The sequence below is a fragment of the Microbacterium terrae genome (assembly GCF_017831975.1).
Classification (GTDB): Bacteria; Actinomycetota; Actinomycetes; order Actinomycetales; family Microbacteriaceae; genus Microbacterium; species Microbacterium terrae.
On record NZ_JAFDSS010000001.1, the window covers coordinates 2,850,476 to 2,908,146 of the forward strand.

Annotated in this window: 35 protein-coding genes and 1 pseudogene (2 of these 36 running past the window's edge); 12 read left to right on the forward strand and 24 right to left on the reverse strand. The window is 71.8% G+C overall.

Going from position 1 to position 57,671, the window contains the following annotated elements; all coding sequences use genetic code 11:
• The 3 genes and pseudogenes from JOD63_RS13050 to ypfJ all read right to left on the reverse strand — a co-directional run.
• Window positions 1–1,464 carry the 5' portion of a DEAD/DEAH box helicase gene (locus JOD63_RS13050; RefSeq protein ID WP_045274995.1) on the reverse strand. It extends 138 nt beyond the left edge of the window, so only the first 1,464 of its 1,602 coding nucleotides appear in the window; its start codon is at window positions 1,462–1,464; its stop codon lies beyond the left edge, outside the window.
• Between the two features lie 674 nt (window positions 1,465–2,138).
• Window positions 2,139–3,137 (reverse strand): annotated as a pseudogene (pip, locus tag JOD63_RS13055) (prolyl aminopeptidase); the annotation flags it as partial.
• Window positions 3,101–3,970, reverse strand: coding sequence for a KPN_02809 family neutral zinc metallopeptidase (gene ypfJ, locus JOD63_RS13060; RefSeq protein ID WP_045274994.1), 870 nt, complete (start codon window positions 3,968–3,970; stop codon window positions 3,101–3,103). The pseudogene pip and the gene ypfJ, both read right to left, overlap by 37 nt.
• A 63-nt stretch (window positions 3,971–4,033) precedes the next feature.
• Here ypfJ and JOD63_RS13065 point away from each other — a divergent pair, with 63 nt between their 5' ends.
• From JOD63_RS13065 to JOD63_RS13075, 3 genes are all read left to right on the forward strand, one after another.
• Entirely contained in the window at window positions 4,034–5,059 is a 1,026-nt protein-coding gene (locus JOD63_RS13065; RefSeq protein WP_045274993.1) for a malate dehydrogenase, read from the forward strand.
• A gap of 1 nt (window position 5,060) precedes the next feature.
• On the forward strand, window positions 5,061–6,878 hold the full coding sequence (locus JOD63_RS13070; protein WP_045274992.1) for a cation:proton antiporter: 1,818 nt from the start codon (window positions 5,061–5,063) through the stop codon (window positions 6,876–6,878).
• Window positions 6,879–6,948: 70 nt separating this feature from the next.
• On the forward strand, window positions 6,949–7,443 hold the full coding sequence (locus JOD63_RS13075; protein ID WP_157003953.1) for a recombinase family protein: 495 nt from the start codon (window positions 6,949–6,951) through the stop codon (window positions 7,441–7,443).
• 20 nt (window positions 7,444–7,463) lie between these two features.
• On the opposite strand, the gene JOD63_RS13080 is transcribed toward JOD63_RS13075, so the two are convergent.
• The 18 genes from JOD63_RS13080 to JOD63_RS13165 all read right to left on the reverse strand — a co-directional run bounded on the left by JOD63_RS13080 (window position 7,464) and on the right by JOD63_RS13165 (window position 40,595).
• Entirely contained in the window at window positions 7,464–8,195 is a 732-nt protein-coding gene (locus tag JOD63_RS13080) for a hypothetical protein (protein WP_045275040.1), read from the reverse strand.
• Window positions 8,192–9,895 (reverse strand): serine/threonine-protein kinase, encoded by a 1,704-nt coding sequence (locus JOD63_RS13085; RefSeq protein WP_045274991.1) that lies wholly within the window; start codon window positions 9,893–9,895, stop codon window positions 8,192–8,194. Before JOD63_RS13085 ends, JOD63_RS13080 begins: the two co-directional genes overlap by 4 nt.
• Window positions 9,892–11,250: an FHA domain-containing protein gene (locus JOD63_RS13090; RefSeq protein WP_045274990.1), complete on the reverse strand. Its 1,359-nt coding sequence runs from the start codon at window positions 11,248–11,250 to the stop codon at window positions 9,892–9,894. Before JOD63_RS13090 ends, JOD63_RS13085 begins: the two co-directional genes overlap by 4 nt.
• Complete coding sequence (locus JOD63_RS13095) at window positions 11,250–12,089, reverse strand: PP2C family protein-serine/threonine phosphatase (protein ID WP_045274989.1); 840 nt, start codon at window positions 12,087–12,089, stop codon at window positions 11,250–11,252. Before JOD63_RS13095 ends, JOD63_RS13090 begins: the two co-directional genes overlap by 1 nt.
• Window positions 12,086–13,411 carry an RDD family protein gene (locus JOD63_RS13100; RefSeq protein WP_211088115.1) on the reverse strand — a complete coding sequence of 442 codons (1,326 nt, stop codon included), beginning with the start codon at window positions 13,409–13,411 and terminating at the stop codon, window positions 12,086–12,088. Before JOD63_RS13100 ends, JOD63_RS13095 begins: the two co-directional genes overlap by 4 nt.
• Window positions 13,408–15,822 carry a transglutaminaseTgpA domain-containing protein gene (locus JOD63_RS18265; protein WP_084613343.1) on the reverse strand — a complete coding sequence of 805 codons (2,415 nt, stop codon included), beginning with the start codon at window positions 15,820–15,822 and terminating at the stop codon, window positions 13,408–13,410. Before JOD63_RS18265 ends, JOD63_RS13100 begins: the two co-directional genes overlap by 4 nt.
• The gene (locus JOD63_RS13110) at window positions 15,819–17,078 is read right to left on the reverse strand and encodes a DUF58 domain-containing protein (RefSeq protein WP_045274469.1); all 1,260 of its coding nucleotides are present in this window, start codon (window positions 17,076–17,078) and stop codon (window positions 15,819–15,821) included. Before JOD63_RS13110 ends, JOD63_RS18265 begins: the two co-directional genes overlap by 4 nt.
• Window positions 17,078–18,049: an AAA family ATPase gene (locus tag JOD63_RS13115; RefSeq protein WP_045274470.1), complete on the reverse strand. Its 972-nt coding sequence runs from the start codon at window positions 18,047–18,049 to the stop codon at window positions 17,078–17,080. Before JOD63_RS13115 ends, JOD63_RS13110 begins: the two co-directional genes overlap by 1 nt.
• Window positions 18,050–18,103: 54 nt before the next feature.
• Complete coding sequence (locus JOD63_RS13120) at window positions 18,104–24,187, reverse strand: Ig-like domain-containing protein (protein WP_045274471.1); 6,084 nt, start codon at window positions 24,185–24,187, stop codon at window positions 18,104–18,106.
• A 150-nt stretch (window positions 24,188–24,337) separates the two neighbouring features.
• A complete protein-coding gene (locus JOD63_RS13125; RefSeq protein WP_045274472.1) occupies window positions 24,338–26,305 on the reverse strand; it encodes a YhgE/Pip domain-containing protein in 1,968 nt (655 codons plus the stop codon).
• 1 nt (window position 26,306) lies between these two features.
• Window positions 26,307–29,162 (reverse strand): MMPL family transporter, encoded by a 2,856-nt coding sequence (locus tag JOD63_RS13130; RefSeq protein ID WP_045274473.1) that lies wholly within the window; start codon window positions 29,160–29,162, stop codon window positions 26,307–26,309.
• A 126-nt stretch (window positions 29,163–29,288) separates the two neighbouring features.
• A complete protein-coding gene (locus tag JOD63_RS13135; protein ID WP_052682332.1) occupies window positions 29,289–31,214 on the reverse strand; it encodes a multicopper oxidase domain-containing protein in 1,926 nt (641 codons plus the stop codon).
• A 4-nt stretch (window positions 31,215–31,218) separates the two neighbouring features.
• Window positions 31,219–31,761, reverse strand: coding sequence for a DUF6220 domain-containing protein (locus JOD63_RS13140; RefSeq protein ID WP_045274474.1), 543 nt, complete (start codon window positions 31,759–31,761; stop codon window positions 31,219–31,221).
• A 200-nt stretch (window positions 31,762–31,961) separates the two neighbouring features.
• Window positions 31,962–34,316 (reverse strand): ATP-binding cassette domain-containing protein, encoded by a 2,355-nt coding sequence (locus JOD63_RS13145; protein WP_045274475.1) that lies wholly within the window; start codon window positions 34,314–34,316, stop codon window positions 31,962–31,964.
• Window positions 34,317–34,418: 102 nt separating this feature from the next.
• On the reverse strand, window positions 34,419–36,653 hold the full coding sequence (locus JOD63_RS13150) for an LLM class flavin-dependent oxidoreductase (protein ID WP_045274476.1): 2,235 nt from the start codon (window positions 36,651–36,653) through the stop codon (window positions 34,419–34,421).
• Between the two features lie 40 nt (window positions 36,654–36,693).
• Window positions 36,694–37,266: a DNA-3-methyladenine glycosylase I gene (locus JOD63_RS13155; RefSeq protein WP_045274477.1), complete on the reverse strand. Its 573-nt coding sequence runs from the start codon at window positions 37,264–37,266 to the stop codon at window positions 36,694–36,696.
• A 156-nt stretch (window positions 37,267–37,422) separates the two neighbouring features.
• Entirely contained in the window at window positions 37,423–39,531 is a 2,109-nt protein-coding gene (locus JOD63_RS13160; protein WP_045274493.1) for an acyl-CoA dehydrogenase family protein, read from the reverse strand.
• A 185-nt stretch (window positions 39,532–39,716) separates the two neighbouring features.
• Window positions 39,717–40,595, reverse strand: a complete 879-nt coding sequence (locus JOD63_RS13165; RefSeq protein WP_045274478.1) for a hypothetical protein — start codon at window positions 40,593–40,595, stop codon at window positions 39,717–39,719.
• A gap of 241 nt (window positions 40,596–40,836) precedes the next feature.
• Here JOD63_RS13165 and JOD63_RS13170 point away from each other — a divergent pair, with 241 nt between their 5' ends.
• From JOD63_RS13170 to JOD63_RS13200, 7 genes are all read left to right on the forward strand, one after another.
• The gene (locus JOD63_RS13170) at window positions 40,837–42,111 is read left to right on the forward strand and encodes a GNAT family N-acetyltransferase (protein ID WP_052682334.1); all 1,275 of its coding nucleotides are present in this window, start codon (window positions 40,837–40,839) and stop codon (window positions 42,109–42,111) included.
• Window positions 42,112–42,224: 113 nt separating this feature from the next.
• Window positions 42,225–43,727 carry a pyridoxal phosphate-dependent decarboxylase family protein gene (locus tag JOD63_RS13175; RefSeq protein WP_045274479.1) on the forward strand — a complete coding sequence of 501 codons (1,503 nt, stop codon included), beginning with the start codon at window positions 42,225–42,227 and terminating at the stop codon, window positions 43,725–43,727.
• Window positions 43,724–45,112: a lysine N(6)-hydroxylase/L-ornithine N(5)-oxygenase family protein gene (locus tag JOD63_RS13180; RefSeq protein WP_045274480.1), complete on the forward strand. Its 1,389-nt coding sequence runs from the start codon at window positions 43,724–43,726 to the stop codon at window positions 45,110–45,112. Before JOD63_RS13175 ends, JOD63_RS13180 begins: the two co-directional genes overlap by 4 nt.
• The gene (locus JOD63_RS13185; protein ID WP_045274481.1) at window positions 45,109–45,675 is read left to right on the forward strand and encodes a GNAT family N-acetyltransferase; all 567 of its coding nucleotides are present in this window, start codon (window positions 45,109–45,111) and stop codon (window positions 45,673–45,675) included. Before JOD63_RS13180 ends, JOD63_RS13185 begins: the two co-directional genes overlap by 4 nt.
• Window positions 45,672–47,507, forward strand: a complete 1,836-nt coding sequence (locus tag JOD63_RS13190; RefSeq protein WP_045274482.1) for an IucA/IucC family protein — start codon at window positions 45,672–45,674, stop codon at window positions 47,505–47,507. The genes JOD63_RS13185 and JOD63_RS13190 overlap by 4 nt, the downstream gene beginning before the upstream one ends.
• Before the next feature lie 4 nt (window positions 47,508–47,511).
• The gene (locus JOD63_RS13195) at window positions 47,512–49,947 is read left to right on the forward strand and encodes a penicillin acylase family protein (protein ID WP_211088116.1); all 2,436 of its coding nucleotides are present in this window, start codon (window positions 47,512–47,514) and stop codon (window positions 49,945–49,947) included.
• A 14-nt stretch (window positions 49,948–49,961) separates the two neighbouring features.
• Window positions 49,962–50,567, forward strand: coding sequence for a GNAT family N-acetyltransferase (locus tag JOD63_RS13200; RefSeq protein WP_045274495.1), 606 nt, complete (start codon window positions 49,962–49,964; stop codon window positions 50,565–50,567).
• A 59-nt stretch (window positions 50,568–50,626) separates the two neighbouring features.
• Here JOD63_RS13200 and JOD63_RS13205 read toward each other — a convergent pair whose 3' ends face one another.
• Both JOD63_RS13205 and JOD63_RS13210 read right to left on the reverse strand, forming a co-directional pair.
• Window positions 50,627–52,474, reverse strand: a complete 1,848-nt coding sequence (locus tag JOD63_RS13205; RefSeq protein ID WP_045274484.1) for a glycoside hydrolase family 3 protein — start codon at window positions 52,472–52,474, stop codon at window positions 50,627–50,629.
• Window positions 52,474–53,778 (reverse strand): MFS transporter, encoded by a 1,305-nt coding sequence (locus JOD63_RS13210; RefSeq protein ID WP_045274485.1) that lies wholly within the window; start codon window positions 53,776–53,778, stop codon window positions 52,474–52,476. Before JOD63_RS13210 ends, JOD63_RS13205 begins: the two co-directional genes overlap by 1 nt.
• Window positions 53,779–53,926: 148 nt before the next feature.
• Here JOD63_RS13210 and JOD63_RS13215 point away from each other — a divergent pair, with 148 nt between their 5' ends.
• On the forward strand, window positions 53,927–55,207 hold the full coding sequence (locus JOD63_RS13215) for a TetR/AcrR family transcriptional regulator (RefSeq protein WP_245617936.1): 1,281 nt from the start codon (window positions 53,927–53,929) through the stop codon (window positions 55,205–55,207).
• 114 nt (window positions 55,208–55,321) lie between these two features.
• On the opposite strand, the gene recQ is transcribed toward JOD63_RS13215, so the two are convergent.
• Window positions 55,322–57,343 (reverse strand): DNA helicase RecQ, encoded by a 2,022-nt coding sequence (recQ, locus tag JOD63_RS13220; RefSeq protein WP_045274497.1) that lies wholly within the window; start codon window positions 57,341–57,343, stop codon window positions 55,322–55,324.
• Between the two features lie 151 nt (window positions 57,344–57,494).
• On the opposite strand from recQ, the gene JOD63_RS13225 reads away from it, so the two are divergent.
• A protein-coding gene (locus tag JOD63_RS13225; protein ID WP_045274486.1) for an RNA-binding S4 domain-containing protein crosses the window boundary here: on the forward strand, window positions 57,495–57,671 show its 5' portion. 51 nt of this gene lie beyond the right edge of the window; only the first 177 of its 228 coding nucleotides appear in the window; its start codon is at window positions 57,495–57,497; the stop codon falls past the right edge of the window.

The following is a 57,671-nucleotide window of genomic DNA, read 5'->3' on the forward strand; positions in this document are numbered from 1 at the left end:
CTGGTCGGCGCGCTGCTGCCCGCCCTGCGCGGCACCCTGACCACGACCCTGACCCTGACCGCGACCCGAAGCCTGCTGGCCCTGGCCACGGCCCGATGCCTGGCCCGCGCCCTGACCGCGACCGCGGCCCTGACCCCGGCCCTCGCCCGACGCATTGCCCGAGCGACCCTGGCCGCCCTGACCGCCCTGGCCGGCGCCGGCGCCACCGCCGGCGCGTGCTGCGCGCTTGCGCTGGGCGTTCGCGCCCTGGCTGCGGCCCTGCGGCTGTACGACGACGGGCTCGGGCTTGACGTACGGTGCGACCTCGCCGACGAGCGCGGCGACCTCGGTCGACTCGGCAGTCACGTCGACCGGAGTCGCGGTGATCGCTGCCTTGCGCAGCAGGTCCTTCACGTCACGGCGCTGCTCGGGCAGCACGAGCGTGACGACGGCACCCTCGGCGCCGGCGCGGGCGGTGCGGCCCGAGCGGTGCAGGTACGCCTTGTGCTCGGTGGGCGGGTCGACGTGGATGACCAGCTCGACGTCGTCGACGTGAACGCCGCGAGCGGCGACGTCGGTCGCGACCAGAACCTTGGCGGCACCCGACGAGAAGGCGGCGAGGTTGCGATCACGCGCCGGCTGCGACAGGTTGCCGTGCAGGTCGACGGCGGGGATGCCCTGCGAGGTCAGCTGCTTCGCGAGCTTCTTCGCGTGGTGCTTGGTGCGCATGAACAGGATGCGCCGTCCGGTGCCCGAGGCGAGCGTCTTGACGACGTCCTTCTTCAGGTCGGCGTCGGCGATCGTGAAGACGTGGTGCGTCATGGCGGCGACCGGCGAGTGGGCCTCGTCGACCGAGTGCAGCACCTCGTTCTGCAGGAAGCGCTTCACGAGCTTGTCGACCCCGTTGTCGAGGGTCGCGCTGAACAGCAGGCGCTGGCCGCCGCCGGGCGTGGCCGACAGGATGCGGGTGACACCGGGCAGGAAGCCGAGGTCGGCCATGTGGTCGGCCTCGTCGATGACGGTGACCTCGACGCGGTCGAGGTGCACGAAGCCCTGCTTCATGAGGTCTTCGAGGCGGCCGGGGCACGCGACGATGATGTCGACGCCGGCGCGCAGCGCGTCAACCTGACGGCCCTGGCTGACACCGCCGAAGATCGTGGTGGTGGTGAGGCCGTACGCCTTCGCGAGCGGGGCGAGGGTGGCGTCGATCTGGGTGGCGAGCTCGCGCGTCGGGGCGAGGACGAGTCCACGCGGGCGGCGGGCGCCGCGCGGGATGCCGTCGGCGCCGAGGCGCGCGGCCATCGGGATGGAGAAGGCGAGGGTCTTGCCCGAGCCGGTCTTGCCGCGGCCGAGCACGTCGCGGCCGGCGAGGGTGTCGGGGAGCGTGCCGATCTGGATCGGGAACGCGGTGGTCTTGCCGTCGGCCGCGAGAGCGGCGACGAGAGGCTGGGGCACGCCGAGCGCGCCGAAAGTGACATCAGTCATGAGGAGTCTGTCTCCGGGCGCGGATGCGCCCTGGTCGGTGGCCGTGGACGGACTTCGCCCACGGGTCGCCGTACGAAAGTCATCACCGGCATCGCCCTGGCGGGCGGCGGCGGGAGGGGAAGCGTTCTACGACGCGAGAAGCGCGACGGAGCGCTGCAAGTGCACCCAGCCTATCAGCGAGCCTCGGACGGTTCCTGGACGCCGGCGGATTCGCTGTCATCGGACTCGCCGGCGTCGTCGCCGAATGCCCCCTTGCGGCCCCGCGCCTTGCGGTCCTTGCGCTTCTCCTTGCGGCTCTTCGCCCGAGGTTCGTCGACGACGGATGCCTCACCCTCAGGCTCGTCAGTGACAGATGCCTCGGACTCGGCCTCGTCGCCGCTGGACACGTCACCGTCGGGTTCGTCGCCCTCGGAATGCTCCACCTCGGTGTGCTCGGCGTCCTCGGTGCGCTCGGTGTCCTCGGCGGCACCTTCCTCGGACTCGTCTTCCGCCCCCTCGGCAGCGGTCTCCTCAGCGGAGTCAAGCGCCGCAGCACTTTCCTCGGAGCCGTCCTGCGGCCCCTCGACGTCACCCTCCTCCACGAGGTCCTGCTCCCCCGCCGCAGCGTCCGGCTCGTCAGCGATCGACTCGGACTCGTCCGACACGGCCGCCACGTACTCCCGCACCGGCTCATCCGCGAACCGATCGGTGGCCGCGCGCAGCGCGCGGGCGATGCCGGGCTCGGACGCCGCGTGAGCGGCATCCGGAACCATCACGAACTCGGCGTCGGGCAGCGCCCGGCGCAGGTCCCAGGCCGTCATCGGCGGGGTGCAGACGTCGTATCGCCCCTGCACGATCACGGTGGGGATGTCGCGGATCGCTTCAGCGCCGGCGATCAGCTGCCCCTCCTCGAACCACCCGCGGTTGAGGAAGTAGTGGTTCTCGATGCGCGCGAACGCGGTGGCTGCCGCGGGCTCGGTCATCGCGGCGATGAGCTCGGCGTCGGGGAGGAGAGTGAGAGTCGTCGCCTCCCACCGCGACCACGACATGCCGGCCGGCACATGCACGGCCGGATCGGGGTCGGCGAGGCGGCGATGGTAGGCCTCCATCATGCGAGCGCGCTCGAGCACCGGAATCGGGGCGATGAAGTCGTCCCACGCGTCGGGGAAGATCGCCGAGGCGCCGCCCTCGTAGAACCACTCCAGTTCGTGGCGGCGGAGCGTGAACACCCCGCGCAGCACGATCTCGGTGACCGCCTGCGGGTAGGCCTCCGCGTACGCGAGCGCGAGTGCGCTGCCCCACGACCCGCCGAAGATCTGCCACCGGTCGATCGCGAGGTTCTTGCGCAGCAGCTCGATGTCGGCGACGAGGTGCCACGTCGTGTTGTGGCGGAGGTCGGCGTCGGGCTCGCTCGCGTGCGGCGTCGATCTGCCGCACCCGCGCTGGTCGAACAGGATGATGCGGTACTTCGCGGGGTCGAAGAACCGGCGATGCCACGGCGAGGTGCCCGCTCCCGGACCGCCGTGGAGGAACACCACGGGCTTGCCGTCGGGGTTCCCGCTCTGCTCCCAGTAGACCCGGTTGCCGTCTCCGACGATCAGGTCGCCCGTCTGATACGGCTCGATGGGCGGATACAGGATGTCGTCGAGATGCTCGTTCACAGGCTTCCCCCCGGAGTGCCGAATGTGTCGCATGAGGATACGCCGTTCTGGTACCCGATCTCGAACCAGCGCTCACGCTGGTCGCTGGATCCGTGGGTCCAGCTCTCGGGATTGACGAGGCCGCCCGACTCCTGCTGGATGTGGTCGTCGCCGACCGATTCGGCGGCGTTCACCGCATCGGCGACCTGCTGCCGTGTGGGCGTCTGCAGGAACGGCACGCCTGCCTCGTCTGTCTGCTCCGTCATCTGACCGACCCAGGCGCCGGCGAAGCAGTCGGCCTGCAACTCGGTGCGCACGCCGTTGCTGTCGGGCCCGGTGCCGTTGTCGGGATAGCGGTCCATGATGCCGGTGATGTTCTGCACGTGGTGCCCGTATTCGTGCGCGAGCACATACAGCTGCGCGAGCGGGCCGGCCGACGCATCGAACTGCTGGCGCAGCAGCGCGAAGAACGTCGGATCGATGTACACCGCCTCCTCGGGCGGGCAGTAGAAGGGTCCGGTGCGGTTCGACGCGACGCCGCACTGGGACTGCGTCTGCCCGTCGACGATGATGAGCTGCGGCTGCCGGTAGCCGTCGACCTGCTCGGCCCAGTACTGATCGATGGCGAGGGATGCCGCGGCCAGGCGGCACTCGTCGTTCGAGTTCGCATCCTGTCCGGTCTCGCAGCTCGCGATCTCCGACTCCCCGCCGCCGCCGGCGTCGGGGAGCGCCGGGATGAGGCCCGAGAAGTCGCCGCCGGTGAACAGGCTCAGCAGCAGCACGGCGATCGCGCCGATGCCGGCGATGCCGCCCCCGGCCACCGCCACTCCCGCCCCACGACGACGCGCGGTGTTGCCCCCGACGCGCGCGTTGTCGTTGAACGTCATGGCCTCACGGTACCCCCGGGTCGGTCCCTGGGCGAGGAGGTGGGGCCCGCGTAGGCTCATCGCATGGCGAGCGCACCCGTGACCGTGACCATCACCGGCGCCGGAGGGCAGATCGGCTATGCCCTGCTGTTCCGCATCGCCGCGGGCGACATGCTCGGCCCGGAATGCCCCGTGCGCCTGCGCCTGCTCGAGATCCCGCAGGGCATGCGCGCCGCCGAGGGCGCCGCACTCGAGCTTCAGGACTGCGCGTTCCCCCTGCTGTCGGCGGTGGAGCTGAGCGACGACGCCCGCGTGGCGTTCGACGGATGCGAAGTCGGGTTGCTCGTGGGTGCACGCCCCCGTGGGCCCGGCATGGAACGCGCCGACCTGCTGCAGGCCAACGCGGGCATCTTCGGCCCGCAGGGCGTGGCGATCGCCGCCTCCGCCGCACCGGGCGTGCGAGCCGTGGTCGTCGGCAACCCCGCCAACACCAACGCGCTCATCGCCGCGGCGGCCGCGTCTGCCGATGTGCCCGCCGACCGCTTCTCGGCGCTCACACGCCTCGACCACAATCGCGCCGTCGGTCAGCTGGCGGCCGAGCTCGACGTCGCACCGGGCGACATCGCGGGCGTGGCCATCTGGGGCAACCACTCCGCGTCGCAGTTCCCCGACGTCTCGCACGCCACCGTCGTGAGGGATGGCGACCGGATGCCGGTGACCGAGGCGCTCGCGGCGCGGCTGGGCGGCGCGGCGGCGGCGACGGCGTGGCTCGACGACGTGTTCATCCCCCGCGTCGCGCGTCGCGGCGCCGAGATCATCGAGGTGCGCGGATCGTCGTCGGTCGCGTCAGCCGCGAATGCGGCGATCGAGCACGTGCGCAGCGAGCGGCTCGGCACCGCCGACGGCTGGACGTCGGCTGCGGTGCTGTCACGCGGCGAGTACGGCGTGCCCGAGGGGCTGGTGTGCTCGTTCCCCGTGGTCTCCGACGGAACCGGCTACCGCATCGTCGAGGGACTCGACCTCGACGCGCGTGCCCGGGGGCGCATCGACGCATCGGTGGTGGAACTGGCCGCCGAGCGCGACGCCGTGCGCAGCCTCGGGGCGGTGTGAGGTGACCGAAGCCGTCCTCATCGCGATCGGCGCCGTGCTCGCGATCGCACTGGCGACGGCCGTCGCGCCGAAGGTGAACATCGCCGGTCCGCTGATCCTCGTGCTGATCGGCGCGGGCGTGAGCCTCCTCCCGTTCGTCACGGTTCCCGAGGTCGACCCCGAGATCATCCTCGTCGGCGTCCTGCCGCCGCTGCTGTACTCGGCGGCGATCTCGCTGCCCGCCATCGAGTTCCGGCGCGACTTCGGGCCGATCGCCGGTCTGTCGTTCCTGCTCGTCGTGGTCAGCTCCGCCGTGCTCGCCGTGTTCTTCGTACTCGCGATCCCGGGCATGAACCCGCTCATCGCTGTCGCACTCGGCGCCATCCTGAGCCCCACCGACGCCGTCGCGACCTCGATCGTCAAGCGGCTCGGGGTGTCGCGCCGCGTGGTGACCATGCTCGAAGGCGAGAGCCTGCTCAACGACGCCACCGCCCTCGTGCTGCTGCGCACCATGATCGCGGCCGTCGCGCTCGGCGGCGCCTCCGAGACGGGCACCGTCGGCATCGGCTTCCTCCCGGCCTTCGCCTGGGGTGTCATCGTCGCCGTGGCGGTCGGCGGAGTGGTGGGATGGCTCAACCTGCGCCTGCGCGAGCACGTGCGCAACTCCGCCGCGAACACGGCGATCGGGGTGACGGTGCCGTTCATCGCGTTCCTCCCCACCGAGCACCTCGGCGGATCGGGCCTGGTCGCGGCCGTGGTCGCCGGCATCGTGACCGGCCAAGGCGCGGCGCGCCGCTTCACCCCCGAGCAGCGCCTGTCGGACGAGACGAACTGGCGCACCATCGAACTGCTCCTCGAAGGCGCGGTCTTCCTCCTCATGGGGCTCGAGCTGAGCGACATCGTCGAGGGCAACCTCGACGATCACAACGGTCTCGGCACCGGACTCGCCCTCGCCGCGGGGGCGCTCGGCATCATCCTCGCGGTGCGCGCCGTCTACGTGACTCTGCTCGTGTGGCTGCAGAGTAGACGCGCGCGCGACCGTCAGCGCGAGCGGCTCGAGGCGATCAGCGAGCGCATCGACGAGATCGCGGAATCGGGCGCGATCCCGGGCCCGCCGCCCGGCGCGACGAGCAGCCGCCGGGGTGCAGCACGCCGGCGACGCCTCGAGCGTCGGCGGCAGCGGGCGTCTGCCGACGATCCCGCCCGCAGTGCGCGGCGTCTCGACTCGATGCGGTCGCGCGTGGCACGGGCGCTCGCCGACATCTCGTACTACGAGGCGTCGCCTCTCGGATGGAAGCACGGCGTGGTCATCGTCTGGGCGGGCATGCGCGGCGTCGTGACGCTCGCGGCTGCCCAGACCCTCCCCCGCGACGACACCCCCGACCGACCGCTGCTGATCTTCGTGGCCTTCGCCGTGGCCATCGGCAGTCTCATGCTGCAGGGCTTCACCCTGCCGGGCGTCGTCCGGCTGCTGCGCCTCGACGACGGCGGCGACGAGACGCTCGAGCGGGCGGAGCAGGATGCCCTCGACGACGAACTGCGTCAGGCCGCGACATCCGCCCTGTCTTCACCGAAACTGCGACGCCGCGACGGGAGCTCCTTCGATGCCGAGCTCGTCGCCACGGCCGGCGCGCGCATGACCGCACCACCCGACGATGATGCGACAGTCCGCGGCCGCGACATGCTCGAGCTGCGGCTCGCGGTCATCGAGGGGATGCGCTCGCGGCTGATCGAACTCATGAGCGGCGGGGAGTACAGCACCGCTGCGCTGCGACATGCCCTCGCCGAGCTCGACGCCGATCAGCTGAGCCTGCAGCTGCGGCTCGAAGACGCAGACTGACGCCGACCGTGTCGGGTGGTACTCGCCGACGCGTTTCTCGGAGAGAATGGTGCGGAGCGAAGGGGTGCCGATGAGCGAGGTCGACACGGGCACGGATGCCGCGGCACAGACGTCCACGCGCCGGAGCGCTGGGGAACCCGGTGCAGACACCGCGCCGCTGCACCTGCCGCACGCCGCAGCCGACTGCCCCAAGTGCTTCACCGAACTGCAGGCCGATCGCCACTGGTGGCGTGCGCGTCCTGCCGGTTCCCGGCTCGTCGGGCTCGTGATCGCCCGCGACGACATGCCCTCGGTCGTCGAGCAGCGCGCGGCGCTGACGCACTTCGGCGTGCCGATCGAGGGCTTCCGCCACCCGGCCCCCGAGACGCTGGAGTCCTGGGAGGAGCGCCTCAGCCGTCTCTTCGGGCGACTGGAGCGCGGTGATGTGCTGGTGGTCGCGAACGTGCACGCGCTGGGTCGCGACATCGACGAGGAGACCCGCACCGTGAGCGAGCTGCACCGGCGCGGCGTGGTCGTGAAGGTGCTGAGCCACGGCGGACGCCACCTGTACGACGCCGGTCGCTGACCGGGCCGGCATCCGAGCGATCAGTCGTCGTCTGCGGCGGTGTTGTCGCGCTCGAGATCGAGCAGCGGAAGATCGTCGCGTGTGACCAGGCGCGCTGCCATCGCGTGCTCGACCAGACGCACGCGCCGGTTCGTCGCGTAGGAGCGCACCCCGCCGCGCAGCCCCTGCACGCCCATGCGGTCGAGTTTGTCGCACACGTTGTCGAGCTTGCGGTTGAAGCGGGTGAGCGTCCACCCCAGACGCTGGGCGGCCTGCGCCGATGTCGGCAGCTCGCTCATGCCGGTGCCCTCGCGCCGCAGCACCGGCTCGGCGAGGGCCAGGATCATGACGCGCTGGCTGTGCGTGAGCGGCACGTCGCCGATGGTGCTGAGCCCGTCGTCGTCGCCGGGACCGGCCGCGGTCTCGCGGAACGCGGGCTCGGCCATGTGGATCGTGAGCTCGTACGTCGTCGGCCCGGCGCTGAAGATCACCGAGGTCGCCTCGAACACGAGCGGCAGGCGCGCGCCCGGTGCGAGCCAGGCCTGCACCCGGCCGCCGGCATCCGTCACCGTCGCCGACAGACGCGCGCCCACGTTCGACAGCAGCCACAGCCCGTCATGGTTGTCGATGCGCAGGAACTGCCGGTGCAGGAACAGGTTGTCGTCAATGGCGAGATCGCCTTCGCGCCCGACCGTGAACGCGCCGTCGGGCGCGACCGCGAAGCTCTCGCCCGCGAACTCGACGGTCAGCGCGTCGGCGACGGCGGCGCTCACGGGGCGCACTCCCTGACCGCGTCGGAATTGGCGCCCTTCGCGCGCACGAGCATGACGTCGATGCACGTCGTGCCCGAGTCGTCGGCGGGCACGGTCACCTCGGTGTCGAGGGTGTCTTCGAACGTCGGCTCGGCATCGGCTCGGGTCACCACGCCGTAGAGGTAGTAGTCGCCCTCCTGCGGGTCGGGGTTGGTCCAGGTGAAGCGCACTCCGTCGTCGACCACGGTTCCGGTCACGTCCTCCGGCTCGGGTGCGGCGACCGCGATCGGATCCTGCGGCTCCGACCCCTGGGCCGCCGTCGGTGTCGACTCAGGAGTGCCGGCACCCGTCTGGGCGAGGAGCGACGCTCCGACGGCGACACCGCACAGCACCACGACACCGGCGGCGATGCCCACCCACAGCCCCACGCGCGAGCGCTTGGGCGGCGGCGGGGGCGCCTCGGTGCCGCCGAGCGGCTGGGTGGTGTGGTCGTGGGCGAGCGGCGCGGTGGCGGAGTGGGTGGGCCAGTCCGGCGCCTGCGGGGCGGCCGGCGCCGGCGCGCGCAGCACCGTCGCGTCGGTGGTGTCACCCCAGGCAGGCGGAGCGGTGACGGATGCCGCCGGCGGCGGCGCCGCCGCCGCTGCCGGGGCCGCCGCCGGCCGGAGCACCGTCGAATCGACGTCGTCTGCGTAGGAGAACGGCGGCACCGCGACCGGGGCGGACTTCGGCGAGGTGATCGCCGACGGACGCGTCGCGCCGGCGGCGGGCGTCGTCATCGGGTTGATGCTCACCACGCCGCGCACCCGCGTGAGACCGTCGTCGTCGTCTTCCACGACGTCGTCGGGCACGTGGTCGTCGAGGATGTCGATCGCCGTCACCGAATGCGACAGCTCGATCTGCACCTTCTGCAGTGAACGGGCGAAGGCGATCGCGCTCTCGTACCGGTCGGCCGGGTTCTTGGACATCGCCCGGGCGAGCACCTGCTCGAGCGAGGGCGGCACGTCGGCACGGCCGAGCGGCGACAGCGGCGCCGTCTCGATGCGCTGGATGAGGTCGGCGGCGGTGTTGCGCTGCCCCGGCAGCTCGAACGGCGACCGCGCTGCGAGCAGCGTGTACACGGTGGCTCCGAGCGCGTACACGTCGGAGCGCGGGTCGCTGCGCGGCACATCGGCGAACGACTCCGGCGGCGACCACGGGATCGACAGCCCCGCGGATTCCGCCGCGACCGTAGACGTCGACGCGATGCCGAAGTCGGTCAGCGCGGGGCGGTTGTACTCGGTGACGAGGATGTTGGCGGGCTTGATGTCGCGGTGGAGCACGCCCGCGCGGTGCGCGGTCTCGACGGCGGCGGCCACCTGCACGCCGACCCGCAGCGACTCGGCCACGCCGAACGGCTCGCGTCGGTAGCGCACCTGCAGGTTGGGCCGCGGGCAGTACTCCATCACGAGGTACGGGCGTCCGTCGCGCGCGACGCCCGCCTGATAGATCGTGACGATGGCCGGATGCGTGGAGAGCATGGCCATGACGTTGGCCTCGGCGGTGAACTCCTCGACCGATCCCGACGACATGCGCTCGGTGAGCAGCACCTTCACCGCGACGCGACGCTTGGGGAGCTGCTGCTCGTACAGGTAGACGTCGGCGAAGCCGCCCGATCCGAGCACCTCGACGAAGGTGAAGCCCGGAAGGTCGGGTGGCGCCATCGGCGCGCGTTTGCCGCTCACGCCATCTCCTCCACGGTCACCGTGATGCCGTCGCCGAGATCGAGCAGATCGCCCGCGACGACGACGGTGCCCTCCCCCGGGTGCAGGCGCACCGGGTCGGATCCGGGTCGGTGCAGGGTGGTGCCGTTGGTGGTGCGCAGGTCGGTGGCCACGATGCTGTCGCCCTCGACGCGCAGTTCGAGGTGGCTCCGCGAGATGTCCTGCTGCGGGCTGTCGACCGCGACGAGGTGCGGCAGGTCGGTGCCCGACACCCGCGTCGATCGCGGGCGCCGCCCGACCACCACGGTGCGGTCGAGGGTGACCACCTGCCCGGTCGATACGCGAAGGCGCCCGGGCGCGGGCCGCCGGGGTGCCGCGAGCGGCGGCATCGAGTCGACCGGCGAGGGTGCGGAGGCGTCGGGCGCCGCGCGCATCGCGCGGATCTGGGCCACCGACACCGTGTGTCCGTCGTGGTCGCCGTAGCCGTCGGCCTCGACCGCGGTGACGGCACCGGTCGCCGGCGCGTCGGCGTCGCGGATGACCGTGGCCTCCCACTGCTCGTCGAAGCCCGGGGCCGCGCCGATGCCGGTGGTGTCGTCGTCGACCGGGATCAGCGTCGCCTCGTCGACGCCCGCATCGTCGGCGTCGAACGCCTCCCGCTCGTCAGGACGGCGGCGCACGGAGGGCACGGTGTAGTCGACGAGGTCGGACGCGTCGTCGACGGGGATCGGGTCGGTCGTGAGGCGCTGCGGCGTCGGCGCGGGCACCTCGACGGGCTCGGCGACCGGGGGCAGGGCGGCGACGGGCGCGACGGGCACCTCGACTGGCTCTGCGACGGGCGCGACGGGCACCTCGACGGGCTCGACGACCGGGGGCAGGTCCGCAGGGGGCGCCTCGACGGGCTCGGCGACCGCTGACGGGGCGGGAGCCACGGCAGGAGCGGCGGTGGCGCGCCACTGTACCCAGTCCGCGAGCACGACGCCGTCGGCGATGGGCAGTGCGGACGCCGCATCCGTCCCCTCCGCTCCGAAGGTGACACCGTCGACTGCGGCGATGCTGCGCTCGCTCCAGGTCATGACGCCCGCGCCGGTGACGGTCTCGGCCACCGCGGCGTCGACGTGCAGCGGCAGATCGCCCCGCACCGCGAGGCGGGCGCCCGCGCCGTCGGACAGCGCGACGGCGAACGGCGGAAGCTCGGTCAGCGAGGCGCCGTAGGCCGCGGTGAGGGCTTCGAGCACTCCCGCGAGCCCTCGCCCGGCGGCCAGCAGCGCGTGCACCCGGGCGACGACCTCGGCCTGCACCTGCGCCTCGAACACGGCGAACCCGTGAGCGGTCACCGCGACCACGGCGCCCCCCGGCACGTATCGCATCGACATCAGAATCCTCCCGCCGCGACGGCCCGCGGAAGGGTGTCGCCGTCGGCGGTATCGACGACGCCCCCCACAGGCATCGTGTCATGATCCGAGCCGTCGTCGGATTTCGTGCGCACCCAGACGGCGTCGACGACGATGGCGGTGATGTTGTCGCGGCCCCCGCACACCATGGCCTCGTGGACGAGGCGGCGCGCTGCGGAGCCCGGGTCGGACTCCGCGGTCACGATCGCATGGATCGCCGGACTGTCGAGCTCGCTCGACAGTCCGTCGGAGCAGATCAGCAGGCGATCGCCGCGCTCCGCGGGGAGAAGCCAGTAGTCGGGCTCGGCGTCGCTCCCGCCGCCGATCGCCCGCGTAATGACGTTGCGGCGCGAGTCGCGGCCGGCTGCCGCGGCGTCGAGCTGCCCGCTGTCGACGAGCTCCTGCACCACCGAGTGGTCGACACTCACCTGCTCGAGCTCGCCCCCGCTGAGGCGGTAGGTGCGCGAGTCTCCGAGGTTGATCACGAGCCAGTAGCCCTCGCCGCCGACGTCGGCCACCACCACGCCGGCGAGGGTCGTCCCGGCGCCGGCGCCGGCGCCCGGCGGGAGCGCCTCGACGCGGGCCCGCGCGCGGAGCACCGCCCCGTGGACGGTGTCGATGTCGAGGCTCGGCCGACCCACCAGCGACGAGAACTCGTCGATCACGGTGGCGCTGGCGATCTCGCCGGCGTGGTGGCCGCCCATGCCGTCTGCCACCAGGAACAGCGGCGCCTCGGCGACGTACGAGTCCTCGTTGATCTTGCGGCGCAGCCCGGTGTCGGTCGCTGCGCCGACGGCGACGCCGAGAGGCGCCTCGCTCACGAACCGCCCCCGATCGACGCGAACCTGTCGCCGCACTCGAGGCGGTCGCCGGCACGCAGCGGCGTCGCCTGCCCCGGGGTGAGGGGGTTGCGGATGCCGTCGCGCACGAGCACGGTGCCGTTCGTCGAATGCCGATCGAGCACCCAGGCGCCGGAGGCGTCGCCGCCGATCTCGAAGTGCGTCTTCGACAGCGAGAGCGTCTCGTCGCGCACCGTCACGGTGACGGCCCCGGGCTCGGGCGACGGGTTGCGGCCGTAGAGGGTGCGCCCGTAGACCGCCATGCGCGATCCGTCGTCCCAGGTGAGCACCACGATGACCGGAGCCTCGGGGTACATCGCCGCACGCTGCGCCGGCGGAGCGACCGATGCCGCTGCCCGCGTCGCGTCGATGTCGTCGGGCTCCTCTGCCACCGGCGGCGCGAACGCGGAGGTGGGCGCCGGAGTCGGGGTCGAGGCGGCGGCGGGGGCGGGGGCCGGCGCGGCTGCCGCAGGTGCGGGCGATGACGAGCTGAACCCCGGGACGTGCGAGATCATCCCGGCCGCCGCGGGCGCGGCAGCCGCGGGTGCGGCCGGCGACACCGGTGCGACCGGCGGGGCCGGGGCGAAGGAGGCCGGCGGGGGCGGGAAGGCGGCAGCGGCGACCGAGGGCTGCGGCGGCGCGGGCTGCGAGGGCGCGGGCGGCTGCGGTGCAGCAGCACCTCGCCGGGCGACGCCGAACTCCTGCGCCGGGATCGGGAAGTCCGAGGGCCACGACATCTCGACGGGCGCCGTGCGCTGCACCGGCGCGCCGAAGTCGCTCGACAGCTGCGCCGCCGGAGCGAACGCCTGCCCGGCGGTCGTCGCCGCCGCACCGCGGACGTCGACCACCATGCTCCGCGTCGCCGAGTCGTGCCAGCCCTGGTGGCGGCTGCTCGCATCGAGCAGCGGCGTGAAGTAGCCGATCACGATCGACCCCGCGAGCCCCCACACGAGGTTGCGCAGCAGCGCCCTGCCGAAGCCGATCGGCGCGCCGGTCTCCGCGTCGGCCAGCCGCAGGCCGAGCAGACGCTGGCCGATCGAACCACGACCCGCCTGCATCCACGTGTAGACGCCCCACCACCACACGATCATCACGAGACCGAACAGCAGCACACTCAGCAGCGCGCCCGCTGCCGCCGCCGCCACACCGGCCGTGGGATCGGCGGCCGCACCCCCGAAGGCGATCGACGTGATGACGAGCAGCACCACGGCGATGGCTCCCGCGATGGCGAGGTCGATCGCATAGGCGCCGACGCGTCGGCTGATCGCCGCCGGCTGCACGCCGGACGGAAGGGGTGCGGTCATGGAGTCTCCTGCGGTGGCGCGGCGCGCTCCTCGGCGCGTCGTGACGTGCGGCGGTTCTGCCGCGTGCCCGTGTCGGCCGTCGGGTCGGCCGGGGCGGATGCTTCGGGGGCGGGCGCCGCGGGGGCGGAGCGCTGCGTGCGGACGGCAAGCGCGAAACGCGTGCCGGCCAGCAGCGAGCGCAGACTCAGGCGCGCGCGCATCCGTCGCCACACCGAATGACTGCGCCCGATTCCGCCGACGATCTCGTCGACCTGACGCCAGAACTCGTCGATGTCGGCGGGAGTCGGGTCTGCCGGCCCGAACACGTCGACATCCGCGCGTGCGGCGAGCGTCGTGACCCGCGGCTCGGCGAATCGGCTGGTGAGCGCGTCGGCGTCCTCGGTGCGGGTGCCCCCGACGCTCACGGCCGCGCCGTAGTCCGCCGCGCGGTCGACCAGCTCGTCCCAGCCGCCGCTGATGCGGTCGCTCGGACGCTCGGCCTCGCGGCGGCGGCGACGGCGCGAGGCCTTCAGCGCGCCGATGACGATGAACGGCGCGAGCAGGAGGGCGACGACGAGGATGCTGACACCGGCGACGCCCGCGATGAGACCCCACGGCGTGCTGCCGACCTCGTCCTCGTCCTCCGCACCCCGGTCGTCGGGGACGGTCGGCGGCAGGTCGGCGGGCTCTTCGAGGGGCGGCGGCGGCTGGAGCACCTGCGGCTTCGGCTCGGAGCGGGGCTTCGTGGTGACATCGCTCGGCTGCTGGTCTTCGGGCGGCGTCGGGTCGAACGGCACCCAGCCGTATCCCTCGAACGCGACCTCGACCCACGCGTGCAGGTCGTCGCCGGTCGCCTCGAACAGCGTGCCGGTGGCCTCGTCCTCGGCCGGGTAGAAGCCCATGACCACGCGCGCGGGGATGTCGACCTCGCGCGCCAGCAGTGCCATCGCGACAGCGTACTGCTCATCGTCGCCGACCATCTGCTCGGCCCCGAGCAGGGTCGTGATGCGCTCGGCAGTGTGCCCGGCGCGGGAGACGACCTCACCCTGCAGACCGTGGCTGAAGAAGCCCTTCGTGGAGAGCATCTCCTGCAGGGCGCGCACTCGCTCGACCGACGTCTCGGCATCCGCGGTCACGTCCGACGCGATCGCCGCGAAGTCGTCGGGCACGCCCTCCTGGGTGGGCAGCTTCACGTTCGCGAAGTCGACGCCGGCGAGCGCCTTGTCGTCGGGCACCTCCGGAACGACGACGTCGAGGTCGTACTCGTCGCCCGCGGCGAGGCCGCCGATGACGATCCCGGTGCCGCTCGCCGCGTTGTAGAACGACTCGCGGCGCATGTCGTCGGCGCGATCGCCGGCGAACGTCACCTGTTCGACAGCACCCAGCTGCGGCATCCAGACAGCGTCGTACTCGCCGATGGTGACGTGCACCTCCGCAGCATCGCCCCGGGCGTCGGGAGCCATGCCGCCGCGCACCGGGGTGAAGGCGCTCGACGAGCCGTAGCCGCCGCCGTCGGAGACGTTGTACACGGTTCCCGAGTAGGCGTCCATCGCCGCGATGCGCACGCGCGCATCCTTCGGCATTCCCGACATGGTGAACAGCGTGTCGTCGGCCGAGTCGCGCACATAGGCGCGGTAGGCCTGGAGCGGGCTCGGATAGTCGCGCACGTCGAACGGCGGGATGACGGTGTCGCGCAGCACGTAGCGCGGCGCCTCGGGCGCCGCGAAACCGCTCGCGACCACGCCGACGCCCACGGCGAGGGCGACGACGCCGGCACCGGCGAGCACACGGCGGCCGACGCCGCGCGTGCTCGACCCTGCCGCCGCGACCGCGGCGCCGGCGACCATCGACTGCCGCACGGCCAGCCAGCCTGCTGCCGCCGCGGCGAAGACGACGCCCTCGACGATCGGAGCGGCCGGGATGCTCGTTCCCAGCGCGATCTGCACCATGAGGAACGCGGCGGCCGGCGCGAGCGCCCAGGCTGCCTGACGCAGCCGGAGCGCGAGCGAGACGGTGAGCACCGCGGCGACGAGGCTGAGCAGGAACGGCACGATCAGGTAGCCGTCGGATGCCGGCACCGGCGGGACGGTGGTCAGCAGCTCCTTCCACGACGTCACGACGCCGAGCACCAGCCCGACCAGCGTGTCGACCGTGGGGACAACCCCGAACAGCGTCGTCTGGGGCAGCGCGAGCGGCCCGCCGAAGACGAGGTACACCGCGAGGGTGAGCCCCGCGACGACCAGCACGCCGAAGCCGCGCCAGGCCGACACGACCGCCACGCCCATGCCCAGGAGCAGGCCGCCGATCGCGGCGGGGAGATAGGCGGCGGAGCCGAAGGTGGGGAAGAACCCGACGATCGGCACGAGCAGCAGCACTGCGCACGCGACGAGATCGATGACCCAGCGGCGCACCGGGATCTGCGCGCCGTTCACGAGAGCACCCGTCGGAGTGCGGCGGGCAGCTGCTGGAGCTGACCGACGGTGACGACGTCGGCATCTCCGACGCGGCGCAACGACGGAGTCGCCGTGGTGTCGGCCACCACGGCCAGCGTGCGCGCCCCGAACGGGAGCCGGGCGCACGCGGCGCGGAGGGTCGCGGCATCCACCTGCGAACCCGTGACGAGCATCGCGATGCTCGCGAGCGGCATCGACGTGCCCGCGATGCCGGCGAGCTCGAGCACGCCGCCCTGCGCGGGCCGCGTGGGCTCGATTGCGGCGAGGCCGTCGAGGAGGCGCTTGGCGGTGTCGCCCGGGATGCGGCGAGCCTGGGTGTGCACCTCGACCTGCCGTGAATCGCGAACGGCGCGCACGCCCAGCGACCCGGCGATCGACACGGCGAGCTCGAACTCGTCGTCGTCGCGGTACTCCTTGGTGGCGCACGACAGCGCGATCACGAAGTGCGAGCGGCGGGTCTCTTCGAACTGGCGCACCATCATCGTTCCGGTGCGGGCGGTGGACCGCCAGTGGACGTGGCGGAGATCGTCGCCCGGCTGGTATTCCCGCAGCGCGTGGAACGAGACGTCGTCGGGCGACAGGTCGCGCGCCGACATGCCCTCGAGGTCGCGGAGGAACCCGAGCGACTGCCCGTCGAAGGCGACGGTGCGCGGATGCACGAAGAGGTCGACCGGGTCGTCACGGCGATGCACCCGCTCGAACAGGCCCAGCGGATCGCCGCGCACGACGCTCACCGGTCCGACGGCGAGCACGGTGCGCTTGGTCGTCGGGATCGTGAAGACCTCTTCGATCTCGGCGTCGGGCGCGAGGCGCGACACCTCGAACTCCCCGCGACCGCCGCCGACGGGCAGCACGACGCGTGAGGCGAGGATCGCCCGGCGCGACGGGTTGCGCAGCGTCATCGCTCCGACGGCACGCTCGCCCACGACGACGCGGGTGCGGCCCAGGTCGAGCGAGACGTCGTACGCGGTGCGCCCGATCAGGAAGAGCGCGCACAGGGCGAGGAGCGCCGCCAGCACAACAGCCGCGATCGTCAGCTCCCACCACCCGAGCACCTGGCCGGCGATCCACAGCACGACGGCGCCCGCGAGCAGGATCCATGCCGCGGGCCGGAACACGGCGAAGACGCGGCGCAGGGCGGCGGAGGTGGCGACGACGAACGGCGCGGCCGCCTCCGCCCAACCCGGGCGACCCTGCGCGGACGCAGCGTCGAGGGTGGGCGAATCGGCGGACATCAGGCTGCGGACCGGGCCTGCGGCGCGGCGACGGACTGCAGGACGCGGGCGATGACGGTCTCGGGCGTGATGCCCGAGAACTCGGCCTCGGGGTCGAGCACGAGGCGGTGCGTCCACACGGGGCCGATGAGCGCCTTGACGTCGTCGGGCAGCACGAAGTGGCGGCCGTTCGCCGCAGCGAGCACCTTGGCGACGCGGATCATCGCGAGCGATCCGCGCACCGAGACGCCCACGCGCGTGGCGGGGTCGTTGCGCGTGGCCTCGGCGAGCTGGGCGGCGTAGCGCAGCACGGCCGACTCGACGTGGACGGTCGCGGCGAGGTCGGCCATGTCGGCGACGGCGCCCGTGGTGATGATCGCCGGAAGGTGCGCCGACGGGTTGCGGTCGGCCGCGCCGGCGAGGATGCGCTCCGCGACATCGAGGTCGGGGTAGCCGATCGACGTCTTCACGAGGAAGCGGTCGAGCTGCGCCTCGGGCAGCTTGTAGGTGCCCGCCTGCTCGATCGGGTTCTGCGTGGCGATCACGAGGAACGGACGCCCCACCTCGTGCGGCGTGCCGTCGACGGTGACCCGCGACTCCTCCATCACCTCGAGCAGCGCCGACTGCGTCTTGGGCGACGCGCGGTTGATCTCGTCGGCGAGCACGATCGACGCGAAGACGGGTCCCTTGTGGAACTCGAACCGGTGCTGCGCCTGGTCGTAGATGGTCACGCCGGTCACGTCGGAGGGGAGCAGGTCGGGCGTGAACTGGATGCGGCTGCTCGTGCCCTGCACGGTCGCGGCGATCGCCTTGGCGAGGCTCGTCTTGCCGGTGCCGGGCGCGTCCTCGAGCAGCACGTGGCCCTCGGCGAGCATCGCCGAGATCACGAGGGCGACCACGTCGCGCTTGCCCATGAGGGCCTGGTCGACGTTGTCGACGAGGCGGGCGAAGGTTCCCTGGAACCAGGCTGCCTGTTCGGGAGTCATCGTCATGTCGTGGATTCCTGATCGTTCGTGAGATGAAGTGGAGAAGGACGGATGCCGCGGCTACTGCCAGGTCGTCGCCGAGGCGGTGCCCCACCCGACGATCTGGGCCTGGAGCTGGTACGCGTGGTTGTACCCGCCGTGCCAGCAGCCCAGCTGCGTCGTCCTGCCTGCGGTGATCTGCCAGGTCGCGCCTCCGGCGAAGCGCTTGCCGTTCTCGAGGCAGTTGACCTGATAGCGCCCGGACGGGAAGTTGTCGCTCACCGTGACCGTGAGGTAGTAGCAGACGTCGGGGTTGCAGTTGCCCGAGTCGGCGCCGCGCCCCGTGGTCGCCGTCACCGGCGGAGGCGGCGGCGGGCTGTCGGTGGTGCGCGACGCGTTCGCGACGTCGGACACCTGACCTTCCGTGTCGACCGCCCGCACTCGCAGGCTGTGGGTCTGGTCGTATCCGTTGCCGTAGGTCGCCGACCCGTTCGAAGCCGCCACGTTCTGCCAGCCGCCGCCGTTGTGCGAGATCTGCAGCCGGTCGATCGGCCTGCCGTTGGCGGCCGGCACGGTCCAGTTGAACCGCACCGACTGGCCCAGGTTCGTGGCCGACAGGCCCGGCGTGTTCACCGGACCGAACGGCTGCACGCCGCCAGATTCCGCCGACGGGTCGCCGTCGTAGCGCACGCCGTCGAGGCTGGTGTACGCCCGCACGCGGATCTTGTACGTGCCGTTGTTGGGCACCCCGTTGGTGATCGTGTTGGACGTGCCGCCCCAGTTGCCCTGCCAGGCACCGCCGTTGACGGAGTACTCGTAACGGATCTCCCCGGCGTTCGCGCCGTTGCCGGCCGCCGCGGTGTAGGTGACGGCGATCTGGTTGTTGCCGGGCGACGCTGCGGTGATGGTCGGAGCACCAGGCGCCACGAAGGCACGGCGCGGCGCCGACTGGCCGCTGGGCTCGCCCCAGCCCGCCTTGTTGTGCGCTCGCACGGAGAACGTGTAGTCCGTCGTGTCCGTGTCGACGGTGATCGCCTGCGTCAGGGTTCCGCCTGGCACGGCGACGGTGTTGACCACACTGCCGCCGCGCAGCACCGAGACCTCGTACTGGTCGATCGCGTCGCCGTTGGCCTCGGGCGCTGCCCAGCTGACCTGCAGCTGCGCCTGAGCCCCGACCGGCGAGTTGCGCGCCGTTGTGGGCGCCGCAGGCGCCGCCGGCGGCGCTGCAGGGATCATCGACTGCGAGTACTCGCTCCAGCTCGACGGCTCGATGGCGAGGTTGTGCGCGCGCACGCGCACCTGGTAGTCGACACCGTTCTCGAGGCCCTCCCAGGTGAGGAAGTTCCCGGTGACGCCCGCCTTCTGCGTGATGCCCGACGGTGGAGCCGGCGAGATCTCGAGGGTGAACGTCTTGACGGGGGAACCCGGGGTCGGCGGCGTCACCCAGGTCACGCCGAGGCTGCGGTCGCCGAAGGTGAGCGTCGGCGGCTGCGGGGTGTCGGGGCGCGCGTCCGGGCGCGCGACCTCGGACGGCAGCGACGGGTCGGAGTCGGCGACGCGGTTGGTCGCGACGACGGTGAAGGTGTACTCGGTGTTGTTCGTGAGGCCGGTCAGGGTGCAGGTCGTCGACGGGCACTGCTGCGAGAACCCGCCGACGGGCGAGCTGACGGTGTAGCCGGTGATCTCGGCGCCGTTGTCGGCGGGCGTCGACCAGGAGAGCACGACAGTGCGGTCCTGGGCGCTCGACACGGTGGGCTTGCCCGGCGCATCGGGGCGCCCCTGCACGGTGAGCCGGATGCGTCCCTCGACCTCGCGGTCGGCATCCTCGGTCACATCCTGGATGCGGTAGCGCACGACCATGGTGCCGAAGAACGCCGAGTCGGGCGTGACGTCGACCTGGGTGCCCGCGACCGCGACCGCGCCGTCACCCGACTCGATCTCGGCCGAGAGGATCTTCAGGTCGTCGCCGGGGAACGGGTTGAAGTCGTTCTCGAGCACCGGGACCGAGATCGTGTCGCCCTGGTGCGCCTCGGCGATGATGTCGTCGTTGGCCGTCGGGAGCGGACGGGTCGATGCCGTCACGGTGACGACGACGTTGCCCTCGATGGGGTCGGTGACGCCGTCGGTCACCCGCACCTTCAGCGTGGCGGACGTGCCCTTCTTGGTGCCGCTGTCGGCGCTCACCATGAGCGTGTCGCCGTCGACTGCGGCCGTGAGGCCGTCGGGCGCCCGCCCGACGAGCGTGTAGTTCATCGACTCGAGGTCTTCGGGGTCGGGGTCGCTCGTGAGGGCGAGCAGATCTATGCCGGTCGCCTCCTCGCCGGGAGCGACGGTCATCTGACCGTTGACGAACGTCGGCGGCTGGTTCGCCGGGGGCTTGACGGTGATCGGGATCGTCAGCGTCGCCTTCCGGCCCTCGGGGTCGTCCGGCCCGGTGCCGTCGGTCACCTCGAACGTCACGGCATCCTGGCCGAAGTACTCGGCGGCCGACGTGTACGTGAGCGTCGTCTGGTCCTTGACGAGCGACCCGCCATCGGAGTGGGCCGCGCTGACCTTCGCGACCTCGGTGATGACCACCTTGCCGCCACCGGCGGCGCGCACGTGGTCGGCGAGCGGGATCTCGGTCGGCTCTCCGCTGACGACCTCGACCGGCTCCGTGGACGTGAGGGTCGGCGGCAGGTGCGCGAGACCCGGCACACGGATGAACGCCGAGGTCGACTGGTCGTCGATGTCGGTGATCGTGTACATGATCAGCTGGTTCTCGTCGGCCATGGTCACCCGCACGGTGCCGTCGCCGCGCACGTCGGCCTCGCCACCGGGCACCGTGACGGTGAGCGCTGCGAGCGTGCCGTCGGGGTCCTCGTCGTTGGCGAGCACCTCGACGTCGACCGTCTCGCCCTCGATGTCGACGGCGCTGACGGCGTCATCGCGCGCGATGGGCCGCTTGAGCGGCACGTCCTCGTCGACGCTCACCTGCAGCACCGCGGTGGCGCGGGCGCCGCGCTCGTCGCGGATCGAGTACTGCAGCGACGTCTCGACCGGCTGATCGGGCGAGGTGACGACGACGCGGTTGCCCTCGACCTCGGCCGTCAACCCCTCGACGTCGGGGAGCACGAGCGAGTCGCTCAGGAGCACGATCTGGTCACCATCGGGGTCGGAGTCGTTCTCGAGCACAGGCACGGCGACTTCGCGACCGGGTCGCATGACCACCGAGTCCTTGCCCGCGTACGGGGCCTGGTTGAGCGCCTCGGCGCCGGCGATGCCGACGCGGATCGACCCCGTCGCCTCCTTGCCGAGCCGGTCGCGCACCCGGTAGGTGAACGCGTCGACGCCGACCGAGTCGCCGAACGCCTCGTAGGTGAGATGGTCGGGGCCGGTCTCGGTGATCCTGCCCTTGGACGGCGCCGAGGCGAGGCCGATCAGCTCGACGGAGTCCCCGTCGGCGTCGATGCCGTCGAGCGGCACCGAGATGTCGACGGTCGAACCGCTCAGCACGCGCGCGGTCAGATCGCGCGGGCGCGGTGCGGTGTTGGTCTCGGGGTCGAGCGGAAGCACCTGAATGGTCACGAAGCCCGCGTCGAACTGACCCGTGGTGTCGACCGCGTCATAGGTCGCGTAGACGGTGCCCGGCTCGTCGCTCGCGCGGAAGCGGATCGTGTCCTGCGACACGAACATCTCGCCCTGCTCGGGTTCGATCAGCGGCTCGACCAGGTCGGGCGCCACATGGATCGTGTCGTTGTTGGGGTGGTAGTCGTTGGCGAGCACCGGGATCGTCACCACATCACCCGCGCGGACGATCGCGGTGTCGTCGTTGGCGACCGGAGCGCGCAGCTGAGAGGGCGCCGGCACGGGGATGACGACGACCTCGCCGTCGGCGGTCTGGGTGCCGTTCGAGATGCGGTAGGTGATGCGCACCTGCTCGTCGAGCGCCGCGTGGTCGGTGATGCGCAGGGTCTCGTGGTTGAGCACCGCGGCCGAGACGCCCGACGCGGGATCGACGGTCACGGACTGCACGACGAGGATGCCGCCGCCGGGGTCTGTGTCGTTGGAGAGGACGTTGACCAGCACCTCGCCGCCGCTCGGGAGCAGCGCGACATCGCGCACCGCGATCGGCGGGAGATCGGACTCCTCTGCGGGCACGACGTCGATGCGAACGATCCCGGTCACGGCGTTGGGTCCTGCCGAGACCTGGTACTGCACGTAGTAGACATCCTCGATGTCCGACACGAAGCTGAAGGTCTCGTTCGGGTAGTCCGGGACGATCGTCGTCCGTTCCACGTCTTCGACGCGGGCGAGGCGGAGCGACTCGCTCCCCGATGCTGTGTCGTTCGTGAGCGGCGCCACCGTGACGGTCTCGCCGACACGGGCGACGACATGGTCGGCGTTGGTGATCGGAACGGTCGACCCGACCGGGCGCACCTCGAGGCGCAGGACGCCCTCGGTGAAGCTCTCGCCGTCGGAGACGATGATCACCACGTCCTTGCGACCGACGGCGCCCGAGATCGCGCGGTAGGTGATGCGTCCGTCCGACGTGAAGTCGGCCTCGTCGCCCTGCTCCGCGATGACGCCCTGGAGGAACACGTCGTCGCCGTCGGGGTCGATCCAGTCCGGCAGCACGTTGTAGCTGACGGTGCCGCCGGTCTCGACGGTCACCGGCGTCACGCGCCTCTGCTTCGGCGCGGCGTTGTCGTCCCAGCCGCGCACCGTGAGCGTCACGCGTGCGGTATCGGTGCCACCGCGGCCGTCGTCGATCTCGTACTCGAACGACTCGGAGCCGATGGCGCCCTCCGGAACGGCGATCTGCAGCGCGCCGCCGTTGTTGATCGGCTGGATCGCGCCGAGGGACGGGTCGTCGCCGACGACGGAGGCGACCAGCACGTCGCCGTCGGGGTCGCTGTCGTTGTCGATCACGGGCAGCACGGTGGTGCGGCCCGGCCGCACGCCGAGCTTGTCGTCGGTCGCCACGGGAACGGTGTTCTCGTCGGTGCGCTCGGGGAGCGTGGTTTCGACCGTCTCCTCGGTCGTCTCCTCGTCGTTCTCCTCGGAGTCGCCCTCGGGCGGAGTGATGTCGTTCCAGTTGTCGACCTGACGCAGGTCTTCCGCCGCCATCCACGCGCTGCCGCCGATGATGTCGTTGAGCACGATCACGTCACGATTCACACGGAAGCGCATCTGACCCGCGGAGTCCGCACCCGGCACCTGCTGGGAGAGGTCGTCGGCATCGCCGATGCAGTCGCGCACGAACGTCGCCGACCCCGACCACACGCCGTACGCGCAGCCGCCGAGCGACACGGGCTCCGCCGGCGTGCCTTCACCGTCGGCCGGTGTCGACACGGGCTCGGAGCCGTCGAACGGAACGCTCACCAGTGCGGCCGGTGTGGCGACGATGACCGCATCCGATCCGTCGGACGGCTGCTGCACGCGCGCGCCCTCGGCGCCCTCGATCGTGGTGTCGAGTCCGCCGCTGGACACCAGCGTGCCCGACGCGGTGTCGAGCACGACGGCGGTGTTGCCGACCACGGTGACCTGGAGCTCCGCCTTCTCGGGGATCGACCCGAGGGAGGAGCGCTTCGGCTCGCTCGCCTCGCCCTGCGCGTCGACCTCGACGGTGACGAGCTCGCGATCGGCCGCCGAGGCGGCGTAGACCGTGCCGTCACGGCCGACCGTCGCGACGGCACCGGCGCCGAGCTCGGCGAGGGGCTCCTGCTCGGCAGGCGAGAATGCTCCGAGGCCCGCTGCCGGAACGACCCAGAGCCGCCCCTTGTCGCCGTCGAGGATGGAGATGGTCTCGGCACCGAGGGCGACGGAGGAGTTCGCCGGGATCTCGGCACTGTCGGAGAGGATCACCAGCGCCGGGTCGACCGTCGTCGCGGTCGACTCCTCCGGATCGACGAGCACGACCCGGTCACCCGCCTGCAGGATGTCGTATTGCTCCGAGACCGTGCGGAAGCCGCCGTCGAGCAGCTCGGACTCGTGGTTGAAATGGCCCACGAGGAAGCTCGACTGCTTCGTCACCCACACGCCGCCGTCATTGAGGTCGACCTCGGTCGTCGGGTTGCCGTCGTAGACGAACGCCATCGTGGTGACGGCGAGCGCCGCCACGGTCACGACACTGGACGACACGACCGTCTTGCGGCGCGCACGCAACCACGCAAAGGACCTCATGGGGGACGCAAGCCTCCTACGGCGACGGCTGTCGTGGGACGGCACGAGCGCGCCGACCGTGGGGATCGGACACGCCCGAGATGTGGGGATTGCGAACAGCCTAACCCGATCTCACAGGGAATCCACATGGGGACAATCCCCCATGCGCCGTCACGATCCGATATTCACCCGGCGTCGAGCGAGCACGCCGAGGAAGACGAGTCCGAACGCCCCCAGCCCGGTCATCACGAGGGATCCGGCGGCGAACCACCCCAGGGCCGTCTGATCCGTCAGGGCGGCCAGCAGCAGGTCGAGCCCCCACCCGGTCGGGAGACGCGACTGCAGGGTCGTGAGAAGCGGCGGCACCGTCGAGGCGAGGCCGGCGGCGAGTGCGACGAGTGCGATGGCGAGGGCGATGAGGCGCCCCGCTCCACCGAACGCAGCGGCGAGCCCCTGATTGGCGAGGGTGAACACGGCGCCGAGATAGACCGCCCCCACCGTGAAGGCGAGCCACTGCATCGGTGTCACCGCGGTGCTCCCCAGCACGACGAGGGCGACGACGAACCCCTGCGCGGCGCCGAGCGCAGAGGGCGTCGCGACAGCGCGCAGGGCTATGGCCCCCGATCGCGCACCGGTGAGCAGCATCCGCGTGGGCACCGCCTGAACGCCCAGAGCGATGACGAGGCCGCCCAGCCAGAGGGCGAGCATCGTGAACAGCGGCACGGACTGCACTCCGGCACCGCCCGGCGCGCCGGCGAGGTCGACCGGACGAGCGACCACCGACGACAGCGTCGCGATGTCGGTGTCGCTGTAGGTCGGGATCTGCTCGGCCGCCTGCCCGAGGCCGTCGGCGAGCTGGACGGCCCCCGCATCGACCTGCTGGGTGCCGCCCGCGAGCTCGCTCGCACCGTCGGCGAGAGTCACCGCGCCGTCGCTCGCTGACGCGGCACCCGCCGCGATGTCGGTGGATGCCGCGGCCGCAGCGTCCACCGACGCTGCGAGCGGAGGCATGGCGGCCGCGAGCGCGTCGTCGCCGTCCGCGACCTGTCGCGCTCCGGCGTCGAGAGCATCGACCTGCTCGACCACAGCCTCGAGTTCCGCGAGCGTGGCCCCGGCGCGGTCGCATGCGCGCCGAGGCGTCTCGCAGAGCGCCGTGACGACCGCGGCGAACTCAGCCGCGACAGCATCGAGTCGACTCGACGCGGTGCCGACGGCGGCGGCCACGGCATCCGCCCCACGTGCGACTTCGGCGGTCTGCCCCGGCAGGCCGGCGGTGAGCGCGGCGAGCTCGGTCAGACCGTCCGCGAGCGAGGCGGTCCCGCTCTCGAGCGAGGCGAGGCCGTCCGCGAGACCGGCGGTCCCCGCGGCGAGTTCGTCGGCCCCAGCCGCTGCGGAGGCGGCGCCCGTCGCGAGCTGCTGCGCCCCTTCCGCGGCATCGCCGATCTGTTCGTCGATCGTGTTGAAGCCCGTGTAGACCTGCCCGAGGTATCGCGAGATCAGCTGGGTGTTGAGGGTGTCGACCGCACTCTCGGTGACGGCCGTCGTGAGCGCGGGGTCGAGCCATGCGGATGCCGGCGTCGTGACGATCTCGACCGTTGCGCGCACCGCATCCGCGGCCGGCCCGCTCATCGACGTCGCGTTCGCCGAGAAGTCGTCGGGGATCGTGACGATCGCCGCGTAGCGTCCCGATGCCAACCCCGCAGCCGCCTCGTCGGCATTGGTGAGCACCCAGTCGAGCGTCTGCTGCGTCACCGACCCGTCCGGGCCCTCGAGGTCATCGCCCGGCGAGGCCGAGGGCGACGGCGAGGCCGAGGGTGAGGGCGAGGAAGACGACGAGAGCGCGGGCGCGGGCGAGGAGGACGACGCGGTCGGAGTCGGTGACGGATCGGACCCGCCGGCCGCCGGGTCCATGAGAGCCGCCGCGAACTCGCGGCCGAGCGGGATCGTCTGGCCGTTCACCGTGACGGGCACGTCGTCGTTCACGATCGCGGCCGTCACGCGGTCGAGGTTCGCGACCGGCATCGCGAGCGCCCACGCGAGGATGCCGCCGATGAGGAGCGGTGCGACGATCAGCCCGACCACCGTGAGACGCCCCGGGCGCTCGGAGCCCGAGGTCGCGGAGAAGTCACGGCGCACCATCTCAGCGCGTCCCCACCAGGTGGTGTTCGAGCCCGATCGACACGATCGGAGCTCCGTCGGGTACGAGATCGGCGCCGCCGTCTTCCTGTCGGCACGCGAGCACGATCGTCAGGTGCGAGTCCTCCCGCCGGCTGCGCGCGATCCCCGCGCGCAGCGCCGCCCGCACCCCGGGGTCGGAGATGTCGTCGACCGCATCGAGCATCAGCACGGCTGGCGCACCGCGCAGGGCGTCCTCGAGCGCAGCGACGGCGCCCGCGGCGTCGCCGAGGTGCACGTACGACGTGCGCGCACGCAGCGAGCTCGCCCGGACCGGCAGGACGAGCCCTGCGACCCGCAGCCTCACCGCCGTGGCCTCTGCCCGGCCGCCCAGCGCCGCCAGGAGCGCACTGCGGTGCGCCGGCTCGCCGCCGTGGACCAGGAGGACGCCACCCGCCGGCACCATGGCATCGACGGGTTCGGAATCGACGCCCACGACACGCATCCGCTCCGCCGCGATCGCGATCGCGATCCGATCGCCGCCCTCCGGCCAGCCGTCCAGGGCGAGCTCCTCGGCGAGTCCTTCCCCTTCGACGTCGAAGCTCGGCAGCAGGCGGTCCATCCAGCTCGGCATCCTCCACGCGAGCTCCCCGCACAGCACGAGGATCGCGGGGACGAGCGCCATCCGCACGATGAACGCATCGATGACGACGCCCACGGCGAGGCCGAACGCGATGGGCTTGATGTTCGCATCGCCCTCCGGCACGAAGGCCGCGAACACGGCGAACATGATCGTCGCGGCCGCGGTGACGACCCTGGCCGATGCCGCGAACCCGCGATCGACGGCCTCTTCCGCGTCACCGTGGTGGACGTAGTGCTCCCGCATGCGCGAGACGAGGAACACCTCGTAGTCCATCGCCAGCCCGAAGAGCACTCCCATGAGGATGATGGGCATGAAGCTGACGACCGCGCCGATGCCCTGCACATTCAGCGGGCCGGCGAGGAAGCCGTCCACGAACACGAGGCTCGTGAGGCCGAACGCCGCGGCGATCGACAGCACGTACCCGAGCGCCGCGGTGACCGGGACGATGATCGAGCGGAAGACGATCGCCAGCAGGATGAGCGAGAGCCCGACGACGACGATCCCGAAGGGCAGGAGCGCGCCGGCGAGCCGGGCGGAGATGTCGATCGCGGCAGCGGTGTATCCGGTGACCGAGAGGTCGACGCCGTACTCCTCGGCGAAGTGGTCGTGCATCGATCGGAGGGTCGCGACGAGCTCCTCGGTCGCCTCGGAGCTCGGCGAGCCAACCGAGATCACCTGCACGATCCCGGTGTCGCCCGACTCGTTCGGGGTCGCGAGCGGAACCGACTCCACACCCGGCACCGTGCTGATCTCGGAGCCGAGATCGTCCATCAGCGCAACCGGGTCGGAACTCTGGATCACCGAACCCGTCACGAGCAGCGGACCGTTGTACCCCGGGCCGAAGTTCTCGGTGATGAGGTCGTACGCGATCCTCCCGGGAGTCCCCTCGTCGAGCGAGCCTGCGTCGGGGAGGGCGAGGCGCAGGTGCGCGGCGGGCAGCGCGAGGGCGCCGAGCGCGACCACGATGAGTGCGATCGTGATGATCGGCCATCGCGTGACGGCGCGGACCCAGCCCCAGAAGAACCCGCGGGGTCGATCCGTGGGCTGCGCGGGTTCGAGGCTCGGGTCGAGGTCCTCCTCGGCGGCCTCTTCCGCCTCGGCATCCCGCGCGACGGTGGCGTCGTCGACACCGTCGCCGGCCGGATCGTCGCCGCCATCGCCTGCCGTGGCCGCCCCGGTGTCGTCCGCGACGGCGGGGCGGTGCGGGCGCAGCCGTCTCGGCAGCACCCGCCATCCCGCGAAGCCGAGCAACGCCGGAGTGAGGGTCAGCGAGATGACGACCGCGATCGAAACGGCCATCGCCGCCGCGAAGCCCATGGTCGTCAGGAACGGGATGCCGGCGACCGACAACCCGGCGAGCGCGATGACGACCGTGGCTGCGGCGAAGACGACAGCCGACCCCGAGGTCGCAACCGCGCGAGCAGCGGACTCCTCGGGTTCGATCCCACGCGCGAGCTGCTCGCGGTGGCGCGCGAGGATGAACAGCGAGTAGTCGATGCCGACGGCAAGACCCAGCATGAGCGCCAGCAGGGGTGTCGTGGAGGTGATCGTCAGGAACCGGGTCGCCGCCAAGACGATCGAGAGTGAGGCCCCGACGCCGAGCAGCGCCGTGAGCAGCGGGAGTCCCGCCGCGACGAGGGCCCCGAAGGTGATGAGCAGCACCACGAAGGCGATCGCGATGCCGAGCAGCTCGGTGATGCTGATGCCCGTGGAGCTCTGCGAGAAGAGCTGACCACCCACGGCGACCTCGCTCCCCGCCGGAAGTGCGGCTTCGAGCGACGAGCCGGCATCCTGAAGCGCAGCCGACGTCGTCGGAAGAACCGCGCTCGCGGCCACCGACAGCTGGATCGGCACGAGCACCGCCGTGCCATCGGTGGAGATGCCGGCCGAGGAGGACGAGGAGTAGGGCGATGTCGCCGCCAGCACCTGCGGGATCCCCGCGATCCGGGTCACCGCGGCCTCGACCGCGGTCTGGAACGCCGGGTCGGTGACGTCGCCGCCCTCCGGCGCGACGGCGATCAGCTGCGCGGACGTTCCCGTGACCTGCGGGAAGGTGCGAGCGAGCGAATCGAGAGCCTCCTGTGACTCGGTCCCCGGAATGGCATACGTGTTGTTGGTGCCCATGCCGATCGATCCGGCGACCGCGAAGAGCACGACGAGCGCGCCGGTCCACACCAGCACCATCCGCACCCGCGCACGGAAGGCCCAGCGACCGAGCGCGTACAGGGCTGACGACACGCAAACCCCCCTCGCTCGCGGACGCCGCCGACGGCCCCTTCTCAGGGCGCGAAGTCGCACGGTGGCCCCAGAGTAGGACTGTCGTCGGGCCTTCACAACGGGATCGGTGCCCGGCGGCCGCGGCCTCTACTCGGGCGAGTTGCCGGTGTCGCCGCCGTGGTCGAACGGCGAGACGACGCCCTCGTATGCGAGGTGCGAGACCATGCCGAGCGCGGCGTGCTCGAGGTTGTGGCAGTGATCCATCCAGATTCCGGGGTTGTCGGCGACCAGCGCGATCCGCCACACCTGCCCCGGCCCCACGGCGAACGAGTCGACCCACAGCGCTCCCTCGGGCGCCTTCCCGTCGACTTCGAGCACGAGCGCGCGGTGCCCGTGCGGGTGCATGGGGTGGGTCTCGTACCCGCGGTTGACGATGGTGAGCGCGACGATGTCGCCCTCACGCACGACGGTCGGCTCGATCTGCGGGAAGACCGCCCCGTCGATCGTGTACGCGTACGCGGGGCCGTTCGCGGTGAAGCGCGGCAGCCGGTCGAGCACGATCGTGCGATCGACGTCGAACGGGCCATCCGCCCAGTCGGGGAGCGGCGCGCTCCCGTAACGGAGTGGATCGAAGGATGCCGTCGGCGCGACCCGTGCGGGCTCGGCGGCGCCGTCGGCGGTCACGAACGAGAGGCGGGCCGACCGCGAACCGGTGTCATCGATCCGGGCACCGGTCGACGGCATCCTGAATCCGATGTCGACGCGACCGCCCGCGGGGATCGACACCGACTCCGCGTCGAGGTCGCCGGGATCGGCGATCTCCGACCCGTCGATCGCCAGCACCCGGAACGCCGTTCCGCTCACCGCGACGGCACGGGTCACCTGGTCGGTGTTCGCCAGGCGCACGCGCACCTCGGCTCCCGGTGCCACGACATGGGTCGCCACCTCGTCGGTCGCCCCCATCACGAGCCGGCCGGCGAAGGTGTGCAGCGGCACCGCCAGATCGAGGTCGGGCGGGGCGGCACCGTCGTCCGGATGCACGACGAACATGCCGTACAGCCCTTTCACCACGCCCGTGGATGCGGCCTGGTGCGTGTGGTACCAGTAGGTGCCGGGCTGATCGGCGACGAAGCGGGAGGTGAACGAGTCGCCGGGGGCGACGGCATCCTGGGTCACTCCGGCGACGCCGTCGTCGCCGTTGGGCACCGCGTACCCGTGCCAGTGCAGGGTGACGCCCTCGGCGATGTCGCGGTTGTTCAGCACCACCTCGACGAGGTCGCCCTGCGTGGCTTCGATCAGCCGGCCGCCGAGCTCGCCGAACGTCCACGCGGTCACGCTGTCTCCTGAGGGCAGCTCGTACGTCCCGGCGCGGGCGTCGAGCTCCACCCTGACGTCGGCCGCCTCGGTGCGTTCTTCGCGGAGCTGCGTCACCGACACCGGGTCGGTTCCGGGGAACCCCTGCACCGGATCCTCCCCCGTGACAGCCTCATGGCCGTGGGCTGCGGTGTGGATGGGGTCGGGACCCGCGGCGCCGAGGGCGGTGAACGCGACCGACACGACCAGCACGCCGGCGACGCCGGCGGACACGACGGCGAACGGACGGCGCGACGCGGGGCGCACCACGACGAGCGCGATGATCGCGATGGCTCCGAGTGAGAGCGCCCACGCGGCGGCCGCGGTCCACCCCGAGAACGGCGCGCCGATCACGAAGGCTCCGAGCAGGCCCATCGCCGCGGCGACGACGCCCGTCCAGGCGGAGAGGCGGGTGGATGCCGATGCTCGCCGGCGGGCATCCACCCGCAGGTCCGCGATACCCGAAATCGCGAACCAGACGGCGCCTCCGAGAGCCAGAGGAGCCGCGAGCACCACACGGTCGGCGGCGAACGACCAGTGATGCGTCCAGAGGGCCGCCGTGGCGGCGATGCCGCCGGCGACGGCGACCATCGCGCCCAAGGCCGGCGCCCACCACGCGGGTGAGCGGACCGGTCGCGACGAGGTCGCCACCGTCGCCCAGAGCGCTGCGCTCGCCACCCCCAGCGTGAGCGCGACGATCTGGGCGACGGAGGCCGTCATGGTGTCAGGGCGCGGGCTGGGCCGCGGGCGCCGTCTGCGCGGCGTCCGGCGCCGCGGCATCCGTCGCAGCGGCATCCGTCGCAGCGGCATCCGTCGCAGCGTCACCGGCAGGTGCCGACGCCTTCTCCCGCTTCGGCGTGCGGAAGGCGAGCACGAACGCGCGGCGGATGATCAGCCCCGTGACGAAGAGGATCGCCACACCGTTGAGGGCGTGCAGACTCACGGTCATCGTCGCGGCGAGCGGGATCTCGGCCGACTCGGGTCCGACGCCGAAGATGAGCCCCGTGATGATGAAGATCAGCGTCTGCAGGATGAGCAGGCCGAAGGCGAGCACCGTGAGCCAGATCGTCTTCTTGCCTGCCCGGGCGATCGCCGCCGTGATGATGGAGAGGAGGAAGAGGATCGGGAGCACCATCCGGCCGTTCATCGCGTGGACGATGAACAGTTCGTCCTCGGGATGGCTGAACACACCCAGCCCCGCGAAGTAGAACTGCAGGACGACGCTCGCAACCGCGAGGATGCTGACGACGAAGAACACCTTGCGCATGACGCACTCCGATCCGTGGATGTCGCTCGCGCGGACGACTGGGTGTCGGTGGTGCGGGCGGTGGCGGCGGGAATCCCCTTGTGGACGAGAGAGGCTCCCGCCGCCACGGTGATACATCTACGCGAAGCCGGTATCCGTGCGGTATCCATCGCCGCCGTCGTGCGCCGTCGCTCCCGGACTCCCGCGGGATCGCGCGGTCGTCAGGCGCCGACGTACTGCTTCAGGTGCCGCGCGGTGAGGGTGTCGGCCGACGCGACGAGGTCGGCGGGCGTGCCCTCGAATACGATCCGGCCGCCGTCGTGCCCGGCGCCGGGGCCGAGGTCGATGATCCAGTCGGCATGCGCCATCACCGCCTGGTGGTGCTCGATGACGATGACGGTGTTGCCTGCGTCGACCAGGCGGTCGAGCATCCCGAGCATGTTGTCGACGTCGGCGAGGTGCAGACCCGTCGTGGGCTCGTCGAGCACGTAGACCGCACCCTTCTTCGCCATCGAGATCGCCAGCTTCAGGCGCTGACGCTCGCCGCCCGAGAGGGTGTTGAGCGCCTGCCCGAGCGTGATGTAGCCGAGGCCGACGTCGACCATGCGCAGCAGGGTCGCGTGCGCCGGACCCTTGGTGATGAATTCGGATGCCTCGGCCGCCGACATCGCGAGCACTTCGGCGATGTTCTTGCCGTCGAGGGTGTACTCGAGCACCTCGTCGCTGAAGCCCGATCCCTCGCACAGCTCGCACAGGGTCTCGACCGACTGCGTGAAGCCGAGGTTCGTGATGATCACGCCGAGACCCTTGCAGGCGGGGCAGGCGCCCTCGGAGTTCGCGCTGAACAGGCCCGGCTTGACGCCGTTCGCCTTCGCGAACGCGGTGCGGATGGCGTCGAGCACGCCCGTGTAGGTGGCGGGGCTCGACCGTCTCGACCCCTTGATCGCCGACTGGTCGACGACCACCACGTCGTCGAACGCGGGCACGTTGCCGTGGATGAGCGACGACTTGCCCGATCCCGCCACACCCGTGACCACCGTGAGCACGCCGAGCGGGATGTCGACGTCGACGCCGGTGAGGTTGTGCTGCGTCGCCCCGCGGATCTCGAGCGCTCCGGTCGACGCGCGCGTGCCGGCCTTCAGCTGCGCGCGATGGTCGAGGTGGCGGCCGGTGAGGGTGTCGGATGCGCGCAGTCCCACGACATCGCCCTCGAACTGCACGGTGCCGCCGGCGCGACCGGCGCCCGGGCCGAGGTCGACGACGTGGTCGGCGATCGCGATCACCTCGGGCTTGTGCTCGACGACGAGCACGGTGTTGCCCTTGTCGCGCAGCTGGGTGAGCAGCCGGTTCATGCGCTCGATGTCGTGCGGGTGGAGCCCCGCGGTCGGCTCGTCGAAGACGTACGTGATGTCGGTGAGGCTCGAGCCGAGGTGGCGGATCATCTTGGTGCGCTGCGCTTCGCCGCCCGACAGCGTGCCCGACGCGCGATCGAGGGAGAGGTAGCCGAGCCCGATCTCGATGAACGACGCGACCAGCGCGCGGATGCTCTGCATCAGCGGCCCCACCTCGACGGCGTCGACCGTGGCGAGCCAGGCGTCGAGGTCGGAGATCTGCATGGCCGCGGCATCCGCGATGCTGATCCCGCCGATCTTCGATGAGCGTGCGCCGTCGTTGAGGCGCGTGCCGCCGCAGTCGGGGCAGGGCAGGAACTTCACCGCGCGGTCGACGAACGCCCGGATGTGCGGCTGCAGCGCCTCGCGGTCCTTCTGCAGGAACGACTTGGTGATCTTGGGCACGAGACCCTCGTAGGTCATGTTGATGCCGTTGATCTTGACCTTCGTCGGCTCCTTGTAGAGGAAGTCGGCGCGCTCCTGGTCGGTGTAGTCCTCGATGGGCTTGGCCGGGTCGACGAACCCCGACTCGGTGAACCCCTTCACCATCCAGCCGTCGGTGTTGTATCCGGGCACCGTGATCGCGCCGTCGGCGAGCGACTTCGTCTTGTCGTACAGCTCGTCGAGATCGACGTCGCTCACCTCGCCGAGACCCTCACAGCGCGCGCACATGCCGCCGGTGATCTCGAACGAGCGGCGCTCCTTGACCTTCTTGCCGCCCTTCTCGAGGGTGACCGCGCCCGCGCCGCTGACCGAGGGCACGTTGAACGAGAACGCCTGCGGCGAGCCGACGTGCGGCTGACCGAGTCGGCTGAAGAGAAGCCGCAGCATCGCGTGCGCGTCGGTGGCGGTGCCGACGGTCGAGCGGGCGTTCGCCCCCATGCGCTCCTGGTCGACCACGATCGCGGGGCTGATGTTCTCGAGGGCATCGACCTCGGGGCGGTTCAGCTGCCCCATGAATTGCTGCACGAAGGTGGGGTAGGTCTCGTTGATGAGCCGCTGCGACTCGTTCGCGATCGTGGCGAAGACGAGCGACGACTTGCCCGAGCCGCTCACCCCGGTGAACACCGTGAGCCGGCGCTTCGGGATGTCGACGTCGACGTTCTTGAGGTTGTTCTCGCGTGCCCCCACGACCCGGATGAGCTCGTGCGAGTCGGCGACGTGGGATTCGGATGCATCGGCCATGCGAACAGTCTGCCGGGGAATGCGGACAGCGCGCTTCCTCGATCCTGCTCGATGCCCCCGCGCCGCCCCGGTCGTCGAGCGAGCGGAGCGAGACGAAACGCGTCAGACCGCGGCCGGCGCGATCGCGAAGTTGTCGCGGAACAGGCTGGTCGGGTCGTACTGCGCCTTGATCGCGCGCAGCCGCTCGAGCGTCGCGGGCGGGAACGCCTCGGCGATGCGCTCGGGGCGCAGCGACGAGTCGAAGCTCAGGTACATCCCCGTCGTGTGCTCGGCGAGGCTCTGCCACTGCGCGTCGAGGCGGTCGGGGTGCGACCCGAGGGCGACGACCGAGAAGTTCGCCGAGCGGTGCGCGTAGGCGGTGGCATCCTCGGCTACATCGGCGACCGCGCCGCCGACGGCGCGCAGCTGGAAGAACGGCACGGCGCCGGATTCGAGCATCCTCGCCGCCGCCTCGGCGAACGCCGGAGTGATGTGCTCGATCAGGGCCGAGCGCGAGTGCGGCTCGCCCGCGCCGTGCTGGGGTCCGAGGTCGGCGTTCGCCATCACCCGGGCGTACGGCGCCAGCTGCACCTGCTGCTGCACGAGCGGTGCCAGCTCGGCGAACGGCTGCAGTCGCTCGATGATGGTGTCGGGATCGTCGGAGTCGATCACGCCGTAGAGCTGCACGATCTGCGGCTGCCCGGGCCGCGGCGCCCCAGCGAGGAGGAACACGGTGAGGTCGCGATCGGCCTCCTCGACGACGCGTCCGTACCCCTCGAGGAACGCGGGCACGTCGTCGACCTGGAACGCCAGCTGCGCCCAGCCGACCTCGCCGACCTCATCGACCTCGAACTCGAACGCGGTCACGATGCCGACGTTGCCGCCGGCGCCGCGCACCGCCCAGAACAGATCGGCGTGGGTCGTGGCATCCGCCCGCACGATGCTCCCGTCGGCGAGCACGATCTCGGCGGCGCGCAGGTGGTCGATCGTCAGCCCGTGCTCCCGCGCGAGGAAGCCGATGCCGCCGGCCGTGGCGAGGCCGCCCACTCCGACGCCGCCGTAGTCGCCCGAGCTCAGCGCCCAGCCGTGCTCGGCGAGTGCCGCGGCGACCTCCATCCAGCGGGCGCCCGGGCCGATGCGCACGAGGCGCCGCTCCTCGTCGAGCACCTCGATCGCGTTGAGTCGGCGCAGGTCGATCACGATGCCGCCGTCGTTCGTGCTGCGGCCGCTGATGCCGTGGCCGCCGCTGCGGACGGCGAGGTCGTGCTCCGGATGCCGCCGCGCGAAGGCGACGGCCTCGGCGACCTGCTGCGCCGAGTCGGGCTGCAGCACGATGCCCGGCGCGCCGCCGCGCATGTAGGTGGCGCGGACGTCGGCGTACCCGAAGTCGCCGGGTTCGATGGCCGTGAGCCCGGCGGGCACGTCGTTGTACGCGATCCCGGCGCGGCGCGCGGCGAGCGCGGCCAGCGAGCGGGTCGCTGCCGCCGTCGTCCCCCGAGCCGCGCGCTCGCGCGCCACCTGATCGCGCACCGCGGGTGCGACCTCCTCGCCGAAGAGCTGGAGGGTGCCCGGGTCGTCGGACGCCAGGATGAACGTGCCGATGCCGTCGTCGAGGGCGAGTGCGGCGAGCCGTTCGGCGAACTCGCCCGGATCGGCGGCGAGCTGCCCGATGTTGAGGAGGCGGCGGATCTCGCGCGCGTCGCGCCCCGCGCCCTCGGCCGCAGTGTCGATCGCCGCGTTGCCCTTCGCGAGGTCTCCCGGCTGCATGTATCCGAGCGAGGGCAGCCAGCCGTCGCCCTGGCGGCCGGTGAGGGCGAGCATGCGCGGCTTGTAGGCGCCGATCCAGATCGGGAGGTCGTGCGCGGGGCGTGGCCCGCGCTTGGCGCCGTGCACGCGGTGATGCGTGCCGTCGGTGAACGCGCCGCGGCGCTCGCTCGTGTCCCACAGCTCGCGGATCACGTCGATCGCCTCGCCGAGGGCGGTCACCGCCTGCCCCGGGGTGAGCCGGGGCGCACCCATCGCCTCGATGGCGTCCCAGAAGCCGCCGGCGCCGAGACCGAGGGCGAACCTGCCGCCCGAGAGCAGATCGAGGCTGGCCGCCGAGCGGGCGATGACCGCCGGCGGGCGCAGCGGCACGTTGAGCACGTTCGGGGCGATGCGGATGCTCTCAGTGCGCGCCGCGACGAACGTCATGAGCGTCCACGTGTCGAGGAACGCGGGCTGGTACGGGTGGTCCTGGAAGGTGACGAGGTCGAGACCGGATGCCTCGGCCACCTGGCTCAGCAGGACGGGGCCCTCGGGGTTCGCGGCCGCGGGGGTGAGGAAAGCGCCGAATTCGAGGGGATGTCCGTAGTCCACGGTGTATTCCAACGAATAGGTGCGACCCGTTGTTCCCGGACTACACCGCGCGCCAGCATCCGTCGACGTGATCGTCGACCATGCCCGCGGACTGCATCAGCGCATACATCGTGGTCGACCCGACGAAGCGGAAGCCGCGCTTCTTGAGCGCCTTGCTCATCGCGTCGGACTCGGCGGTCGTCGCGGGCACCTCGGCGAACGAGGACGGCCGGGCGCGGGATGCCGGCGCGAACGACCACAGGAAGGCGTCGAGCTCGCCCGGCTCGAGGTCGAGCATCAGCCGTGCGTTCGAGATCGTCGCCTCGATCTTGAGCCGATTGCGGATGATGCCCGCGTCGGCCATGAGACGCGCGATGTCGTCGTCGCCGAACGCGGCGATCGCCGCAGGCTCGAAGCCGGCGAACACCTCGCGGAAGCGGGGGCGCTTGCGCAGGATCGTGATCCAGCTGAGCCCCGCCTGGAACCCCTCGAGGCACATCTTCTCGAAGAGCGCGCGGTCGCCGTGGAGCGGCCGCCCCCACTCCTCGTCGTGATAGCGGCCGTACTCCGTGTCGTCGCCCACCCACGCGCAGCGGTCGAGTCCGTCGGGGCCGGTGCGCACGTCGAGGGTCACCCGGTCAGCCTATTCGCCCCCTCCGACCCGCCCTTTAACCTCACGCGAGCGGGCATGTTCGCCCCGGGCGGGCACGACTGCCACGTGGACAAGGCGCCCGCTCGGGGCAAACATGCCCGCTCGCGAAGAAGGGAGGGAGGGAGGGAGGGAGGGGGGTCAGCGCTTCTTCTTCAGGCTCTTCTCCGAGACCGGGGCGTCGCCCGAGGCTGCGAGGGCGGCGTAGTGGGCGCGCGCCTCGTCCTGCCGGGCCTTCTCCGCGCCGGACGCGATCGGGGCGCGCACATGCTCGGGCGCGAACCCGTAGGCGTCGACGAGGTCCTGCGCGTGGGGGCGCAGCCGGGCGGCGAGGCGGTCGATGTAGCGCCCGACGGATGCCGCGCGCTGCGCCGAGAGCCGGCCGTTGATGAGGTACCAGGCGAGGTGCTTCTCGATGAGGTGCATCCCGAACAGGTCGCGCAGCCACGTGAGCACCTGCTTGGTGCCGTCGTCGGCGATCGCGGCCACGCCGTCGGAGAACGCCTCCCACTGCAGCAGCTCGCCGTGGGCGCGGGCCGCCTCGATGAGCTCGGCCTGGTGGCTGTTGAAGAGCGCAGCCGCATCAGCGGGCGACAGCCGGGATGCCGGGCGCAGGGCCGCGGCGATGTCGGAGATCATCTGCTGCACGCGGCCGGCGAGCAGCTCGTGCTGCTGATCGGCGCGCAGCCCGAGCTCGACCGAGCGGGCGGTCGAGCCGAAGTCGGTCACGGTCTGGCCGAGCTGGCGCAGGCCCGCTCCGTGGAAGACCTTGCCCGCGGTCTGCCCGACGGCGAACTTCGCCAGCTTCGCGGCATCCGCCCCCCGGAACTGCGTGGCGTAGTCCGACAGCAGGCGCTTGCCGACCAGCTGCAGCAGGATGTTGTTGTCGCCCTCGAAGGTGACGTACACGTCGAGGTCCTGGTGCAGGCCCACCATGCGGTTCTCGGCCAGGAAGCCCGAGCCGCCGCAGGCCTCGCGGGTCTCCTGGATCGTGCTGAGCGCGTTCCAGGTCGACAGCGGCTTCAGGGCAGCGGCGAGCGTCTCGAGGTCTTCGCGCTCCTCGGGGCTGTCGGTGCGGCCGGAGAAGACGCCGTCGAACTTGCGCAGCAGCTCGTCGTTGGAGAACCACTGCGCGTAGTTCTGGGCGAGCAGCGGCAGCAGCCGGCGCTGGTGCTTGCCGTAGTCGAGGAGGGTGACCTCGTCGCTTCCGGCGCCCGAGTCGAACTGGCGCCGCTGGCCCGCGTAGGTGAGGGCGATGTACAGCGCGAGCGCGGTGCCGCTGGTGGCGGCGCCGTCGAGTGACACGCGACCCTGCACGAGCGCGCCGAGCATGGTGAAGAAGCGGCGCCCGGGGCTCGGAATGTCGCTCGAGTAGGTGCCGTCGGCGGCGACGTCGCCGTACCGGTTGAGCAGGTTCTCGCGCGGGATGCGCACCTGATCGAAGTGCAGCCGGCCGTTGTCGATGCCGTTGAGGCCGCCCTTGACGCCGTCGTCCTCGCCGCCGATGCCGGGGAGGAACTCGCCCGCGTCGTCGCGCAGCGGCACGTAGAAGCAGTGCACGCCGTAGTTCACGCCCCCCGTGATCAGCTGCGCGAACACCGTCGCGGCCTTGCCGTGCAGGGCGGCGTTGCCGAGGTAGTCCTTCCACGCACCGCGGAACGGCGTGTGGATGACGAACTCCTCGGCGTCGGCGTCATACGTCGCGGTCGTGCCGATGGCGGCGACATCCGATCCGTGTCCGGTCTCGGTCATCGCGAAGGCACCCGGGATCGACAGGTCGATGATGCCGGGCAGCCACTTGTCGTGGTGGGTCTTCGTGCCGAGCTGGTACACCGCCGACCCGAACAGGCCCCACTGCACGCCCGACTTGATCTGCAGGCTCGGGTCGGCGAGCACGAGCTCCATGAAGCCGGCGAGGTTGGCGCCGTTGTCGTTCAGCCCGCCGTACTCCTCGGGGAACGCGCGGCGCGAGCCGCCGTGCTCCACCAGCAGGTGCAGCTGCGTGAGGACGCGCTCACGGTGGTCGGCCATCGGCTGACCCTCGATGCGCCAGAACGCGGGGTCCTTGATCATCTCGCGCGCCTCGCGGCGGGTCTCGGCCCAGGTGCCCAGCAGCAGGTCGGTCACCGCCGCGATGTCGATGCGGGGGTCGGATGCCTCGGCGGCGGAGTGCGCGGCGGTGGGCGCTCCGCCGGCGGGCGTGCGCTTGCTCGTGGCGGGCTTCTTCGTGCGGACGACGGCGTCGGTCATGTGCATCACCTCTCGGTGCAATGGACAAGGGGAAGTTCCCTATCGACGGTAGGACTCCCACAATCTCGCATCAAAGCGGTTGGTGGAACCACACAACCCCACCGCGACACGGGGTCGGGCGGGGTTGTGTGTGCCAGACAGGAGCCGGCGGCGCCGCCGACTCGGCGACTCCTGCGGTCAGGCGATCAGAAGAAGTCGCCGAGGCCGGGGACCTCGAAGCCCGACAGCTGGTCGCCGAGGCCCGAGACCTGATCGCCCAGGCCCGAGACCGCGTCGCCCGCGCCCGAGAGCGCATCGCCGGCGAGGGCGTCGACGTCGACCCCGGCAGCCATCGTCTCGAAGTCGATGCCGAGTCCTGCGGCCTGTGCGAGCAGCGGCGCGGCGACCGCGCTCACGATCGCGCCACCGGCGACGGCGCCGAGGATGCCACCCGCACCGGCGAGCCCCGCGCCGCGGGCCATCCCGCCGGATCCGCTGCCGCCCCGGCCGCCGGCTCGGGCGAGGATGCCCGCCATGACGCCCGGGCGCACCGCCTCGCTCCGAGCGGCGGCGCGGGCGAGATCACCCGGCTCGGCGGAGCGCGGCTGCTCCCCGGGCCGGAGCTCGGACTGCATCCGCGCCTGCACCTGCGCGCGCTGCGCGGGGGTGAGCCGGGCGAAGGCCTCGTGGTGGATCTGCTCGACCTGGCGGGGATCCGCCGTCTGCAGCAGGTACTCGTAGCGCGCCACGGCCGCGCGGTCGGCGGCATCCGCCGACGGCGGCGCCATGCCGGGTGCGGGGCGCGTCGGCGATCCCGATGCCGGCGGCGTCAGCCCCGGTGCGCGGTACTGCGGGGCGGCGTGCTCGGGGTGCGGCTGCGCAGGGTACGGGTACCCGGACGCGCCACTCGGCTGCGCCCCGGACGAAGGCTGTGCGGATGCGCGGCCGTCGCCGGTGACCGCGTCTGCGACGCCGCGCACCATCGACTTCCAGTCGCGCGACCCGCTCTGCGGGCGTGAGCCCGACGAGGTCGACGAGTCGAGTGCCTTCGAGGCGAGATCGATGAGGCGGGAGAACGAGGCCATGGAGGATCCTTCCGGTGGGAGACGGGCGCGTGCAAGACGGTCGCCAGGTCTCCTCCGCCCCGATGGGGGCCGGCCGCCCGGGATCCGACGCTGGATCCGTAATGACGAGCGTGCCGCTTCGGGAGTACTCCCCTCGCAGGCTCCACGCTACGGCAGGCCAGGCATCCCACCGGCGACGGCGGGCGCATTGTCAGCAGATCCATCGGTTGCGCGCTGCGCCGGCCGAGCGGAGGATGGCCGGGTGACGGCATCCGATCCGCAGGTCACGATCGAGCGGTGGTCGCGCGACGACCTGCCGCTGCTGGAGTGGGCCAACACCCCCGAGATGACCCGGCACCTCGGGGGACCCGAGACGCCCGACGAGATCGACCGCCGCCATGCGCGCTACCTCGTGTCGTGGGAGTCCGGGGATGCCGAGATGTACCGGATCGAGGTCGGCGGCCGCCCGGCCGGTGGCATCGGGTTCTGGGAGGTCGAGCACAACGGAGCACCCGCCTACGAGGCGGGATGGAACGTGCTCCCCGAGGCGCAGGGGCGGGGAGTGGCGACGGATGCTCTGCGGCTGCTGATCGCGCACGTTCGGCGACGCGGCGACCGAAGCCTGCTCGTCGCCTACCCGTGGGCCGAGAACGCGGCATCCTCCGCCCTCTGCCGGCGGGCCGGCTTCGAGCATCGCGGCTCGTCGACGGGACCCTGGCGCGGCGCGGAGGCGACGTTCGAGAACTGGGTGCTCGACATGTCTCCACAGGAGTCCGCCGGGCGCGAGCCCGACGTCGACGAGCGCTTCGAGACGCTCGACCGCGCCCGGTGGTGGCCGTTCTACACGCCGCACTGGTCGTCGAGGGAGCGCTCGGCCGCCCGGTTCACCACCGGACCCCACGGCCTCGCCCTGCGGATCGACGAGGACACCCCGCCGTGGGCTCCCGACCTCGACGGCGACCTGCGTGTGTCGCACCTGCAGACCGGCCAGTACTCCGGCCCGCCCGGGTCGGGCGTCGGGCAGCACCGGTTCCGCGACGGACTCGTGGTGCGCGAGCCCCAGCCGGAGTGGCGACTGTGGCTGGCGCAGCACGGCACGATCGAGGTGCGCATGGCGGCGATCCGCCACCCCGACGCCATGACGGCCTTCTGGCCCATCGGCTTCGAAGACGCCCCCGACGACTGCGGCGAGATCTGCATCGCCGAGATCTTCGGGTCGGAGATCGATGACGACGGCGGCTGGGTGGGTGTCGGCGTGAAGCCGCAGAATGACCCGCGACTGCGCGCCGACTTCGAGAAGATCCGGGTCGAGGGCGACCTCACCGCGATGCACGACTACGCCGTCGAGTGGGAGGCCGACCGACTGCGGTTCTTCATCGACGGCCGGTGGGTGAAGACCGTCGCGCAGCGCATCGACTATCCGGTGCAGCTGATGCTCGACGTCTACGAGTTCCCCCGCTCGGACGGCGCCCGCGATGTGAGCGCGCTGCCGCACGTGCTGCGCGTGGAGCACGTGCGCACGACGCCGGCATCCTGACCCCCGCCGTGCATCGCCGCGCTTCATTACGTCGCGCTTGACGCGGGCACACCGACGTGGCCTACATTAGGTAAGCCAATCCTAACTTCGACCCTTCCCCAGGGGGCTTCGCCATGCAGGAACTGCTCACCGATCGCACCGCTCACCGCTACCGAGACCTCGTCGCCGACACCGCTTCGCGGGTCGCGAACCGCGTCGCGGGGGCACGCCAGCCCTTCTCGGGCGCCGAGCGCGCCGACCTCCAGCGTCTCGTCGACGCGGTCGACCTCGACGCCCCGGGCGTCGGCGACACCGCCGCCCTCGACGAGGTCGACTCCCTCTTCCTCGACAACGCCGTGTGGTTCCATCACCCCGGCTACGCCGCGCACCTGAACTGCCCCGTCGTCCTCCCGGCGATCGCGGCCGAAGCGGTGCTCGCCGCCGTGAACACCTCCGTCGACACGTACGACCAGTCGACGGTGGGCACGCTCATGGAGCGGCGCCTCATCGACTGGACAGCGGAGCGCATCGGATTCCCCGCGGGCGGCGGCGTCTTCACCTCGGGTGGCACGCAGTCCAACTTCCACGCCCTCTTCCTCGCCCGCGAGGCCGCGCTCGGCGCCACGACGGCGCCGCGCCGCGAGGCGCTCCCCCGCCTCGTGGTCTTCGCGACCGCGTCGAGCCACTTCAGCGTCGGCAAGTCGGCGCTGCTGCTCGGGCTCGAAGACGACGCGGTCGTCACCGTGCACGACGACGGTCACGGCCGGATGGATGCCGCGGCCCTCGCCGCGGCGATCGACGCGGCTCGTGCGGCCGGCCGCATCCCGATGGCGGTCGTCGCCACCGCGGGCACCACCGACCGCGGGGTGATCGACCCCGTCGCCGCCATCGCCGCGGTCGCCGAGCCTCGCGGAGTCTGGGTGCACGTCGACGCCGCGTACGGCTGCGGACTGCTCGTGTCGCCGCGCCGCCGACACCTGATCGCCGGCATCGAGCGGGCCCGGTCGGTGACCGTCGACTTCCACAAGAGCTTCTTCCAGCCCGTGTCGTCGAGCGCCCTCGTGGTGCGCGAGGCGGTCGACCTCGCCGCGGGCGCCTGGCACGCCGACTACCTGAACCCGCTCGAGAACGCCGAGCCCAACCAGGTCGACGTGTCGCTGCAGACCACCCGCCGCTTCGACGCGCTGAAGCTGTGGACCACCCTGCGGTCGATGGGCCCCGATCGCGTGGGCGAGCTGTTCGACACCGCGATCGACCTCGCCGCCGCCGTGCACGACGAGATCGAGGCCGACGGCGAGCTCGAACTCGTGGGCCGCTCGCAGCTGAGCACCGTGCTGTTCCGCGTACGCCCGGCGGCTGCTCCCGACGACGCCGCGCGCGACGCCCTCGTCGCCCCCGTGCGGCGGGTGCTGTTCGAGTCGGGCCGGGTTCTCGTCGCCAAGACCGTCATCGACGGTCGGCCGTGCCTCAAGCTCACCCTCCTCAACCCCGCGACGACCCTCGACGACGTGCGCGAGATCCTGCGGGTGGTGAAGGATGCCGCGACCGCGCTGGCCGGCATCGCCGGCGAGGCATCCGTCGACGACCTCACCAACGACCTCGCCGGCGCCGGCGTCACCGGGGAGGCGACCGCATGACCACGCACGTGCACGACCTCGTCGGCATCGGCATCGGCCCGTTCAACCTGGGGCTCGCCGCACTGTCCGAGCCGCTCGGACTCGACGCGGTGTTCCTCGACCGCGCCGACGGCTTCGCCTGGCACCACGGGATGATGCTCGAGGGCGCGACGATCCAGGTGCCGTTCCTCGCCGACCTCGTGTCGATGGCGGACCCCACGTCGGAGTACTCGTTCCTCAATTGGCTGAAGCAGACCGGGCGCCTGTACCCCTTCTACATCCGCGAGAGCTTCTACCCGCTGCGCGCCGAGTACGACGCCTACGGCCGCTGGGTCGCCGGTCGACTGTCGTCGCTGCGGTGGGGGCAGGAGGTGGTCGCCGTCGAGCACGACGCGGCTTCCGACACCTACCTCGTGCGGGCGATGAGCACCGACACCGGCGAGGAGCGCGAGCTGCGCGCCCGCCACGTGGTCGTCGGCGTCGGCACCAACCCGATCATCCCCGAACCGCTGCGCGGGCTCGACGGACCCGCTGTGCACAGCTCGGCCTACCTCCCGAACCGCGACGCGCTGCGCGCCACCGACTCGATCACCGTGGTCGGCAGCGGCCAGTCGGCAGCCGAGATCTACCGCGACCTGCTCGAGGGCATCCGCGAGGGCGGCTACCGCCTCGACTGGATCACCCGGTCTCCGCGGTTCTTCCCGATGGAGTACACCAAGCTCACCCTCGAGATGACGTCCCCCGAGTACACCGACCACTTCCACGCTCTGCCGCTGGGCATGCGTCAGCACCTCGGCCGCGAGCAGCGCGGGCTGTACAAGGGCATCTCCGGCGACCTCGTCGACGACGTCTACGACACGCTGTACCGGCTGAGCGTCGACGGCCCGGTTCCGACGACGCTCCTCACCGACACCGAGGTGACCTCGGCCGCGTGGGACGGCGAGCGCTACCGCCTGTCGCTGCGCCACAACCAGCTCGATCGCACCCACGCACGCGACACCGCGAGCCTCGTGCTCGCGACCGGATACGGGGCCCAGACCCCGCCGTTCCTCGCCCCGGTGGCGAGCCGTCTCGACTGGGATGCGCTCGGCCGATTCTCGGTCGCCCGCGACTACAGCATCGACGGCGGCCGCGGCCGCGTGTTCGTCCAGAACGGGGAGGAGCACACCCACGGGCTCACCGCCCCCGACCTCGGCTTCGGCGCCTGGCGCAACTCGGTGATCCTCGCCGCCGTCACCGGGCGCGAGGTTTACCCGATCGAGCGGCGCATCGCGTTCCAGGACTTCGGGATCCCGGATGCCGCGGCCCCGGCGTTCGACCAGCCGGCCCAGCCCGCCGCGCCCACCGCGTCGGCCGAGCCGACCGAGCCCGCCGCGGAGCTCGCCGGAGCGGAGGCCGCACGATGAGTCTCGCCACCGGATTCACGATCGGACTCACCGAGATCGACGCCCGCCGCGACGCCGAGGCCGTGCACGCCTGGCTCACCGACCCGCACGCGGCCTTCTGGGGCATGGCGTCGCTCACCGTCGACGAGGTCGGCGACTACATCGCCGCCGTCGCGACGCATCCGCATCAGGACGGCTGGCTGGGGGTGGTCGACGGCGAGCCCACCTTCTACGCCGAGACCTACGACCCGTCCCGCGTGCTGCTCCCGGGCGTCTACGACGGCGCAGCCGGCGATCTCGGCATGCACGTGCTGATCGCCGCGCCCGGCGATCGTCCGCGACACGGGCTGACCGATGCGGTGTTCGCCGCGGTGATGCGGTGGTGCTTCGACGACCTCGACGCCCGCCGCGTCGTGGTCGAGCCCGATGTGCGCAACGCCGCCATCCGCGAGAAGAACCGTCGCGCCGGATTCGTCGAGATCGGCGAGGTGCTCGTCGACGACGGCGGCGCGGTGAAGACCGCCATGCTCTCGACCTGCACGCGCGAGGCGTTCGTCCGTTCCGACCTCGGAGGCGTGTCATGACCCCCACGCCCCTCGCCGCGGAGCGCGACACCCGCGTCGCCCGGCCGACGCCCGCTCCGCACCTCACCCCCGAGGCGATCGAAGCCGCCCAGCGCCACCTCGTCGCGAAGGCGATCGCCGAGTTCTCGCACGAGCGGATGCTGTCTCCCGAGCCGTTCGGCGACCGCTGGGCGCTCCGCCTCGGCGACACCGATTACCGGTTCGACGCCGATGTGCTGGCGCTCGAGCACTGGGCAGTCGACGCCTCCTCGATCGAGCGCCGGGTGGCCGGCATCCGCGCCCCGCTCGACGCGCAGGTGTTCATCATCGAGGCTCAGGAGCTGCTCGGCATCAGCGAGGCCCTGCTCCCCGTCTATCTCGAGGAGGTCGCTTCGACCCTCGCCGGCGCGGCGTTCAAGATCCACCGCGGCGGGCCGTCGGCGGGCGACCTCGCCACGACCGCCGACTTCCAGACGATCGAGTCCGCGATGACGGAGGGGCACCCGGGGTTCGTCGCGAACAACGGTCGCATCGGCTTCGGCACCGCGGAGTCGGCGGCCTTCGCGCCCGAGGCGGGGCGCACCTTCCGGCTGGTGTGGCTGGCCGCGCGGCGCTCGGCCACGCATCTCGCCCTCGGCGAGGGCCTCACCGAGGAGGCGCTCGTCGCCGGCGAGTTCTCGCCTGCCGAGCGCGACGCGTTCCGCGAGCGCCTGGAGGCCCTCGGCCTCGACCCGGCCGAGTTCCTGCTGCTGCCGGTGCATCCGTGGCAGTGGGAGCACCGCATCGCCGTCACCTTCGCCCCCGACGTCGCACGTCGCGACCTGGTGTTCCTCGGCGAGAGCTCCGACGAGTACCAGCCGCAGCAGTCGCTGCGCACCATGTTCAACCGGTCGGACCCCGACCGGCACTACGTCAAGACGGCCCTCGCCGTGCAGAACATGGGGTTCCTCCGCGGCCTGTCTCCGGCGTACATGCGGGTCACCCCGGCGATCAACGACTGGGTCGCGGCGCTCGTCGCGGGCGATGCGGAGTTCGCCGCCTCGGGCTTCCGTGTGCTGCGCGAGCGCGCGTCGATCGGGTACACCGGCGACGCCTACCACCGCACCGCGCTGCCGTCGGCGCACCGCAAGATGCTGGCGGCACTGTGGCGCGAGAGCCCGCTGCCGCTCATCGAGCCGGGGCAGCGCCTCGCGACGCTGGCGTCGCTCCTGCACCGCGATCCGGAGGGGCGGTCGGTGGCCTCGGCGATGATCGAGCACTCGGAGCAGGATGCCGCCGGCTGGGTGCGCGCCCTGCTGCGGGTGTACCTGCGCCCGCTCGTGCACGCGCTCCTCGCGCACGACCTCGCGTTCATGCCGCACGGCGAGAACCTCATCCTGGTCCTCGACGGCGCCACACCGGTCGGCGCCTTCATGAAGGACATCGGCGAAGAGGTCGCGGTGCTCGCGCCGCGCGCCGTGCCCGCCGAGATCCAGCGCATCGTCTCGCCCGTCGATGACCGCGAGAAGGCGCTCGCGATCTTCACCGACGTGTTCGACGGCGTGCTGCGCCACCTCGCCGCGATCCTGCACCAGGACGGCACCCTGCCCGAGTCGGAGTTCTGGGCACAAGTCGGCGCTTCTGTCGACGAGCATGCGGCCGAGCATCCGGATCTCGACTCCGCCGTCGATCTGCGCGCCGACGCGTTCGCGCACTCATGCCTGAACCGCCTGCAGCTGCGTAACACGCTGCAGATGGTCGACCTCGCCGACCAGTCGTCGTCGCTCATGTACGCGGGCGAGCTCGCCAACCCGATCGCGCGCTCGCGCAGCGGTGCGGCGCTGGTGGGCGCCGCCGGCAGCCTGGCACGCTGAGCGTATGGCAGAGGTCTTCCGCGACGCGCTCGGCATCCCGCACATCCGGGCGACGGATGCAGTCTCGCTCGCGTTCGCGCAGGGCGAGGTGACCGCGCGCGACCGCGGCTGGCAGATCGAGGTCGACCGGCTGCGGGCCCACGGCCGGCTCGCGGAGCTCATCGGCGAGGGCGGGGTGGCCTGGGACGTGTTCGCACGTCGCGCGCGACTCGATGACACCGCCCGTGCGGCGTTCGCAGCGCTCGACGACGACACGCGGGCATTCGTCGCCGCGTATGCCGCCGGGGTGCGGCAGGGGCTCCGCGAGTCGCAGCGACCGGCGGAGTTCGACGAGCTCGATCGCGTCTTCGGCGCCGGGTGGATCGCTCCGGAGTGGGAGGACCACGACCCGCTCGGCGTGCTCCACGTCGCGCACGCGCTCTTCTCGCCGTTCCCGGTGGTGCTGTGGCGCGAGCACGTCGCCGAGACGCTCGGCGACGCGTGGGTCGAGGTGTTCGCGGGGTATGCCGCAGAGGACGGAGACGAGGATGCCGCGGGCATCGCGGCGGCCTCGCTCGGCGGTCTCGCCTCCGGCGACGACCTCGCCGACGACACCCTGCCGTCGAGCGGGAGCAACGGCTGGGCGCTGCACGGGTCGCGCACCGCCCACGGGCTGCCGATCATCGCGGGCGACCCGCACCGCATCTTCGAGCTCCCCGGCGTCTACCAGCAGGTGCGCCTCGCGTGCGACGAGTTCGACGTGGTCGGCCTGGCGTTCCCGGGTGTGCCCGGCGTGCCGCACTTCGGGCACACCGGCACGGCGGCGTGGGGGGTCACGAATGCGATCGCGCACAGCGTCGACGTGTTCCGCGAGAGCCTGCGGCGCACGGATGCCGGCTTCGCCGCGCTCGGACCCGACGGCTGGACCGCGGCCGACGTCGAGCGATCCACGATCGTGGTGCGCGGCGGGGAGCCCGTCGCGGTGGAGGCGATCGAGACCGAGCGGGGCACGGTCGTCACCGAGGTGCGGCCGGGAGCGGATGCCTGCGAGCTCACCGCGTGGAGCGTGCGGATGCCCGCGCGGGTCGACCACGACCTCGGAGCGGCGACCCTGCCGGCGCTGCTGCGGGCACGGACCGCGGAGGACGTGATCGCCGCGTTCGACTCCTGGGTGGACCCCGTGAACCGGGTGCTCGCGGCGGACTCGTCGGGCACCGTACTCTCGGCGACCGTCGGCCGCGCGCCGGCGCGATCCGCCGCGGAGCGGAGACTCCCCCTCGACGGCCGGGCGGTCCGGACCGTGGGCGTGATCGACTTCCCACCCGCGTTCGAGGTCACCGACGTCGCCGTCGACGCCAACGAGCGGCCGGGAGCGGCCGAGCCCGTTTCGTCTCGTCGCTTCGCTCCTCGCTCAACGACCGAGTGGGGAGCCTGGTCGTCGAGCGAGCACACCCCCACCCCCCGGTCGTCGAGCGAGCGCAGCGAGACGAAACGCCCCGACCCCGCAGCCCCTTCCCGCTCGTCGAGCGAGCACACCCCCACCCCCCGGTCGTTGAGCGAGCACACCCCCACCTCCCGGTCGTTGAGCGAGCACAGCGAGACGAAACGCCCCGACCCCGCAGGCATCGACGCCGGATGGGCCTACCCGTCGGCGCACCGCGCGCGGCGCATCCGTCACCTGCTCGACGAGCTGCGCCCGGCGTCGGTCGACGAGTTCGCACCGATCTGGGGCGACACGCTCAGCGGGTCGGCCCTCGCGCTGCGGGACTTCCTCCCGACCGGTGAGCTCCCCGCCGCACCCGCGGCGGTGCGAGACGCGCTGCGCGCGTGGGACGGGCGGATGGATGCCGACTCCTCCGCCGCCGGCCTGTTCGCCGCCTGGCGGACCGCCCTCGTGCAGCGGGTGCGCGCGCATCCGTCATTCGCTCCCCTCGACGCCCCGCACGGCCGCGGAGCGGTGCTCGACCCGTGGTTCGGCATCACCGCGCACGTCGCGGCGGCCCTTCCCGTGCTGCTGCGGCACCCCGCGATCGCGGCCGACTCCGCCGCGATCGTCGCCGCCGCCCTCGCCGATGCCTCCGACGCCGGACGGTGGGGCGAGCGGCACCGGATGCTGCCGCTCCACGTGCTCGCCGACGTTCCCGGTGCGGTCGTGCCCGGGGCCGGCCTCGACGCGCCGCTCTCGGGCGACAGCGACGCTGTGCGGTGCACCGGCTCGACGCCGGGCGTCACCGACCGCAGCTGGCGGGGGTCGGTCGCGCGGTGGGCGTGGGACCTCGCCGATCGCGAGCAGAGTCTGTGGAGCGTGCCCTTCGGGGCCGCGGGCGGCGAGCGCTCGGCGCACTTCGGCGACCAGCAGCCGGGGTGGGTCGATGTCACGCCTGCGCGCGTGGTGACCGACTGGGCGGCGCTCACGCCCGACGAGCCCACGGGCGAGGCATCCGTCCACACCGCCCGATGATCGAGGACTCCCCCATGACGACGACCGCCACCGACCGCCTCATCACCGGCGCCGCCGGCGACCTCGTGCATGTCCGCGAAGATCCGACGCTCGGCCGCATCGAGATCGCGGTGCTCGACCCCGAGCGCGATGCCGCCCTCGTGCACCGCTGGGTGAGCGAGCCGGTCGCGCAGTTCTGGGGCATGGGCGGCAAGACGGTCGCCGAGGTGCGCGACGTCTACGCGTTCGTCGACTCGCTACCCAGTCACCACGCGTTCCTGGTGCGGCGCGACGGTCAGCCCGTCGCTCTGCTGCAGACGTACGAGCCCGAGAACGACCCGGTGGGCGACTGCTACACCCCGGCTCCGGGCGATGTGGGCATGCACTTCCTGCTCGCGGCGCGCGGAGCACCGGTGGCGCGGTACTCCACTCGCCTCGGCATCGAGATCGGGCGGTTCCTGTTCGTTCCCGCCGCCGCCGCGCGCATCGTGATCGAGCCCGATGCTCGAAACGACCGCGCGCTGCGCCGCACCGAGCTGATGGGCTTCGAGCTCGGTCCCGAGATCGAGCTGCCGGGCAAGACCGGGCAGCTCGCGTTCCTCACCCGCGAGCGCTGGCGGGAGCTCGCGGCGTCGCTCTGACGCGCTCGCGGGCGGGGCTCCCGTCAGAGACGAGGGCGCCCGCCCGCGGCGCGCGGTGGTTACAGGCTGAGCCCGTGGCCGAAGCGGAACAGCGGGTCGGCGGTGTCGAACGGCACGTCGGGGCGAGATGCCTCGACCGCGGCCATCGACGAGGGGATGTCGAACGGCAGGCGCCCCTGCGCCGGGGCGACGCCGCTGAGCACGTCGAGGAGCGCAGCCGCGCTCGCACCCCAGTTGCCCACGACCGCGTGCGCCGACTCGACGATCGGCCCGAGGATCGCCGGGCGGTCGAGGAAGACGTCGACGACCGTGGGGACGGATGCCGCCACCTCGGCCACGTGCGCGACCACCGCGTCAGGGAACTCGAGCGATCCGGCGTGGAAGAAGTTCTCGAACATCGTGGCGCGCTCCTCGAAGGGAGCCTGCAGTCGCAGCACCGCGATGTCGGCCTCTGCGGGCGTCGCGACGACTTCGCCGTACGCCGCCGCGACGTCGGACGCGATCCCCTCGACGTAAAGCTTGACCCCGCGGGCGAACGGCAGCACCGGCGCGTCTGTCTCACCGGCCGCCGCGGCAGCACGGTTGGACAGCACCGTGATCGAGGCGCGCTGCGCGGTATCGCCTTCGGCGCGGAACTGCGCCGACCCGACGATCGCGTCGGCCGCTTCGGCATCGACGTAGCGGTCCTCGAACAGGCCGAGCGCGAACTTCTCGCGCAGCAGGCGCCGCGCCGACGTGTCGAGGCGGTCCTCCGACACCCGGCCGTCGGCCACCAGCTCGAGCAGCAGCTCGGGGCACGCTTCACCGCCGAACTGGTCGGCCCCGGCGTCGAGGATCTTGATCATGCGCTCGGCGGGAGTCAGGTGCTCGACGCCCCACGCACGGGCAGGGAACGGCTGGCCGAAGATCGCCGCGTCGTTGACGAGGCCCCAGTCGGTGCACACGATGCCGTCGAACCCGTACCGCTCACGCAGCAGCCCGGTGAGGACGGACTTGTTGAATCCGAAGCCCACCTCCTCGTACTCGGTGCCGACCGGCATGCCGTAGTACGGCATGACCTGGCGGACGCCGGCGTCGAACGCGGCCTCGAACGGCTTCAGGTGCAGCTCGAACCGGTCACCGGGGTAGACCTGCTCGCGACCGTAGGCGAAGTGGGGGTCCTCGCCGTCCTTCTGCGGACCGCCGCCCGGGAAGTGCTTGACCATCGTCGACACCGCTCCGGGTCCGAACGACTCGCCGTTCTGGAAGCCGCGGATGTAGGCCGCGCCGAGCTCACCCGACACCTCGGCGTCCTCACCGAAGGTCTGCAGCGCGCGCGACCAGCGGGGCTCGGTCGCGAGGTCGACCTGCGGGTGAAGCGCGACCCGGATGCCGACGGCCGTGTACTCCTGGCGCGCGATGTCGCCGAACCGCTCGACGAGCGCGGCGTCACGGGTGGCCGCCAGCCCGAGCGAGTCCGGCCACTGCGAGAACGGGCCGGCGAGCATGGCTGCCCCGGGGTTCTCGGTGAACGAGTGACGCGGGTCGGTCGAGATCGTCACCGGGATGCCGAGGCGGGTGGATGCCGCGAGCTCCTGCAGCCGGTTGTGCCAGCGCGCGATCGCTCCCGCAGTCGGCGCGACGCCCAGCAGGTTGAAGTGCGTCATGCGCTTGTCGACCACGTACTCGCGGTTCGACGGCAGGCCGAACGTCGGGTCCGCCTCGGCCAGCTCGCCGTCCTCGCCCATCGTGATCATCGTCTGGAAGAACAGACCCGCCTTCTCGGCGAGCGTCATCTCGGCCAGGAGCAGCTCGACCCGCTCCTCGATGGGCAGGCTCGCGTCGAGCCACGGGCGGGCGGATGCCTCGGCCGAGGCATCCGGAATCGTCGTCGTGTCTGCGCTGAGCGCGGTCGAAGCTTCGGTCATCACTTCACTCCCTTGATGCGGTAGACGAGCACGGCGCCGGCGAGTGCGACGAGTGCTCCGAAGAGGTAGTACGTGGTGTAGCCGCCGAGTGCCGTCGTCGCGCCGAACGCGATGATGGCCGGCGCGATCGCGGGGGCGATCGACTGCGGCAGCGCGTTGGCGATGTTGAGCACGCCGAGGTCCTTCGCGGTGTCGTCCTTGTTGGGGAGCACCTCCGTGGCGAGGGCGAGGTCGACCGACATGAACGAGCCGGCGCCGAGGCCGATGACGGCCTGCGCGACGATGACGACGGCGACGCTCGGCGCGAAGGCGAGGATCACGAGCCCGGCGACCATGATGACTCCGGCGATGGCGACGAACGGGCGGCGCTTGCCGATCCTGTCGGACAGGATGCCGCCGATCGGGCCCGAGATCGCCATCGCGCCCATCGAGGCGAGGTTCGCGATGAGGATGGTCGAGATCGCGGTCTGCTCATCGAGCCCGAACTTCTCGGTGAGGTAGAAGGGCAAGAAGGTGGCGATGCCGGCGTAGCCGAACATGACGAGGAACTTCGTCAGCCAGGTCCAGCCGAAGTCGGGATGCTTGGCGGGGTTGAAGACGAACGAGCCGAAGAACTGGCCGACGGTGAACTTCTGGGCCGGCTTGTGCTCGAGGCGGCGATCCTTGAGCACGAGCACGAACAGCAGGGCGAGCACCGCGGCGATCACACCGGGAACCACGAAGCGAGCGAAGTCGTCGGTGAGGAAGTTCACGAGGAACGAGCCGCCGAGGATGCCGAGGGGCGTGGTCAGGCCGACGACGCCCGAGACCTTGCCGCGGCCGTTCACCGGCACCTGGTCGGGCAGGGTCGCGTTGGCCGCGGCGAGCACGGCGTTCATCGCGGTCTGCACGAGGCACCAGGCGATGAGCACCACCCACACCGAAGTCGCGACGCCGATGAGCGCGAACCCGCCGAGGGCGACGAGCGAGCCACCCAGGATCCACGGGCGACGCATGCCCCAGCGCGAGGTCGTGCGGTCGGAGAGGCGTCCGACCAGCGGGTTGGCGATGAGGGCGAAGAACGCGCCGACGCCCATCACGAGGCCGAGCTGAGTCGTGGCCTCGGCCGGCGTCGCGGTGATGTGCTGGATCTTGAACGCCATCGAGACGAGCACCGGCGTGAGCAGCGCCAGGTAGACGCCGAAGTTCACCGCGGCCAGACCGGGAAGGTAGCCGCGCGGGGCTTTCGACGGAGTGGTGCCGGGTGCCTTGAATCCGGTCGTTCCGACGGCGGCCGCCGTCGCAGCGGGTGTCAAATCGGTCATCGGGGTCCTCTCACAGCAATGTGACTGGGTTGTGTCGTGGCGTCGCCACGGACGCCCGACACGTAGCATACGCGAATCCCGACCGATTGGTAACTGAATCTCGACCGAGCGGTAGCGCCCTAGAGTGGAGACGGCGAAAGGAGTCCGCGTGGCCACGATCGGCACAGCAGGGGCGCGGGCTCGAAGCGCCGAGCAGACCCGCGGCACCATCGTGTCGGCGGCACGCACGCTGTTCGTCGAGCGCGGCTATCGCGCCGTGTCGCTCCGCGACGTCGCCACCGCCGCCGGCCTCTCGCACCCGGGACTCCTCCGCCACTTCCCCGCCAAGGACGCCCTGCTCGCCGCGGTGGTCGCCGAACTCGAGGACGAGACGCAGACGCGGGCGACCAGTCGGCTCGACGCCGACGAGCCGGGAACGCCCATGTACGCCGAGATCGCGCGCGTTAACGCGTCGATCCCCGGCTACCTCCCGCTGTTCGGGGCGCTCACCGGAGAGGCATCCACGGCGACGCATCCGGCACACGCGTACATGCGCGCCCGCTATGAGACGGTGCGTGAGACAACGATCGACTCGCTGTCCGAGTCGATGGCGATGGGCGTCGTCGCCGGCGACAGAGACCTCGTCGACGAGACGATCCGTCTGGACGCGGGCTGGGACGGTCTGCAGGTGCTGCAGCAGTATCTGCCTGAGCGCATCGACGTCGCCACGGTGCTCGAACAACATCAGGAGCGCCTCACCCTGCCGCGGGGATGGCGGGACCCCGACGAACCCGCGCCCCCTGCGAGCGCGACGCCGTCGCCGGTGCCCGAGATGCCGCACTTCGCTGTCGACGACGACACGGACTCGGGGTATCGCCCCGGTCGCGACACCCGCGCCCGGATCATCGACGGCGCCATGACCCTGTTCGCGCAGTCCGGCTACGGCGACACGAGCCTGCGCGACATCGCCGCGGGAGTGGGTGTCTCGAAGTCGACGCTCCTGCACCACTTCGCCTCGAAAGAGGCGCTGCTGCTCGAGGTGGCCGCCCAGCGCGACCGGCAGATCAGCGCGCGGGACTCGTACTCCCGCGCTTCGCGCGCGGCCGATGAGCTGCGGTTCCTGCCCGTCGGCGCCGCCGAGAACTCCGAGCGCGAACCCGGGCTCATCGAGGTGTACGCGGTGCTGTCGTGCGAGGCGCTTCCCGCCGAGCATCCGGCTCACGAGTATTTCGCACGTCGCTACGCCGACACGATCGACCACTTCGCAGCGCTCCTGCGCGGGGCACAGGCCGACGGCGACCTGCCCGCCGATCGCGACCCCGAGTTCGAAGCGGTCTGGCTCACGGCGCTGTGGGACGGCCTGCAGTATCAGTGGCTCTACGACCGCGATGCCGTCGACATCGCCGCGCAGCTGCGCGCGCACCTCGACGACGTGATGCCACCGCGCTGATCGCCGCCGTGCGGATGCGCTGATCGCCGCCGCGCGGATGCGCCGATCACTGCCCTGCGGATGCGCCGATCACTGCCCTGCGGTTGCGCCGATCACCTCGGCGGCGACGCGGGGTCAGGCCGCGGCGATCACCTCGAGCACAGCCTCGCCATACGCCTCGCGCTTCTTGGCGCCGATACCGGTGATGCCGTCGAGGTCGGCGAGGCTCGCCGGGCGCTGTTCGGCGAGCGCGCGCAGCGTGGCGTCGCCGAACACGATGTAGGCCGGCACGCCGAGCTCGCGCGCGACGCTCGCCCGCCATTCGCGCAGCGACTCGAACATGTCGCGGTCGCCCTCGGCGAGGGTGTCGGGCGCCGATGACTTGCGCACCCGGGCGACGCCGCTGGACCGCCCGATCGCGTCGCGGCGCAGCGGCACCGGGGTCTCGGCGCGCAGGACGCCCCCTGCCGGCTCGCCGAGCGCGAGCGTGCCGTAGTCGCCCTGCGCGACCAGGATGCCGCGAGCGAGCAGCTGCCGGATGACGCTGCGCCAGTCCTGCTCGCTGAGGTCGGCGCCGAGGCCGTACGTCGACAGCTTGTCGTGGCCCTGCTGACGGATGCGGTCGGTCGACGCCCCACGGAGGATGTCGATGAGGTGACCGGCGCCGAACGACTGACCGCGCTCGCGCTGGAGCCGCACGATGGTCGACAGCAGCTTCTGCGCGGGGATCAGCCCGTCCCATGTCTCGGGGGCCTCGAGGCACGTGTCGCAGTTGCCGCACGGCGTGGAGTCCTCACCGAAGTAGCCGAGCAGGTTCTGGCGGCGGCATCCGACCGTCTCGCACAGGGCGAGCATCGCGTCGAGGTGCTGGCCGAGGCGGGTCTTGAACGCGCGGTCGCCGGGCGACTGATCGATCATGCGGCGCTGCTGCACGACGTCGCCGAGGCCGTACGCCATCCAGGCGATGGCCGGGTCGCCGTCGCGGCCCGCGCGCCCGGTCTCCTGGTAGTAGCCCTCGACGGACTTCGGCAGGTCGATATGGGCGACGAAGCGCACGTCGGGCTTGTCGATGCCCATGCCGAACGCGATGGTCGCGACCATCACCACGCCGTCTTCACGCAGGAACCGCGACTGGTTGGCCGCCCGCGTCTCAGCCGGAAGGCCCGCGTGGTACGGCAGCGCGTCGACGCCCTGCGCGCTCAGGAACTCGGCGGTCTGCTCCACCGACTTGCGACTGAGCGCATAGACGATGCCGACGGCACCCTCGGGCATCGACCGGATGAAGCGCACCAGCTGCCGACGCGGGTCGGACTTCGCCTCGATGCGGTACTGGATGTTCGGCCGGTCGAAGCTCGACACGAAGTGGCGTGCCTGCGGCAGCTGCAGCCGCTCGGTCATCTCCCGGTGGGTGGCCGGCGTCGCCGTCGCGGTGAGGGCGAGACGCGGCACTCCGGGGAACCGCTCGGCGAGCGCGCCGAGGGCGAGGTAGTCGGGCCGGAAGTCGTGGCCCCACTGCGACACGCAGTGGGCCTCGTCGATCGCGATCACGCTCAGCGCGCCCTGCGCGAGGAACCGCAGCATCGGCTCGGTGTTGAGGCGCTCGGGTGCGACGTAGAGCAGGTCGAGCTCGCCCGCGAGGTACGCGCGCTCCACCGCCGCGCGCTCCTGCGGCTGCTGCGTCGAGTTGAGGTACGCGGCGCGCACGCCGTTCGCGACGAGCGCGTCGACCTGGTCGTGCATCAGCGCGATGAGCGGGCTGACGACGAGGCCGGTGCCCGGGCGCACGAGGGCGGGCACCTGGTAGCAGACGCTCTTGCCGCCACCGGTGGGCATGAGCACCACCGCATCGCCACCGGCGATGACATGGTCGACGATCTCGCCCTGGTCGCCGCGGAACGCATCGAAGCCGTACACCTCGTGCAGCACCGCACGCGCATCCGCACCCGTGAAATCGCGGGCGGGGGTGGATGCCGCGGCCCGGGCTGCCTGCGGCACCGAGGCGGTGCGCGGGCCGGTCGCCACGTATCCGCCGCGCGACTGCGGGTCGGCGGGCGCGACCCAGCCGTCCTCCGGCGGGGCGAACTCGTCGAGCGGCGGACCGTACTCGTCGGGATCCCACACGAGGTCGGCATACGGGTCGGCCTGCGGATCACTCACTCGCACCAGGGTAGTCGCGGGGTCCGACCTGCCGGGGCGCGATGCGATCCTGTCGATGATGATCCGGCGGCCGACTGCTGGGGAGGAAGGGCCCGGCCGGGCGCGCACCGGAGACCGACGATCCCTGACGGCGTCGGCTAGCATTTCGGGCATGACGAATCCGGCTCCGATCGAAGACGTCCCGATCGGCAGCGACGGCATCCGCCTCGGACAGTTCGTGAAGTTCGCGGGGCTGCTCGACTCCGGCGGCAACGTCAAAGAGGCCATCATCGACGGCTATGTGACCGTGAACGGCGAGGTCGACCGCCGACGCGGCAGGCAGCTGCAG

Excerpts from the sequence above, each read along its gene's own strand:
- JOD63_RS13195 (WP_211088116.1), top strand. The coding sequence starts at position 47,512 with ATGGCAGAGGTCTTCCGCGACGCGCTCGGCATCCCGCACATCCGGGCG.
- JOD63_RS13125 (WP_045274472.1), bottom strand. The coding sequence starts at position 26,305 with ATGGTGCGCCGTGACTTCTCCGCGACCTCGGGCTCCGAGCGCCCGGGG.
- ypfJ (WP_045274994.1), bottom strand. The coding sequence starts at position 3,970 with ATGACGTTCAACGACAACGCGCGCGTCGGGGGCAACACCGCGCGTCGT.
- JOD63_RS13200 (WP_045274495.1), top strand. The coding sequence starts at position 49,962 with ATGACGACGACCGCCACCGACCGCCTCATCACCGGCGCCGCCGGCGAC.
- JOD63_RS13100 (WP_211088115.1), bottom strand. The coding sequence starts at position 13,411 with ATGACCGCACCCCTTCCGTCCGGCGTGCAGCCGGCGGCGATCAGCCGA.
- JOD63_RS13180 (WP_045274480.1), top strand. The coding sequence starts at position 43,724 with ATGACCACGCACGTGCACGACCTCGTCGGCATCGGCATCGGCCCGTTC.
- JOD63_RS13205 (WP_045274484.1), bottom strand. The coding sequence starts at position 52,474 with ATGACCGAAGCTTCGACCGCGCTCAGCGCAGACACGACGACGATTCCG.
- JOD63_RS13075 (WP_157003953.1), top strand. The coding sequence starts at position 6,949 with ATGAGCGAGGTCGACACGGGCACGGATGCCGCGGCACAGACGTCCACG.
- JOD63_RS13090 (WP_045274990.1), bottom strand. The coding sequence starts at position 11,250 with ATGTCGATGCGATACGTGCCGGGGGGCGCCGTGGTCGCGGTGACCGCT.
- JOD63_RS13190 (WP_045274482.1), top strand. The coding sequence starts at position 45,672 with ATGACCCCCACGCCCCTCGCCGCGGAGCGCGACACCCGCGTCGCCCGG.
- JOD63_RS13165 (WP_045274478.1), bottom strand. The coding sequence starts at position 40,595 with ATGGCCTCGTTCTCCCGCCTCATCGATCTCGCCTCGAAGGCACTCGAC.
- JOD63_RS13160 (WP_045274493.1), bottom strand. The coding sequence starts at position 39,531 with ATGACCGACGCCGTCGTCCGCACGAAGAAGCCCGCCACGAGCAAGCGC.
- JOD63_RS13185 (WP_045274481.1), top strand. The coding sequence starts at position 45,109 with ATGAGTCTCGCCACCGGATTCACGATCGGACTCACCGAGATCGACGCC.
- JOD63_RS13110 (WP_045274469.1), bottom strand. The coding sequence starts at position 17,078 with ATGTCCGCCGATTCGCCCACCCTCGACGCTGCGTCCGCGCAGGGTCGC.
- JOD63_RS13140 (WP_045274474.1), bottom strand. The coding sequence starts at position 31,761 with ATGCGCAAGGTGTTCTTCGTCGTCAGCATCCTCGCGGTTGCGAGCGTC.
- JOD63_RS13120 (WP_045274471.1), bottom strand. The coding sequence starts at position 24,187 with ATGAGGTCCTTTGCGTGGTTGCGTGCGCGCCGCAAGACGGTCGTGTCG.
- JOD63_RS13145 (WP_045274475.1), bottom strand. The coding sequence starts at position 34,316 with ATGGCCGATGCATCCGAATCCCACGTCGCCGACTCGCACGAGCTCATC.
- JOD63_RS13135 (WP_052682332.1), bottom strand. The coding sequence starts at position 31,214 with ATGACGGCCTCCGTCGCCCAGATCGTCGCGCTCACGCTGGGGGTGGCG.
- JOD63_RS13210 (WP_045274485.1), bottom strand. The coding sequence starts at position 53,778 with ATGACCGATTTGACACCCGCTGCGACGGCGGCCGCCGTCGGAACGACC.
- JOD63_RS13065 (WP_045274993.1), top strand. The coding sequence starts at position 4,034 with ATGGCGAGCGCACCCGTGACCGTGACCATCACCGGCGCCGGAGGGCAG.
- JOD63_RS13115 (WP_045274470.1), bottom strand. The coding sequence starts at position 18,049 with ATGACGATGACTCCCGAACAGGCAGCCTGGTTCCAGGGAACCTTCGCC.
- JOD63_RS13175 (WP_045274479.1), top strand. The coding sequence starts at position 42,225 with ATGCAGGAACTGCTCACCGATCGCACCGCTCACCGCTACCGAGACCTC.